General features: G+C 45.3%; 51 protein-coding genes and 1 pseudogene (1 of these 52 running past the window's edge). 24 read left to right on the forward strand and 28 right to left on the reverse strand.

The window, feature by feature from the left end; genetic code table 11:
• The 8 genes from RH89_RS03670 to RH89_RS03705 form a co-directional block, all read left to right on the forward strand.
• Window positions 1-382 (forward strand): VOC family protein (locus tag RH89_RS03670; RefSeq protein WP_004399164.1); only part of this gene is annotated, 382 nt, incomplete at its 5' end.
• Window positions 383-464: 82 nt separating this feature from the next.
• Window positions 465-959 (forward strand): GNAT family N-acetyltransferase, encoded by a 495-nt coding sequence (locus RH89_RS03675; protein WP_004399165.1) that lies wholly within the window; start codon window positions 465-467, stop codon window positions 957-959.
• 271 nt (window positions 960-1,230) lie between these two features.
• Window positions 1,231-2,847: a hypothetical protein gene (locus RH89_RS03680; protein WP_004399167.1), complete on the forward strand. Its 1,617-nt coding sequence runs from the start codon at window positions 1,231-1,233 to the stop codon at window positions 2,845-2,847.
• Window positions 2,848-3,091: 244 nt separating this feature from the next.
• Window positions 3,092-3,514, forward strand: a complete 423-nt coding sequence (locus RH89_RS03685; protein WP_004399168.1) for a GNAT family N-acetyltransferase — start codon at window positions 3,092-3,094, stop codon at window positions 3,512-3,514.
• A gap of 44 nt (window positions 3,515-3,558) precedes the next feature.
• The gene (locus RH89_RS03690) at window positions 3,559-3,996 is read left to right on the forward strand and encodes a GFA family protein (protein WP_004399170.1); all 438 of its coding nucleotides are present in this window, start codon (window positions 3,559-3,561) and stop codon (window positions 3,994-3,996) included.
• Window positions 3,997-4,334: 338 nt separating this feature from the next.
• Window positions 4,335-4,850 (forward strand): P-loop NTPase family protein, encoded by a 516-nt coding sequence (locus RH89_RS03695; RefSeq protein ID WP_004399172.1) that lies wholly within the window; start codon window positions 4,335-4,337, stop codon window positions 4,848-4,850.
• A 128-nt stretch (window positions 4,851-4,978) separates the two neighbouring features.
• Complete coding sequence (locus RH89_RS03700) at window positions 4,979-5,359, forward strand: GFA family protein (RefSeq protein WP_022590522.1); 381 nt, start codon at window positions 4,979-4,981, stop codon at window positions 5,357-5,359.
• Window positions 5,360-5,742: 383 nt separating this feature from the next.
• On the forward strand, window positions 5,743-7,071 hold the full coding sequence (locus tag RH89_RS03705; RefSeq protein WP_004399174.1) for a thrombospondin type 3 repeat-containing protein: 1,329 nt from the start codon (window positions 5,743-5,745) through the stop codon (window positions 7,069-7,071).
• 46 nt (window positions 7,072-7,117) lie between these two features.
• On the opposite strand, the gene RH89_RS03710 is transcribed toward RH89_RS03705, so the two are convergent.
• From RH89_RS03710 to RH89_RS03775, 14 genes are all read right to left on the reverse strand, one after another.
• Window positions 7,118-8,410, reverse strand: a complete 1,293-nt coding sequence (locus RH89_RS03710; RefSeq protein ID WP_004399175.1) for a hypothetical protein — start codon at window positions 8,408-8,410, stop codon at window positions 7,118-7,120.
• Between the two features lie 3 nt (window positions 8,411-8,413).
• Complete coding sequence (locus RH89_RS03715; RefSeq protein ID WP_004399176.1) at window positions 8,414-9,151, reverse strand: ABC transporter ATP-binding protein; 738 nt, start codon at window positions 9,149-9,151, stop codon at window positions 8,414-8,416.
• A complete protein-coding gene (locus RH89_RS03720) occupies window positions 9,144-10,187 on the reverse strand; it encodes a FecCD family ABC transporter permease (RefSeq protein WP_004399177.1) in 1,044 nt (347 codons plus the stop codon). The genes RH89_RS03715 and RH89_RS03720 overlap by 8 nt, the downstream gene beginning before the upstream one ends.
• A complete protein-coding gene (locus RH89_RS03725; RefSeq protein WP_004399178.1) occupies window positions 10,187-11,248 on the reverse strand; it encodes an ABC transporter substrate-binding protein in 1,062 nt (353 codons plus the stop codon). Before RH89_RS03725 ends, RH89_RS03720 begins: the two co-directional genes overlap by 1 nt.
• A 202-nt stretch (window positions 11,249-11,450) precedes the next feature.
• Window positions 11,451-12,242, reverse strand: coding sequence for a hypothetical protein (locus RH89_RS03730; RefSeq protein WP_004399179.1), 792 nt, complete (start codon window positions 12,240-12,242; stop codon window positions 11,451-11,453).
• A gap of 1,064 nt (window positions 12,243-13,306) precedes the next feature.
• Window positions 13,307-13,813 (reverse strand): hypothetical protein, encoded by a 507-nt coding sequence (locus RH89_RS03735; RefSeq protein ID WP_004399180.1) that lies wholly within the window; start codon window positions 13,811-13,813, stop codon window positions 13,307-13,309.
• Between the two features lie 22 nt (window positions 13,814-13,835).
• Window positions 13,836-14,342 (reverse strand): copper chaperone PCu(A)C, encoded by a 507-nt coding sequence (locus RH89_RS03740; RefSeq protein ID WP_004399181.1) that lies wholly within the window; start codon window positions 14,340-14,342, stop codon window positions 13,836-13,838.
• The gene (locus RH89_RS03745) at window positions 14,339-14,971 is read right to left on the reverse strand and encodes an SCO family protein (RefSeq protein ID WP_004399182.1); all 633 of its coding nucleotides are present in this window, start codon (window positions 14,969-14,971) and stop codon (window positions 14,339-14,341) included. The genes RH89_RS03740 and RH89_RS03745 overlap by 4 nt, the downstream gene beginning before the upstream one ends.
• Entirely contained in the window at window positions 14,971-15,885 is a 915-nt protein-coding gene (gene cyoE / locus RH89_RS03750) for a heme o synthase (protein ID WP_004399183.1), read from the reverse strand. The genes RH89_RS03745 and cyoE overlap by 1 nt, the downstream gene beginning before the upstream one ends.
• A 12-nt stretch (window positions 15,886-15,897) precedes the next feature.
• On the reverse strand, window positions 15,898-16,236 hold the full coding sequence (gene cyoD, locus RH89_RS03755; protein ID WP_004399184.1) for a cytochrome o ubiquinol oxidase subunit IV: 339 nt from the start codon (window positions 16,234-16,236) through the stop codon (window positions 15,898-15,900).
• Window positions 16,236-16,883, reverse strand: coding sequence for a cytochrome o ubiquinol oxidase subunit III (cyoC, locus tag RH89_RS03760; RefSeq protein WP_004399185.1), 648 nt, complete (start codon window positions 16,881-16,883; stop codon window positions 16,236-16,238). Before cyoC ends, cyoD begins: the two co-directional genes overlap by 1 nt.
• 16 nt (window positions 16,884-16,899) lie before the next feature.
• A complete protein-coding gene (gene cyoB / locus RH89_RS03765; protein WP_045961617.1) occupies window positions 16,900-18,942 on the reverse strand; it encodes a cytochrome o ubiquinol oxidase subunit I in 2,043 nt (680 codons plus the stop codon).
• 28 nt (window positions 18,943-18,970) lie between these two features.
• Window positions 18,971-19,858: a ubiquinol oxidase subunit II gene (gene cyoA / locus RH89_RS03770; RefSeq protein WP_004399187.1), complete on the reverse strand. Its 888-nt coding sequence runs from the start codon at window positions 19,856-19,858 to the stop codon at window positions 18,971-18,973.
• Window positions 19,859-20,960: 1,102 nt separating this feature from the next.
• Window positions 20,961-21,881 carry a LysR family transcriptional regulator gene (locus RH89_RS03775; protein ID WP_004399188.1) on the reverse strand — a complete coding sequence of 307 codons (921 nt, stop codon included), beginning with the start codon at window positions 21,879-21,881 and terminating at the stop codon, window positions 20,961-20,963.
• Between the two features lie 332 nt (window positions 21,882-22,213).
• Here RH89_RS03775 and RH89_RS03780 point away from each other — a divergent pair, with 332 nt between their 5' ends.
• Window positions 22,214-23,446, forward strand: a complete 1,233-nt coding sequence (locus tag RH89_RS03780) for an acyltransferase domain-containing protein (protein ID WP_004399189.1) — start codon at window positions 22,214-22,216, stop codon at window positions 23,444-23,446.
• Between the two features lie 19 nt (window positions 23,447-23,465).
• Here RH89_RS03780 and RH89_RS03785 read toward each other — a convergent pair whose 3' ends face one another.
• The gene (locus RH89_RS03785) at window positions 23,466-24,245 is read right to left on the reverse strand and encodes a thioesterase II family protein (protein ID WP_004399190.1); all 780 of its coding nucleotides are present in this window, start codon (window positions 24,243-24,245) and stop codon (window positions 23,466-23,468) included.
• A 181-nt stretch (window positions 24,246-24,426) separates the two neighbouring features.
• Between RH89_RS03785 and RH89_RS03790 the strand changes: the two genes are divergently transcribed.
• From RH89_RS03790 to RH89_RS03800, 3 genes are read left to right on the forward strand one after another with little or no spacing between them, the layout of a single operon-like run.
• Window positions 24,427-24,972, forward strand: a complete 546-nt coding sequence (locus tag RH89_RS03790; RefSeq protein WP_004399191.1) for a GNAT family N-acetyltransferase — start codon at window positions 24,427-24,429, stop codon at window positions 24,970-24,972.
• Window position 24,973: 1 nt separating this feature from the next.
• On the forward strand, window positions 24,974-25,441 hold the full coding sequence (locus RH89_RS03795) for a GNAT family N-acetyltransferase (RefSeq protein ID WP_004399192.1): 468 nt from the start codon (window positions 24,974-24,976) through the stop codon (window positions 25,439-25,441).
• Between the two features lie 53 nt (window positions 25,442-25,494).
• Window positions 25,495-26,340 (forward strand): alpha/beta hydrolase, encoded by an 846-nt coding sequence (locus tag RH89_RS03800; protein ID WP_004399193.1) that lies wholly within the window; start codon window positions 25,495-25,497, stop codon window positions 26,338-26,340.
• Window positions 26,341-26,346: 6 nt separating this feature from the next.
• On the opposite strand, the gene RH89_RS03805 is transcribed toward RH89_RS03800, so the two are convergent.
• The 5 genes from RH89_RS03805 to RH89_RS03825 all read right to left on the reverse strand — a co-directional run bounded on the left by RH89_RS03805 (window position 26,347) and on the right by RH89_RS03825 (window position 31,899).
• Entirely contained in the window at window positions 26,347-27,009 is a 663-nt protein-coding gene (locus tag RH89_RS03805) for a sigma-70 family RNA polymerase sigma factor (RefSeq protein WP_004399194.1), read from the reverse strand.
• Complete coding sequence (locus RH89_RS03810; protein ID WP_004399195.1) at window positions 26,999-27,400, reverse strand: c-type cytochrome; 402 nt, start codon at window positions 27,398-27,400, stop codon at window positions 26,999-27,001. The genes RH89_RS03805 and RH89_RS03810 overlap by 11 nt, the downstream gene beginning before the upstream one ends.
• An 82-nt stretch (window positions 27,401-27,482) precedes the next feature.
• On the reverse strand, window positions 27,483-28,085 hold the full coding sequence (locus tag RH89_RS03815; RefSeq protein WP_004399196.1) for a ferritin-like domain-containing protein: 603 nt from the start codon (window positions 28,083-28,085) through the stop codon (window positions 27,483-27,485).
• A gap of 369 nt (window positions 28,086-28,454) precedes the next feature.
• Window positions 28,455-30,341: an alkaline phosphatase D family protein gene (locus RH89_RS03820; protein WP_004399197.1), complete on the reverse strand. Its 1,887-nt coding sequence runs from the start codon at window positions 30,339-30,341 to the stop codon at window positions 28,455-28,457.
• A gap of 115 nt (window positions 30,342-30,456) precedes the next feature.
• Window positions 30,457-31,899 carry a lipopolysaccharide biosynthesis protein gene (locus RH89_RS03825; RefSeq protein ID WP_004399198.1) on the reverse strand — a complete coding sequence of 481 codons (1,443 nt, stop codon included), beginning with the start codon at window positions 31,897-31,899 and terminating at the stop codon, window positions 30,457-30,459.
• Window positions 31,900-32,241: 342 nt separating this feature from the next.
• On the opposite strand from RH89_RS03825, the gene RH89_RS03830 reads away from it, so the two are divergent.
• Together RH89_RS03830 and RH89_RS03835 are read left to right on the forward strand one after the other, a co-directional pair.
• Entirely contained in the window at window positions 32,242-33,387 is a 1,146-nt protein-coding gene (locus RH89_RS03830) for a glycosyltransferase (protein ID WP_004399199.1), read from the forward strand.
• Window positions 33,388-33,505: 118 nt separating this feature from the next.
• A complete protein-coding gene (locus RH89_RS03835) occupies window positions 33,506-33,895 on the forward strand; it encodes a YbbD-related protein (RefSeq protein WP_004399200.1) in 390 nt (129 codons plus the stop codon).
• A 305-nt stretch (window positions 33,896-34,200) separates the two neighbouring features.
• Here RH89_RS03835 and RH89_RS03840 read toward each other — a convergent pair whose 3' ends face one another.
• The 8 genes from RH89_RS03840 to RH89_RS03875 form a co-directional block, all read right to left on the reverse strand.
• Window positions 34,201-35,223 (reverse strand): hypothetical protein, encoded by a 1,023-nt coding sequence (locus RH89_RS03840; RefSeq protein WP_004399201.1) that lies wholly within the window; start codon window positions 35,221-35,223, stop codon window positions 34,201-34,203.
• Between the two features lie 35 nt (window positions 35,224-35,258).
• A complete protein-coding gene (locus tag RH89_RS03845) occupies window positions 35,259-36,620 on the reverse strand; it encodes an OmpP1/FadL family transporter (protein ID WP_004399202.1) in 1,362 nt (453 codons plus the stop codon).
• An 18-nt stretch (window positions 36,621-36,638) separates the two neighbouring features.
• Entirely contained in the window at window positions 36,639-38,942 is a 2,304-nt protein-coding gene (locus tag RH89_RS03850) for a patatin-like phospholipase family protein (RefSeq protein WP_004399203.1), read from the reverse strand.
• A gap of 39 nt (window positions 38,943-38,981) precedes the next feature.
• Window positions 38,982-40,583, reverse strand: coding sequence for a Dyp-type peroxidase (locus RH89_RS03855; protein ID WP_004399204.1), 1,602 nt, complete (start codon window positions 40,581-40,583; stop codon window positions 38,982-38,984).
• Window positions 40,583-41,272 carry a hypothetical protein gene (locus RH89_RS03860; protein WP_004399205.1) on the reverse strand — a complete coding sequence of 230 codons (690 nt, stop codon included), beginning with the start codon at window positions 41,270-41,272 and terminating at the stop codon, window positions 40,583-40,585. The genes RH89_RS03855 and RH89_RS03860 overlap by 1 nt, the downstream gene beginning before the upstream one ends.
• Window positions 41,273-41,287: 15 nt before the next feature.
• The gene (locus RH89_RS03865; protein ID WP_004399206.1) at window positions 41,288-41,944 is read right to left on the reverse strand and encodes a hypothetical protein; all 657 of its coding nucleotides are present in this window, start codon (window positions 41,942-41,944) and stop codon (window positions 41,288-41,290) included.
• A gap of 107 nt (window positions 41,945-42,051) precedes the next feature.
• The gene (locus RH89_RS03870) at window positions 42,052-43,311 is read right to left on the reverse strand and encodes a cytochrome P450 (RefSeq protein WP_004399207.1); all 1,260 of its coding nucleotides are present in this window, start codon (window positions 43,309-43,311) and stop codon (window positions 42,052-42,054) included.
• 282 nt (window positions 43,312-43,593) lie between these two features.
• A complete protein-coding gene (locus RH89_RS03875; RefSeq protein WP_004399208.1) occupies window positions 43,594-44,481 on the reverse strand; it encodes a LysR substrate-binding domain-containing protein in 888 nt (295 codons plus the stop codon).
• Window positions 44,482-44,619: 138 nt separating this feature from the next.
• Between RH89_RS03875 and RH89_RS03880 the strand changes: the two are divergent.
• From RH89_RS03880 to RH89_RS03925, 10 genes and pseudogenes are all read left to right on the forward strand, one after another.
• Window positions 44,620-45,964, forward strand: a pseudogene (locus tag RH89_RS03880) (aspartate aminotransferase family protein).
• Window positions 45,952-46,770 carry a beta-keto acid cleavage family enzyme gene (locus RH89_RS03885; RefSeq protein WP_004399210.1) on the forward strand — a complete coding sequence of 273 codons (819 nt, stop codon included), beginning with the start codon at window positions 45,952-45,954 and terminating at the stop codon, window positions 46,768-46,770. The pseudogene RH89_RS03880 and the gene RH89_RS03885 overlap by 13 nt, the downstream one beginning before the upstream one ends.
• A gap of 171 nt (window positions 46,771-46,941) precedes the next feature.
• A complete protein-coding gene (locus tag RH89_RS03890; protein ID WP_045961621.1) occupies window positions 46,942-47,886 on the forward strand; it encodes a TAXI family TRAP transporter solute-binding subunit in 945 nt (314 codons plus the stop codon).
• Window positions 47,887-48,035: 149 nt separating this feature from the next.
• Complete coding sequence (locus RH89_RS03895; RefSeq protein ID WP_004399212.1) at window positions 48,036-49,052, forward strand: substrate-binding domain-containing protein; 1,017 nt, start codon at window positions 48,036-48,038, stop codon at window positions 49,050-49,052.
• Window positions 49,049-51,727: an ATP-binding protein gene (locus RH89_RS03900; RefSeq protein WP_004399213.1), complete on the forward strand. Its 2,679-nt coding sequence runs from the start codon at window positions 49,049-49,051 to the stop codon at window positions 51,725-51,727. The genes RH89_RS03895 and RH89_RS03900 overlap by 4 nt, the downstream gene beginning before the upstream one ends.
• Window positions 51,714-52,910 (forward strand): hybrid sensor histidine kinase/response regulator, encoded by a 1,197-nt coding sequence (locus RH89_RS03905; RefSeq protein WP_004399214.1) that lies wholly within the window; start codon window positions 51,714-51,716, stop codon window positions 52,908-52,910. The genes RH89_RS03900 and RH89_RS03905 overlap by 14 nt, the downstream gene beginning before the upstream one ends.
• A gap of 220 nt (window positions 52,911-53,130) precedes the next feature.
• Complete coding sequence (locus RH89_RS03910; protein ID WP_004399215.1) at window positions 53,131-54,129, forward strand: BMP family lipoprotein; 999 nt, start codon at window positions 53,131-53,133, stop codon at window positions 54,127-54,129.
• A gap of 392 nt (window positions 54,130-54,521) precedes the next feature.
• Window positions 54,522-56,066: an ABC transporter ATP-binding protein gene (locus RH89_RS03915; protein WP_004399216.1), complete on the forward strand. Its 1,545-nt coding sequence runs from the start codon at window positions 54,522-54,524 to the stop codon at window positions 56,064-56,066.
• Window positions 56,063-57,160, forward strand: a complete 1,098-nt coding sequence (locus tag RH89_RS03920) for an ABC transporter permease (protein WP_004399217.1) — start codon at window positions 56,063-56,065, stop codon at window positions 57,158-57,160. Before RH89_RS03915 ends, RH89_RS03920 begins: the two co-directional genes overlap by 4 nt.
• Window positions 57,161-57,171: 11 nt before the next feature.
• A protein-coding gene (locus RH89_RS03925) for an ABC transporter permease (RefSeq protein WP_004399218.1) crosses the window boundary here: on the forward strand, window positions 57,172-57,671 show its 5' portion. The gene runs 475 nt beyond the window's last position; 500 of the gene's 975 nt are visible here — the first part of the coding sequence; its start codon is at window positions 57,172-57,174; its stop codon lies off the right edge, out of view.

Below are 57,671 nucleotides of genomic sequence, written 5' to 3' on the forward strand. Positions count from 1 at the left end.
AAATACAACCGATAAAGCGGAGGTAAACATGAAAATTTTGATGATGAGAATTCCATGCAAAAACCTGAAAGAGGCAGAAGCTTTTTATTCAGAAAAACTGGGATGGCAGAAAATTTTTGGTTCAGAGTCTGAGGGTTATATTGGCTATCAGCTTGAGAACGTACAAGTGCTTCTGGAGCCTGAAGAAATCGGCGAATTCGAATGTGGAAGATACCTTGGCTTCAGTTTGGAAGTTGAAGATATAATTCGCTATTACGAAGAAACCAAGAAAAAGGGTGTGACTTTCATTGGCTCGCCTGAAAAGCAAGACTGGGGTGGCATCATGACGCACATAGAGGATTGCAGTAAGAACTCGTTTTCAATTGTGCAGCCTGACGAGTAAGTTGCTTTTAGTTGATCACTAACAATGTGAACGCTCCTATACCCCTGGACTGGCTAAACTATTCGATATGGAGAAAGTATCAATGATCAAATCTGCGCGCCTAGAGCTTAGGAAATTTATTCCTAACGATAAGGAACCGATGCTTTCTCTTCTGCAGGATAAAGACTTTATGGCTTTTTCTCCTACTGGGGTCATGACAAAGCAGCAAGCTGAGTTACGTTTCCAAGGCTTGCTCGACGCCTTTTCAAAAAAAGGCATCGGTAAGTTTGCGGTTATTGAGAGTGTGAGCGCTGAGCTCATCGGTTATTGCGGAATCGAGTCGTTTCAGTACAAAGGAGAAGAAGTTGTAGAGCTGGGCTATCGCATAAAGAAATCAGCGAGAGGGAAAGGGTACGCACAAGAAGCAAGCCAAGCAGCACTACGTTTTGCAAAACAATCTGGTTACACGAAAGTACTCGCTTTAGCAGAATTGGACAATGCTCCGTCACATCATATTTTGTATAAACTCGGCTTCGAAGCTAGTGAGAAAGGGCACTATCAAAACATGCCCGTTCAGTATTTTGAAAAAAACCTCTAGAAAATTTACTCCAGAGTCATTAAGCCATTTCATTGACCGAAAAGGTTCCATACCCCGATTCTTGATGTCGGATTAGAGATATGAGTCTCTTCAATAAGTTACGTGAATGTCGACTGTCTCTAATTTGAGATTTTTGATAATACTGTAACAAAAACAATAGTAATGATTATCGTTTCAATGAAAATGTAAGTGCTTTATTGCATAGGTGCGAGGTGTTTTTTCTTTTAAAAATCAATGCCTCGCAAATATTCAAAAAATTAAAAGAATGCTTATGACCTCTTCAATCGATAATACACTTCAGTTGGTTAGTCAGCCAAATGTAACAAAACCAAATGCATCAAAAATCTCAACCCAGCTCATGTTAGCCGCACTATCAATTTCACTGACTGCTTGTGGTGGTGGATCGAGTGACGGAAACGGTACCACTAACAATTTGGGCGACAACTCACCAAGTACAAAAGTACCTACAACCACTTCAACAGAAGTACTTGAGTACGCATCAAAAGAAACTCAGCTCTTCTATTTAGAGTTTTTTTCCAACTCTGCTGAACTAGGTAGCCTTACAAGAGTTAATAACACCTATCGCGAAGATAAGATTGAAAGAATTAACTCAGATGGAAGCTTAGAAAACATCAGCACGGATGCGACTCAATCTGTTACTCAGTTCATCAATAATGAGTGGCGCACCTTTCAAAGCCAGCGCATCCTGGTTATTGAAAACGATAGGTTACTAGGCAGCATGCACGAAGACTTCATTAGCGATTCCCAGCATTTATTCGAGGGTAAAGTAGTGAGCTTAGCGGGATTGCCTATGTATAAATATTTGCCATCGTCGAACGATATGATTCCCCAATCCGCTACTTTTGGTCCTGGTGCGAAAGCGATAGAGACAAAAGAGTATATACTTCAAGATACTTACTTTGCTTGGCTCAACAGCACGCGCATTAGGTTATTGAATGAGGAAGCCTTGGTCCATTACGATTATGGAGATGGTAATGCGGTAAAATTAACCACTTTATCTCCATCACACCTTGTTAATGAGGCGAGTAAAACAAACGATCTATTTAACTCTGTTGAAGGCTTTACCAACGGTGCCTATAAGACTCAGATGATTGCCGATGGGAGTCTCAAATCTTTTTATCGTGTTGGCGATAAAGACAGCTCTTCTGCAACAGCTCAAGAAGCCCATTCAGGCTCTTGGCAGTGGGAAGACCTTAACGGTCAGAATGCCATTGTATTTTCGCTTGATATTCATAAGAACTTTTCTGTTCCTAAATCTATGTACGCCTTAGTAAATGGTCAGGTGGTGCATGGAAGTAAATTACCGTCGGGATCTTTGCTTACAGAGAAAGTCCCTAGTGTTTATGATAGGAATTACATCATTGAAAATGGCTATTTTTTTAATGAGGAAGCCAAGCAGGACATTCTTAAGGTCCTTACCTTTAATCAAGCTATTTGTAACAAGGGTGACAAAAGTTTAAGCGATTCAAGTTTGTCGTCGATTGATCTTCAGAATGCAGCGGGGGGATGTAACATCGAACCTGATGTTCATTTTGAAGAATCAGACATTCGTAATAAAACCTTTGCTTTGGAGTACAACCCACATTTAGATATTGACGAACTTGAGTTTAAGTCAGATGTTTATGGTAACAATAAAGTAGTGGGTTTTGGCTCAGAGCATGAATTGCTTTCAGAAATGACTTGGGAGTTGGAACCATTAACAAATCGATTGATCATTAAAGATGCCGCTGATCAAGGTAAGTTCAAATGGGAGTGGGTTTTAACTAGCCGTGACAATGGTTCACTTAATGTGAAGGCACTGAGAAAATCCTCAATTCCTCGCAACAATAGTCATATTGAAAGCTTTGTACTCTATGAAGTCTATTAGCAGTAGGTTAGAAGAACGATAACAATCGTAAGGAGCGTGTCAGACGATGCGCTCTTATTGATTATTACTGATTAAAACGTGTGGTATATGCCACATTTTATGGAGTGGAGGAAATTTCAAAACTTAGGGGAGTATTTTGGGTTTCTCATTACCCTACTATTCAATTTTGTTGAAATTAAGAGAATTTTTAGACAGAGTTTATCTCATGTTTCATCAGTATCTATGTATCAAGGAGGATACGTTGATGCAAGGGTATACAATAACTACAAATCCTGAAGATCTGGATATAGAAGTCGTTTATGACGTTATATCAAACAGTTATTGGGCGGCTGGAATACCCAAACAATCTCTTGAGAAAGCGATATCAAATTCCCTTTGTTTTGGTGTGTATGACTCTGCTGGATCGCAGGTAGGGTTTGCACGTGTAATAACTGATAGGGCGACATTTGCCTATCTGGGTGATGTATTTGTTACGCAAGAACATCAAGGTTTAGGGATAGGTAAATGGCTAATAGAGACAGTAGTCTCTCACTCTGAACTCCAAGGGTTGAGACGAATGTTTCTCGCCACAAGAGATGCTCATGGTCTTTACAAACAATTCGGTTTCGAAGCGGTAGAAAACCCAGATGTTCTGATGCAAATTTGGCAGCCAGATGTCTACAGATAGAAGACCAGAGACACGAACAAATATTCTTAAACGGGAGCTATCTTATGGAAAAAGACGATTTAAGGGTAGGGAGTTGCCTTTGCGGTTCTGTTCAAATTGAGATTCCAAAAAGCCAAGTAGATCTTGGGGTATGTCATTGCACGAACTGTCAGAGGTGGAGTGGCGGTCCACTGTTTGAAATCGAGGGCGGAACAAATGTGCGTTTTAAAGGTGAAGAATACATTGCTGAATATCAGTCGTCTAAATGGGCTGTAAGAGGCTTCTGTAAAAAATGCGGTAGCCATTTGTTTATTCGAGACGAAAACACTGGTGAGTATGGTATTCCTCCTGGCTTGTTCGAGGATGAAACTGGTCTGACGCTGAATCGGCAGGTTTTTGTTGATCATAAGCCAACGTATTATTCCTTCTCGGATGATACTAGAAACATTACGAGTGAATTTATATACAAACACTTCCCACACGTAAGAGAAGACAAGTCTTAGAAGCCTGAATTTCATTAGGTATTTCCAGGTTCTGCTTAAAGTTATCGGTATTGAGTCACCCACTTCCATTTAGGCAAACCAATCCTAGCGCAAAAGAATTCATAATAGATAGCTCTCGAAAGACACACCGAATATGAGTGTGAATTTATATAGTGGTTGACAGAGTGCTCGCGCTGGTTAAGGATAAAACAATGAATATGACGACAACGCTACTTAAATCTCGAATTATCATCATTCCATAGGAATGGTGGGATTCTGACGCGTTGTATTTTGAACCCACCCAAGAGGTGGGTTTTCTGTATCTGTCTCTTGGTGGCGAACAACATTAAGGAGGCAGTATGAAAAAAATCGCGGTATTCGGGAAACCAGGCAGCGGGAAATCCACTTTAAGTAAGCGCCTTTCAGCAGTAACGGGCATTCCCTTGCATCCGCTGGATTCGATCGTTTATCAGCCAAACGGTGAACTGACAGATCGAAAGATTTTTGATGAAAAGCATCAGGAAATACTGACTTCTGAATCCTGGATCATCGATGGATTAGGACCTCTTGGATCTTTTAACCAAAGGCTGGAAGCAGCGGATACGTTGATCTACATAAATCTTCCCTATTCTGCCAGCTACTGGTGGGTGACAAAGCGGTTGTTGAAAGGGGTACTTGTAAAACCAGAGGGTTGGCCAGACGGAAGCTCAGTACTGAAGGGAAGCATACAAAGCTACAAAATGCTCAAGTTGTCACCAAAGTTTTGGAATGAAGACTTTCAAAGTCGTTTGGAAAGTATCTCTGAAGGGAAGTCTCTACATGTTATTCGCTCTGTCGCAGATCTAAAAGGCTTCATCGAGCAGCAATTTGGCTAATCCTGAATGTTGTGCTGGGAAAGAAAACCGAACGCTTCAACAATCCACCACTCTGCTGACAGTTATTGTCAGCTTGTGGATCTACTCTCTGAGTGGGCATAGACCACGGATGGAGTGGAGGAAATCTCATGATTCAGGGAAGTTGTTGTTGCGGTGCCGTTAAGTTTGTTCTTAATGCTAAACCCAAATTTTTAGGTATTTGCCATTGCAGTCGCTGTAGAAAGCTTGGCACGTCAGAGTTTTTTATGGTCGATAAAGCGAGCTTTGAGTGGGTAGAGGGAAAAGAGTTTGTTGAGGTATACCGGGCAAAACCTCCATTTATCTATGATCGTTGTTTTTGCAGTAAATGCGGCTCTAATTTAGGTGAAATGCTTTCTGATGTTGAATCGTTTCCTATTGCTGCGAATACTCTGGATACAGACCTAGGAATGGAAGTGACTTATCAGGAACATGCGTCATCCAGACCAGTTTGGCAATCTCTTCACCCCGGAGCAAAAGTTTCTCAATAGCTCGTTCGTGATTAGCTCATTCTCGATCTGATTTATTTCGATTTAGCGCAGCTCTTTGGTTGCGCTATTCGAGGCAGCTACATTGAAACGTCGAAGAGTCGTTTTCACTTTTCCTCATAGATTTTGATTCCACAAAGGTAGCGTCTGGCTCTTGTGAGATGACATCAAGCATCAAAGTAATAAAACTGTAGATAGTGAAATGTACTGGATAGGTTTAATAATATAGCGATCAATTTAAGATAATGATCAATATACAGGCTGATGAGCTAGTCGAGTGATGAAATTAAAGTGTGACTTTGGATTGGCTACGGGATATTTAATACTGCAGGAAAAATCTGTTTCCATTACATATGAGCGTGATTGTATAACCAATGGAAATGATTATGATAAATGCAATTCTAATGTCGGCGTTGGCAACGTCTTTTCTCCCACTTGATCAAGCATCAACAGAAGCTCCGGCATTACTGGAAGCAGAAACATCGGTTCTGGCTCAGGCTGTTAATCAGGCAGCTTACAACCCTCTCTGCCAGACTATTCAGCTGGATTCATCTTATAACGCAACGTTAAACACAAACGGCGGCGTGTGCGTTCATTTTTCTGTAACCGAGCCAACCAAAATCACCAGCATTATGGCACAACTTGATGCCGCTACCGATGCGTCGCTCAAGCTTTACCATCATATCAATGGTCAATTTAAACAGATTGGTACGGAATCGGTAGCTGCTGGTACAGGCAGTGAAGTTCTGCATAGCCTGAATCAGCCGGGTGAGTACTACTGGCAAATCACGGTAAACAAAGCAACAAACGACGCGATTCTATTTGGTTCTATCACAACAAAACATTTCGATGAGCATGAAGTAAACGACACATTTGAAACATCGACACCTTTCCTGAATGGCTGGCACAGTGTGACTGCCAACATGGATACGGGAATTGATGCCGATTATTTCCTTTACAAGGCGAACAGCACAGATGGCATCAAACTCTTCTTAGATGACCAGCTTGCTCCGAACAGCTGGACGCTGGAAGTGCTGCGTGTGAATGCCAACAACTGGGTGGAATACCAAGGCGGTGTTGAGCACTTGATTCTTGGTCTAGCCAAAGATGAACAAATGCTAGTTCGTGTTACTGCAAACCCTGCGGCAACTGCAACAACAGAATCTTACGCACTGTCTGTGGGAGCTCCGAAGGTGGTGTCTCCAGACTACAAATACGCACCGGGCAACTTTTCTGGTAGCGTGAGCCTACAGGGTCGAGTCAACAAAAATACGTACTTCAATGCTGCATCGCCATACGATACATTGAAATCGTTTGTGATCATGCCTCGTAGCGACATCAGCCCATCGTTGAACTGTCGTATTCGTTTATACGATGCAACAAACACGCAGATTGGTATGTATGGCTGTGACCGCCCAAGGCAGGTTAACTTCAGTGAAATGAATGAGTACCAAAAACCTATTCGAGCACACTTGGAAATGTACCACGCAGATTTTGCTGACCGCTCAACTGTGTATTACAACATCGGCTTGAATGCATCGTTCAACTACATTGAAGACCTGGATAACGATGGTATGCCTAAGTCGTTTGAAACGAAATACGGTTTGAACGATCTTACGGCATTGGATGCGGCTCTGGATACCGATGGTGATGGCGTCACTAACCTTAAGGAATATCAGGCAGAGACTGACCCAACAGATCCATTAAGCAAGTAATCAGCGCTTAAGAAAAACAACCCCGCAGCGATGCGGGGTTGTTTTTTTATACATTGACTATGGCGTGTTTCCGGTGGCGAACCAGACCGATACAAATGTCCCTTAGCAATCCATTCTTGTTAGCGCCGTGATCCGGGTAGCGATGGTAGTCGTCTCCGTTATGAACGACAATCTTCCCACCGCGACCGTCATCAGTCGGGTATTGCCAAAGCCAGTCAGAAGGCTTGGGATCGCTTTCCGTTCCCACATGAGTTAACGCAATACCGTCTTCTGGCATGTCGGAATAGCCGCGACTGTATTGACCGAATACGCCTTCCCAGCCGTCAAAGCCTTCGGGCATTTTGCTGAAGAAGCCATATGGGTCATTGGCAACGCGAACTTTCAGATTTTGAAAGGGTCTGGGTGGCACAGTTCTGAATGGTTTCAACACTGGTAGCCATTCAATGACAGTTTCGCTATTGATAACAAGCTGACCACCTTGCTTGAGGTAGTTCATAAACTCTGCCTGTCGTGTGCGGAGATAGATCTGGTCGCAGATTCTGGGAACAACAATCACATCACTGTTCCAAACCCTTTCATCAATCTCGTAAACAGACTGGAAACGTATGCGTCCGGGTGTATTCACAAATGTGTCTTGTAAATACGGCGGCTCGTTTTCCGTTTCAATGTCGCTGCTAGATAAATAGGTCACTGTAAATTCAGGCACCTGTTCTCTGTCGATCCCGAGTTCCCGGTTCAACCAGGGATAGAACCCATCAATTAAACGCTTTGCAGCAGGCATGAATCTCTGACCATTATGGCTATGCGGATCAAGCGTGGTTAACAACACACGACCACCATTTGGGAGATCGGGAAAATCGACCAGAACCGAGCCTTGGTCCTCTTCCATGTTAAGAAGAGAGATGCCCGAGTGATTCGTATTGAATACGCCATGCCAGTGCCATTTCATGTCGTCGAACGAGACGAAATCAAACAGGTTATGCTCCGGATTGGGCAGGTAAAGTTCTATGTGCCCGTCGGGTTTTGTCCACCATAGCCAGTCACTGATCCGTTTGTTTTCCCATGTCACATCGACTGCGGTCAACCATTGGTCGACGTTCTTAACAGGAAAGGCAATTAAGAAACCTCCGGATTCAACATAGGCGTTGATTTGCCGGGCATGCTTTTCCAACTGCGAGCCGTTTGTGTGGCAAGAAATGATCACCGCCCCGTACTGAGTTAAGTCCGTACTCGGCAGGTCATTCAGGTAGATCATGTCATCCATCCAATGGGCGTAATCTCGGAATGACAAGATTTGGGAGCCACAGCCCCACGTAATATAAGCAATCTTTTTATTCATAGGTTACATCTCAAATCGAGGGGCAAGGGTCACGGAGTCGTCGGACTGAAATACCGCTTTATCCACTCTGATGCCATACAGTTTGGTGAGGTTCTCTGAATTCAGAGTGGTCTCCGTAGTGCCGTGCAGATACTGGCTCTGACCATTCATCAAAAGCACATGAGTGGCGGTTTCAAGAGCGTGTTGAGGCATGTGAGTGGTGTAAACCACCGTCATCCCCAGTTCCTGATTAAGCTGTCGGATCTTACTGAGTACTATTGCCTGATTGTGGTAATCCAGCGCAGAACATGGCTCATCTAAAATCAGAATGTCACACTCTGATGTCAGTGCCTGAGCGATCATCACCAGTTGCTTCTGCCCGCCACTAAGCTGATTAAAGTTGCGTTCGTGAAGGTGATGAATCTGCATCATTTCTAGGTAATGATGAGCCAGTTCAAAATCCTTAGTGCTCGGTGAACCAGTCAGTCCCAGATATCGCGCCCGTCCCATCAGAACAATATCGAGCACGGAGTAGCTAAATGGCATATCAAAAAGCTGAGGTACATAGCCAATGACTCCATCGGTACTGACGCTTCCACTGTCTGGCTTTCTATTCCCAATCAAAGCATTGAGCAAGGTAGTCTTCCCCACACCATTTGCCCCCATAATGGCGAGAACTTCTCCCTGAGTGATGTTCAGCTCATAACCGCTCAGGATCTCAGTATCTCCCGCTTTGAGTACGAGATTTTGTACTTTAATCATTGTTCCACCCGCTGTTTGAGTGCGCCTTTCGCAGAATGAACGCGAACAGGGGAACACCGATAAGGGAGGTCATGATTCCAATTGGAATTTCAGCGTCAGACGCCGTTCGTGCCGTATTATCGATGACCAGCATAAAGATGGCACCGATAAGCCCGGAAACGGGGATAAGCCGAATGTGATTCGCCCCCGCCAGAAAGCGCGCAATATGAGGAATGATCAATCCGACCCAACCGATAGCGCCAGCGGTGGCAACCACACCGGATGAGATCACCGCCATCGCAACCAAAATGATCCACCGTATTTTGTTGAACGGCGAGCCCAGAGCTTTGGCTCTCTCTTCACCCATTGAGATGATGTTCATCTGATAACGAAGCAGATAAATCATGATGGACGCTGGGATCACGGTAATGGCAAGTAAGGCAAGCGAGTCATAACCGACGGAAGCTATGCTGCCCATCAGCCAGTAGGTAATGGAGGGCAGTTTTGAAAACGGGTCTGCCAGCAATTTAATGATGGAGATAGCCGCACCAAAGAAAGTCGATATGATCACGCCAACCAGAACCAGCGAAAGCACTGAAGTTCTGCCATTGACTCTGGCCAGAAGCATGACAGCAAAAACGCTTAACATACCGAACACGAATGCCAGAAGCAGTGTGATGAGTGTGTTTTCAAATAACAGGATAGCGAGTGTTCCGCCAAATGCCGCGCCTGACGTCACCCCAATAATGCTGGAGTCAACGAGCGGGTTTCTGAACAGACCTTGTGCGGCAACGCCAGAAACAGCCAGACCAACGCCAATCAGGATGGCAGCCAGAATTCTCGGCATGCGAATCAGTTCGACGATGCGTTGTTCAATAGGGGACCAGTCAACATCGGTTGAAGCAACCAGATTATCCAGCAGAATGAACATCACCTTTGAAAGGCTTATTTCGTAGCGCCCGAGAGTGGCGGAATAGAGGGTCAGAAAGAACAAAGCGATCAGCAGTGCGTAGATCGCTTTGTCTTTGGTCACCCGATAATTGGTGTGAACCGTCATTATTTCAAGCCAAACTTCTCAGTGTATCCAGTGCTGACACCGTTTTGACCCATCTGCATGATCTGCGTGTATTGCTTGTCAGTAATATCCACGCCGTAGATGGTTTTGTAGGCGTCTTTAACTTTTGATGAGAACTGAGCTTTTTCGAATTGATCTGCGTGCGCGATCTGAGCAAGCCACTGCATGGTCAGATAGGCTTCAGACGCGTCTGGAGAGCGGTTAAACAGAGGCACTTTGTACACTTGCTTTTTCTTCACCGCATCGATGTCTGCTAACAATTCATTGCTGTAAAAATCGTTAGGTGTAAGTTCTTCTGCCCAGGCAGGGATAACGATCACCGAAGGGTTCCAGATGTACATCTGTTCCAGGTTGATGGTTTTCCACCATTCGGCTTTGTCGTCCTGACCAACATTATTGATACCAGCAATACTGTGGTCAGTTGAGTTGTTGGCAACAATGCGGATGTCCTGACCAAGCTTGTCTACTTCGAGCATCTTAGGATAAGCACTTTTCGCGACAGAGCTTAGCGTGCCCTTTAGCTGGCTATTGGCATCGCGTGCAATGTTCACGATCATTTCAGCTCGTTCAGATTGCCCCGAAATTTCGCCAGACATGATGACCGTATTCTCTCTGTCTTCATTGCTGCAGCATCCCCATGTAGCGACAGTCAGACCAACACGCTCTAGTGGTTCGCTGAGTTTAGGATCGTATTCCCACTGGAAAATGATGTCAGGGTTGTTCTTGAGTATCGCCTCTACGTTAGGAACAAACTTATCCTTCGCGGCGTTAGCCTGAACGGTTTTAAAATGAGGGAAAAATTCTGCATAGAGACCGTTGTTGATGCTCTTTTGAGATTTTTCCGTAATGTTGACAATGGTTTCCGGCTTTAAAGTTACGGCACTGTAAATAATAGGCGCAGAGCTGGCGATAGCGACCACGCGCTCAGGGTGGTTTTTAAGGGTAATCTCTTTACCACGGCTGTCTTTAAACGTAACTTCCGCATTAGCAGCGCCTGAAGCAAGCAAAATAGCTGAAATAGCTAGTACTTTATAATTTGTCATTATTTTATTCCGTTGTGATAACTGCGCGTTACGCTATCAGAAATGATAATTATTATCAATAATATCAGTAATGAGTTGAACTCATCTTTTTTATTGAGACAACGGAGGATCTTTCAGAATGAGAAATGGTAAAGCTGGCTTCTGAACTTGCTGTCAGAAGCCAAATAGATTGAGGCGCTAAGACCTACAGACTTTAGAATCGTCAGAAAAATAAGCTAAATGAAGTAACGCCAGAAATGACGACAAGAGTGGCAGTGATCCCGTACTGCGCACTAGGCGTGATGATATGCCGGGTTAAATTAGGGGCAACCATAAAGTTGGAGCCGCCCCAGTCTCTGTCTTTCATGTGGAAACACAAGCTCAGAAACATCAGATGGCTTGACGTTACGATTCGTGCATGGAAAAAATCGTCAGCAAATATCGCAATGGCGATAGACGCAGTTTGTGTGATGAGCAGAGTCAGCTTAGGCAGAACCCACTTGTATTCCACTAACAGCATTTGCAGTACCCACGCACAGTAGAGCACGATAAGTTGCCATGGAACACTGGTGCCAAACAAGATGATGGAACCACTGTCGTCTAAGTAAGTTTGTTTGCTGCCCGCCAGCCAAACATAAATAGAAATAGCGAGGTAAGCCGATAGGAAGAAAGAGGCATGCGCTTGCTTTTTCCATTGCACGTACAAAAAGCCAATGGTATGCGCAATGATGAAAGCCATCATGCCTTTATCAAAGCTCTCAAGGCTGATGAGCTCAGTCAGCAGCATGAAACAAAGCAAGTTAAAGCTTGTTTCTAAGAAGAAGATTCGTTTTAGTTCGCGTGCGTTATCGACAGGCTTAACCAAAGGCCACAGAAGAGCTGGCAAGATTATAGTGAGAAAGAACCCTACCCAAACCGAGCTTTCTACCAGTGAGTAAAAACCTTGTGCATAGAGCAGACAAAACAGCAGGAAAAGCAGCGAAGAGAGTGGTGGGTAATAAGGGCTGTTAGTCATACATTTCTTCTGTTGAAGCGATTAAAGTGTCGCCAAGGTGTTTGATTTATTTAACCTGGTTGCTGAGCTGCCAAGCAGAATCCAACACAATACCTATTCACTTTCCTTTGAGGTTCAATGGCAAAGCGGAGAAGTGTAGCGGAAACCCGAGACTAAATACATAGCCATATTCGAGTTCATTCAAATCATCTCTATTAACTGACCGATAACATGCGCAGGCAACATGGAAACATACATGCTGGTAGACCGTGCTTTATCATCATCAAATTTAACGTCGCGAATTGTCCGCCATTTTGAATAAAATGTCAGCGATTTTATGAATTCAAGAAGGGTTATTAAATGGCGTTGTTTTTCATTCTATAATGAGTTAACTCATTAATTAATAATCATTTAATTCTTAGTTCTATCGGTGTTCTATGTATTTGGTTTAAACAAATGTCTTGATTTGTTTAGTGGGAGTTGTGTGCAAGTCAAAATAAAAGCCAGACATGCGTCTGGCTTTAAAAGGGCGATAAGCCCAGATTGATTAAGGAACAACAGATACCGGTGAACGTTCAGTAGTTTGAATTCCACTTGCATCAACTGGGGAATGTTCCCATGTAGGGCATTATCGGCTCAATGAATTGAAGCGACAAGACAGATAATGCTTCAAAATATGTAGGACATTGACCCGTTTAACTAAGATGTCCAAATTCTTAACTTATTAATTAACAAATACAATTACTTACCTTTCCTTCAGTGTGAAGTGGAAGGGAGAGCTGGAGAGTGAAAAATTTACATTTGTTTGAAACTGGTGCAGTTTTGCGTGTCTTCAGATTTGAACTTTCGAATCCATTTACCTCGATAGTTTAATAAAAACAAATGGTTACATTGAGATGTGTTAGTGATGGCTGTTTGGTTGGCGAGGTTGAAAATACCAACAGGCAACGACGATAAGTAGATGATATCTCACAACGCTTTGCGAGAAGTGACCTTGTTTTTATGGGAGACAGGAGGTGAATAGAGGGGGAAAAGAAAGAAGAACCCGAACCAATGGTTTTGATTCAGGTTCATGATGTTTCAAATCAGTTGCGAACCACCTGGCGGGTAGTCACCAGACAAAGTGTCGAAAACTGCTCCGTCAGAAACGCCTGTTTGCCAGCAATACGTTTACTGGTGAGTACAAAGGTTCTGTCGGTTAACTTGCCTTGGAAATCCCATTTACTGAACGCTTCGTGTCGGGCATCAGCACATGAAGTTTGTAAAACATAACTTTCGGTAACCGAAGTATCGCAGGTACCACTTGTATTTTTCACACCGTGAAAAGTCACATGACTATCGCGGTCGCGATAATTTGTGACGGCTAATGCGTTGTATAAGTGAACATCATCGGGCTCGCTGTTATAAGACAGCATTCGATGGGGGTTCTTCTTAAGACTGGCTCTTGCCAGTTGACGAAGCTCCTGAGAGCAGGGGATGGTTTGCTTTTCAGCAATACTGTCCATCGATGTTTTTACGGGCGCTTCGTCTTCTGCCAAAACTGTAGGGGAAAATACCACTAAACCGGAAAGTAAAATCAAAGCGGGTTTCATGTAACGCTCCGTAGAATAAGGCTTATTTTGCCTTAATGGTCATGACTGGGAAGTTGAGAGTATAACGCTCGCCAGTATCCTGAATCAACGTGACTTCGACGGTATCGCCTTCAACAAATCGCTGTTTAATACCTAATAGCATCAAGTGATAGCCACCAGGCTTCAGCTCCAATGTTTCGTTTGCACCGACTTCAAGAACATCAATTTTGCGCATCGCCATTCTGCTGTCACGCAGAAACATTCGGTGAAATTCCGTATGTTTGGCTGCGTTGGTTTCAACGCCTGTAAATCTGATGGTTTCAGAGCTTTTGTTTGTTAGCGTAAAGTAACCTGATGTCACCTTAATACCGGGAATGGTGGCTTTCATTCGTGCGTAATCAACGTAGACCTCGCCGGAGAGCTTTTGAACTTTGCTTGAAGGGCGAGGGTCAGGCTGATAGAACGGCTTTTTGGTTTTTTCGTAGTAAGCGACTGAGAAAGCCAGCAAGAACGCAACAAAACAAACTAGCCCTATTTTGGCTAGTTTCATGAAGCGTCACCATTTTTCGAATTGTACTCTTCCCATGCACGCTCAATTCGAGCCGCAAGCTCAATTGGCGTTGTGCTGTGACTCATCGAATCAATCAACTGGCCGCTTGGGTCAATGACGTAGAAACGCGATGCATGGTCTACTGTGTAGGCTAGCTCTGAAGATTCCATGTCAACCAAATCGAAATACACACCATATTGGTTTGTCATGGTTTTAATTTCTTCTTCTGTGCCTGTCAGACCAAGAATTCGCTTATCAAAGTGCTGAGCAAATTCATGAAGAGAATCTAAATCGTCTCGTTTAGGGTCAACACTTACGAAGAAACCTTGTGTTTTGTTGTACACATCTTCCGGTAAATACTTGAACGACGCAGACATCACACCCATTGAAGAAGGGCATACTTCCGCACAGTTTAAGAAGCCGAAATACATCACAACAACGTTGTTTTTGAATTCTTCGGAATTGATCGCGCCAGTTGCGCTATCAAGTTGAAATTGACCACCTAAGTCTTTGAACTGGCGAGGCTTCTCACCGATTGGAATCGTTGAGTTGTCCACGTAAAGTGCAAGAAGACCTGCCAGAGCAAGGACACCCAATGCTAAAACTAACTTCACTGGGTTTCGAGACATTAGATAAACTCCTTAAGTTGGAGAGCATTCAAAGAAGCTTGATGAGTTTCATGGATTTCTGATGGTGAAAAATCGATAGAGATTAGAACGCAGAAAACCATAATACAGACGATAGAGAAGAGCATCAGCTGCTTACCCCACTGTTCTGTCGGCATCTTCTGGAAGCTCACTTTCGCAAGGTACAACCAGTACATGCTAACCAAACCCATTCCAAGTGCGTACCAGCTTCCCGCGTAACCCAGATAGGTTAGGGCTAGAGAAGCAATCGCAAACGCAACTATGTACGCCATAATATGCGTACGAGCTTTATCGATCCCTTCTTTGATAGGCAAAACAGGGATAGAAGCCGCTTTGTAGTCTTCGAAGCGATAAATCGCAATAGCGTATGAGTGCGGAATTTGCCAGATGCAGAAAGTTAGGAAAACAATGGCTGCACCTACATCAAACTGATTGGTGACTGCGCAGTAACCAATAACAGGCGGGCATGCACCAGACAAACCACCAATCAAAGTGCCATGTACGGAGTGACGCTTGTAGTAAAGGCTGTAGAAACCGACATAGACTACAAAACCAAGCACACCAAACCAGAAGGCTACAATAGAGGTGTAGAAAAAGAGAGTAACAAAGCCTGCTACACCCAGAATCGTCGCCCAAATAAGCGCGTTCGAAACGGGAACGACTTTTTGTACCAGTTCACGTTGGCATGTGCGCTTCATTTTTGCATCGATGTCTTTATCGATGAAGTTATTGAATACGCAGCCAGATGCCACTATGAACGTAGTACCTAAACACACGGCAAGGAAAAGCTGCCAGTCAATCTGGCCCTGAGAGGCCAGAAAGAATCCGCCAGCCGCGGCAACTAGGTTGCCGCGGATGATGCCAGGTTTAGTCAGTTGTAAATAATTCGAAATCATTATGTATTCCGATTAGTGACCCATCAGCATGTTGTGGTTCAGGTGCTCCATGATCCAGAGCGAACCAATCAATACGATGGCGACTATTAACACCACAAAAACAGCGGAGGTGGTGTTCCACATTTGCTCGGAAGACGTGTTCATGTGCAAGAAGAAAACAAGCTGAACCAAAACCTGAGCAACAGCACAGATCAGGATTACGCCAATTTTCAACTGCGGAGAACCTACGTCCATCATCACCATAGCGAATGGGATAACGGTCAATACGATAGAGTAAATCAGACCCAGTACGTATTCTTTAACGCTGCCATGAGCTTGGCCGCCGTGACCATGTTCTGCAGATTGTCCCATTACATAACTCCCATTAGGTAAACAACACTAAACACACAGATCCAGATAACATCCAGGAAGTGCCAGAACAAGCTCAGGCAAGACAGACGTGCATGGTTGTCTTCTGTGAAGCCATCACGTTTGAAGTGGAAGTAAAGAATGATCATCCAAATCAGACCTGCAAATACGTGCAGACCGTGAGTAGCAACAAGTGCATAGAATGAAGACCAGTAGGCGCTGCTGTCGAAAGTGGCACCTGCTTCGCTGAAGTGATGGAACTCGTAGATTTCCATAATCAGGAAGCCAAGACCAAGGGCAAAGGTGGTCCATAACCAGAACCACATGCCTTTTTCATCACGCTCTTTCGCTTTCAGCATACCCATACCGAAAGTGAAACTACTGAGTAGTAGAAGCGCAGTACCACCTGCAACGAACCACAGGTTAAACAGTTCAGTTGGTTCAATGATGCCGGCAAAGCTGGTAGAGAACACCGCAAATACCGCAAACAAAGTACCGAATAATAAACAGTCGCTTAGGATGTAGACCCAGAAACCGAAGATAGTATCGCCAGCGTAGTCGTGGTGGTCATGATCATCATGACCACCATCTGAGCCGTGATGCTCAAACGAACTATTGGTATCCAGCACTGATTTATCATGTGCAGTCATTTTATTTCCTCACTCCTTAAACCGCTGGGGAACCAGATTTAACGTCATTGTTATCAGCATCTTTTTGATTCGCTGAGTTGAATTCAGGGTGATCCTGATACACTCTAGCTAGATGAGGTCCTTCAATAGCCTCAACTTCAGATACTTCAACGAAGTAGTCTTTATTGCGCTGGAAGCTGTATGCAATCCAGGACACAACCATACCCAGGAAGCTAGCAATTACCATCCACCAGATGTGCCATACAAACGCAAAGCCAAATACTAGTGAGAATGCACTGATAACAACGCCAGCCCAAGTGTTACGAGGCATGTGAATGCGCTTGTAGCGATCAGGTTTCTGGTAAGCCATACCGTGTTCTTTGCGGTATTGGTGCTCATCGCGATCGTGGATCTTAGGTAGTGTAGCGAAGTTGTAGAACGCTGGTGGTGAAGAAGTAGCCCACTCAAGAGTACGCGCATTCCACGGGTCACCTGTTGTGTCCATGTTGTCCTTACGGTCACGGATACTGATGAAGATCTGCCATACCTGAGCCGCGACACCAAGAGCGATGATACCTACGCCACAAGCCGCAATCCAAAGCAATGGAGCCCACTCTGGGTTATCGATAGTCGCAAGACGGCGAGTCATACCGTTGAAGCCAAGTACGTATACAGGCATGAAGGCAACGAAGAAACCTACAGTCCAAAGCACACAGGAGATCTTGCCCCACTTCTCGTTGAGCTTGAATCCAGTTGCTTTCGGGAACCAGTAAGTAAAGCCAGCGAAGTAACCGAACAATGCACCACCAATGATTACGTTATGGAAGTGAGCGATTACGAACAAGCTGTTGTGCAGTACGAAGTTTGCTGCCGGAACGGCCAGCATTACACCTGTCATACCACCAATGGTAAATGTCACTAGGAAAGCACAGGTCCACCACATACTTGCTGTGAACTCAACACGACCTTTGTACATGGTAAACAGCCAGTTAAATATCTTAACCCCGGTGGGTATGGATATGATCATGGTGGCTATACCGAAGAAGGCGTTAACACTTGCGCCGGCACCCATGGTAAAGAAGTGGTGTAGCCATACGATGAACGACATCAGCATGATTACTGCAGTTGCCCATACTAGGGAAGTGTAACCAAACAGACGTTTACGTGAGAAGGTTGCACACACTTCAGAGAAGATACCAAAAGCAGGCAGAATCAGGATGTAAACTTCTGGGTGACCCCATGCCCAAATCAGGTTCACGTACATCATGACGTTGCCGCCCATGTCGTTCGTGAAGAAATGAGTACCGATGTAACGGTCAAGAGTCAGTAAGGTCAGTGTTACCGTCAGGATTGGGAAAGCAACAACAATCAGGGCGTTCGCACACAAAGATGTCCATGTGAACACAGGCATTTGCATTAGCTTCATGCCAGGCGCACGCATACGCAGAATAGTTACGACAAAGTTAACACCCGTCAGAAGCGTACCAATACCTGATATCTGGAGAGACCAGAGCCAATAATCGACCCCTACCCAAGGGCTGTACTCCATGCCAGAAAGTGGTGGGTATGCCAACCAACCCGTTGCCGCGAATTCACCAACGAACAGAGACAGGTTAATTAGGATAGCGCCCACAACGAATAGCCAGAAGCTCAAAGAGTTCAGGAACGGGAAGGCAACGTCTCGAGCACCAATCTGCAAGGGAACGATAACGTTCATCAGACCAACGATGAATGGCATTGCTACGAAGAAGATCATAATTACGCCGTGGGCGGTAAAGATCTGGTCGTAGTGCTCAGGAGGCAAGTAGCCTGCATCGATAGTGTCTAGGGCTTGCTGAGAACGCATCAAAACGGCGTCCGAGAAGCCACGGAACATCATGACTAAAGCCACGATGATATACATGATACCTATCTTTTTGTGGTCGACAGACGTAAACCACTCATTCCACAGGTATGTCCATTTTTTCTGGTAGGTGATTAAGCCACACAGTGCTAATCCACCCAAAATAGCTGCAACCATTACGGGCAAAATTACTGGGTCATAATAAGGGATGACATCCCAGTTAAGTTTCCCGAAAATTAAATCAGGTTCGGCATGTACGTCGCCTTTATAGGCCATTTTGGACTCCTGAATGTTTCTCAATAATGTCTTTGAATCTCAAAGGGTCTACGGTCGAGTAATACGTCACCGGGTGCGGTGTACGGATTTGTTCTTTCTCGTTGTCTATCAATACTTGGTAGCTGGCATCGTTAAGTGCTTGCTCAGACGTCTTAACCTTGCTCAACCAGTCGTTGAATTCTGAGTCGTCGACTACGTGCGCTTTAAAGTGCATGTTAGAGAAGCCAAACCCACTGTAGTTTGCAGACAGACCGCGGTAGACACCCTCTTCTGAAGCCATCAGGTGAAGACGGTTTTCCATGCCTGCCATTGCGTAGATTTGACTACCCAATTGAGGAATGAAGAACGAGTTCATAGTGGTGTCAGAGGTAACAAGGAATTCGACAGGACGATCAACAGGGAAAGCCAGTTCGTTTACCGTTGCGATTTGCTGTTCAGGGTAAATGAACAACCACTTCCAGTTCATTGAAACGACTTGGATAGTCAGAGGCTCTTTATCAGATTCAATCTCACGGCGTGGATCAAGAGAGTGGGAGGTTTCATAAGTAACCCAACCCAAAGCCAGAATGATTAAACATGGTACAGTCCAAACTATCACTTCGATTTTTGTTGAGTGTTCCCAGTTAGGTTTGTATTCAGCATCTTTGTTAGATGCACGATACTTGTATGGGAAGTACACACATAGGAACAACACCGGAACGATGATGATTGCCATAAGCAAAACGGAAGTGATAATCAGCGATTCCTGAGCTTGACCGATTGGTCCCTTAGGATCGAATAACACCATGTTACTGCCGAAGAATAGTACGCCTAATAAAATCAGCCCCACGACTGAAGTTAATATTAATGCAACTTTTATGTTACATTTTATTTTCATTTGTCCTCCCTGGAGCTCACGCCAGAATAAATTCAAAGACAATACTTAAAATACGAAGCACCCAAATACGCGGATCAGATGCGAAATTAGAAAAAATTTGCACGTGAAATGACGTCAAACAAAAACCCAAGTTTTCGTTAACAATTCATTATCATTTGAAACAAATCTCTTACAAAATGCAGTGATATTAGAACTTAGATACTAAAGGGTGAATTAAAGTACCAAATTGTTAAATTAGCAAGCTTTTACTTGTTCAGAACTGTAAATTTCAATCTATGTATAAATTACAAAAATATTAATTTCATTTTTTCAAAAAATGAGGTAATGCGTGGTTTTCCTAGCAACAATCTGTTTTACAGAGCGAAATAAATAAAGAAAAATACCATTCCCATAATATTAGTGTGCCATTTTTCTGGTCTTAGTATTAATGCTCATATTATTTCTGATATAACCTTTCTCTTGTTGGGGTAAATTTTGAGATCTGTGTTCAAATCGATTTCATTCAACTTGCATACGCTTTAACCAGGAAAAACTAATGAAGTAGCTAATGACATACTGGTTATCGTTTTATATAAAACCATATCAGCATGGTCAGCGTATTGACTAGTCATTCAGAGGGTTTCGGGAGCGTAAGAAGTTCTTCATTGTGCGGAAAAACGATCTCGCTGCTTGTGTGTATCAAACAATTAATCAAATAAGCCGTGAATCTACCAAACAGCACTCTGCCAAAGCGTTGCTATATTAAATCTGCTCCTTACGTGTAATTTAATGAGCCAGATAATTATAGTTCCAATAAAGCCTTTTTATTTATATGGATATATGAATTGGCTTTTTCATATTGTCTGGAGCCTAATGCCGAAAGAACTGTAACTTGATATTTCTGTCAATTTAAGAGATGAAATAAACCACTTAAAATATATGGTTAAAGGATTGCTAATAAACCTTTTGGGTTGTTTATTGACCAGTTTAATATTATCAATATTTCATAAAGATGCTTAATTTGCATTCAAATGTTAAAAGATCGAGCAAAATACCCCTGGATTTTTTATAGATATTAAGCTCGATAATTTAACATATGCTAGACCTTAAAATTTATATTGAGTCAGCAGCTCGTATAGTTCATTCCTGAAAAGATGTCTGCTCCCATTAAAAAATCAATTAAATGTCTGATTCTTGCAGGCATTTGTTTTCTGGACGGGTAAACAAGGTTGAATATTTTGGGTTCACTACGAACACCACACGCCACTTGAACCAGTTCTCCAGCTTCGATTTCCTTTTGAATGGTGCAGGGTATAAGCAAACCTATTCCGACGCCCATTTTAGTGAGTGTCTGCATCACCAATGGAGAATTACAACAGTGATAATGCTTAGGTGCGACGGTGACGGGCTTGCCCTCATAGAAAAGTTTTTGCAGATTGTTGCTCGCCGATTGCTGCTCAAGCAGGATCCAATAGTGGGATTCGAGATCGTCGGCACATAATGGCATTCCGTGTTTTTCAATATAATCGGGGCTCGCAAATATGTGAGCACTTTGCTCGAACATTTGTCGGGCAATAAGTGAACTGTCCTGAGGGGAGCCGACACGTAAGGCAAGATCGATGTTTTCAGCGACAATATCTGACTTGTGGTCATTCATGACTAAGTCGAGCTCAACATCTGGGTATTCTTCTCTGAACGTTTCAAGGATGGGTAGCACCTGATTGATGGCGATGTCGTATGTCATGGTCAGAGAAACGCGACCAGACACTTCTTTTGGTGCAATCAAAGATTCCACATGTGCTAACAGGTAGGGTAACTGCTTGACCTCGTTATAAACCTTTTGTCCTTCGAGGGTGACAGACAGTTTTCGGGTAGAACGGTGAATGAGTCGAGAGCCCAGTTGAATTTCCAGTTCGGACAGTTGTTTGCTCAGCTTTGAACGGTCAGTTTTGAGTCTTCTGGCCGCGGCAGAAAAGCTGCCAGCTTCGACAATAGCAGCAAACATTGCCATGCGCTTTAAATGGGCGAAGTTACTTGCATTCAAAATTGCAACACTCCATGTCTTTTATACCACCTAGTGATAATTGTGAATTTATAAATAATTGAAGATATCTGAGTATCGACAAGATTCTCAGGTAGAAAAGTGTATAGAAGCTAGAAGACCAGCTTAATGCATGAAAATCTTTCAAATTTTTACAAATGAGCATGATATTCGTAGATTCGACGTCAATTTGCTCGATCAATCAATTCACTATAAAAAATCTGGGATTACGGTCTGAATTTTTCGGGTGCGCTTTCAGGTGTTCTGTATTTTGAGGATAACCCTCCGATTTTCAGCGCCTTCAGACCTGAAGTTCCATTCAAGGAGCGAAAACAATGTTCCATTTAGATAAGACCCATGCTTCAGGGGTGAGCAACCAGGAAGCAAGTCATTTTTCAGCACAGTTTGGCAACACAAATACAGAGGTTTCACAGCGTCTAAAACCAGAGTCGGCACAGGGAGGACAAGGCACAAACTATCATCAAACAGATCAAGAAGACTCCCAAGATGGAGCCACAATAAGCAATGGCAAACCAAGTGTCGTCTTCATGTTCAGTGGTTACGAATCTGAACCTCATCGCTGCGCAAAACCATTGTATGAAAACTTCGATTTCTTTCATGAAAGGGTAGAGGAATGCTTATGGCACTTAACTCAGATTGATGGACATCTTGCCGGAGAGACGGAGCGATTTTTTGGAGAGTGCCAAACCGAAGAGGGGAGACCTGTTAGTCAGGTTCAACTGTTTGTTTTTGAGTATGCTTTGGCTTCGACTTTGATTCACTGGGGAATCAAACCCGATGCCCTGATTGGTGAAAGCCTCGGGGAATGCGTAGCTGCCTGCATCAGCGGATTGCTGGATATCGATGATGCGTTGTCGATGGTCTGTTCTCGCCAACGTTTGATGGAAAGTGCGCAATCTGGGGCGATGTTTGCTGTGCCAGAAAGCAAGGAGCAGGTAAACGAGTGGCTGGACGAGTGGAACGAAGAGCATACGGAAATGGAACAGAAGCTTTCTCTTGCTTACGTTAATGCGCCAAACGAATGTGTTGTGTCTGGTGGTTCAGACCCCTTAACTCATTGGCTTGAACAGCACGCAAAGGAAGCGATAAGGGGTCAGTACGTATCGCAAAGGTACGCTTTTCATTCAGACTTGATGTCGGAGGCGTGCAAAACACTGGCATCTTATATAGAAGGTCTCCCAAGCCACCCAATTAAAACCCCTTTCGTGTCCACCGTTACAGGCAGGTGGGCTCAACAGAGTGAGGTGGAGAGCACGGGTTACTGGGCAAATCAAATTCGGCAAACCGTGCAACTGGAAGAAGGGTTAAGGTGCGTATCTGAAGAGCTCGGGAATTGTATGCTGGTCGAAATCGGGCTTGGGGAAAGCTTGTCCAAGCTGGTTGAGCAGCAAGGCAACGATGATTTGTGTGCCTTTCCGCTCCTCCCCGAGTTGCTTGCTGAAGACATCGCATTACCGCAAAACTTCGCCTGCCAGTGTGTGCTCGCTTCAGTTAAAACACTCAATCAATATGGCGTAAATATCCGCTGGGAGCGCGTACCTGCTTAGTCCTTAAACCCGAAAAAGTTTAAGCGTCAGCAAGTAGCTGTTCTGTAATTGGCTGAACGATATCGACAAGCTTTTTACTCACCGAGTCAAATTGCTTGTCGATAAAAAAGTGATCCCCTTCAATCATCACCAACTCAAAGCCCGCTGTTAAATGGTTTTCCCATCTTGGCAGTGTATGCGATGGAATGGTGGTATCTTTGGTGCCACCAAATAATGTTGCTGGAATATCGAGTGGAATGATTTGTGAAACCTTGTGTGTTTCGGCAAGTTTAAAATCGGCTTTCAGACCTGGAAGCAACATAGACATCAATCCATCATGTTCGATGACTTCATCTGGCGTCCCGCCCATCTCTTTCAACCTTCCTTTAAACTCTTCATCAGACAATCCGTGCATAGGTCGCTCAGAGTTAAACTCATGCGGCGCACGTGAAGCGGCCAAAATGAAATGAACGGGCAGTCTCATCCCTTTACTTTTCAGTAGTTTAATCAGTTCGTACCCGATTCTTGAGCCTAGGCTGTGCCCCCAAATAATGAAAGGTTTATCCATCAGTGGAATTAGAGCTGTTGCAAGGTCGTTGACCAAGGCACTCATATTTTCGTATGGCGCTTCTCTTAATCGACTGCCTTTACCCGGCAATTGAACTGCGCAAAGCTCTACATCTAGCCCTTCTATAGATGCATAAGGAAGGAAAGAACTGACATTACCCCCCGCATATGGAAGGCAGAAAATTCGTAAAGCGGCGTCGGGCTTAGGGTTTGGGATGGCAAACCAACGATTTAAAGAGGTGTTACCTTGCATTTTCATTCCTTTCAAAACAAGAGAACGAAGAGGATAGCTATGTTGTATAAGAATTAAAACCTTTGTTTCATTTCACTACAATGTCTGTCATCAACGGCTTGGTCATGCCGACACAAACAAATTAGTAGTTAATTAATATCGGATTGATTATATTCCCGCGCAAAGAGAAAAGGAGTTCAAAGTGTTTGAAATCGTTACAGAACGGCTGATCTTAAGGGACTTTATACCCAAGGACGTATCCTCATATGTTCGCTTAACACAAGATGAGAAGTATCAGCGCTTTTACGATGAAGAGGATTGTTCTGTCGAGAAAGCAGAGTTTCTGGTTAACTTGTTCGTTGAGCAAGCATCAGAAATCCCTCGCTCCAAATATCAATTAGCCATTGTGCTCAAAGATACCAGTCAGGTTATCGGTACTTGTGGCATTCGGATGGAAGCTGATCATCAGGCATCGATGGGATGTGGCGTAGCTCGTGAGTTTCAAGGAGCTGGATACGCTCAGGAAGCCGTCGAAGCGATATCTGCCTTTGGCTTTGAAACATTGAATGTGCATCGACTCTATGCCGAAACCATCAGTGCGAACAAAGCTGCCATAGCAATGTGCCGCCAGTTTGGAATGAGAAAAGAAGCTGAGTTTGTTGAACATCGGTTCTTCAAAAAACGTTGGTGGAACACGGTTATCTACGCAATATTGAAATCAGAATGGAATGAGAAAAAGGGAAGTTAATATGTTGAGCTTACAACCGATGGAACCTAAGCATCTGGAGCAGGTTTCCGATTTACGTGTCGAAGAGTCGCAACTTAAGTTTGTAGGGACCATGGAAGAAATTTTGGTCAATGTAGACGACAAGGTGCATCCGAATGTGATGCTTTCAGGTGACAGAATTGTTGGCTTTTTCCTTGTAGATACCAGTTACCCTGCAAGCTACGAGTTTGCCCAATCTGGTTCTTTGGGGCTTCGAGCGTTTTTCATTGATAGTCGATATCAGGGAAATGGATACGGGAAGCAAGCCGTTGCGAGCCTAAAACCTTTTCTCAATGATCAATACCCGAACCATCATTCCATCTATCTAACCGTGAACTGCAAGAATCCCGGCGCATATCGTTGCTACGATCTTGCTGGTTTTCAAGATACCCAAGAGCTCTACCATGGTGGCGCTGCCGGACCACAGCACATTATGGTGATGCCGCTCTGATTGAGGATACTTCATTATCTATACTTAGATTAGGTCGGGTTCGGAAGTAAGAAATGAATAGATCTAAATTCGTTATCAGTTTCTTTGTCTCTCTTATTGCTTTTGCGGTAAAGCCCGCTTTTGCCGTTGATCACCATAAGTTTTTAGACATTCCTTACGGAGAGCATCGAAAGCAGAAGCTGGATGTGTACTTTCCAAAGTTTGCGCGCAGTGCGCCAGTGATCTTTTTTGTCCATGGTGGTGCCTGGCGAATTGGGGACAAAGGTACGCGATCACAGGTTAAAAATAAGATAGAGAAATGGGTATCTCTGGGAATCGTAGTGGTATCGATCAACTACCGGATGCTGCCTGATATTCGACCAGTAGAACAGGCTCAGGATGTTCGCAAAGCTCTGCGCTTTTCTCAGCAACAAGCTGGTGAGTGGGGAGCGGATGCCAGCCAGTTTATTCTAATGGGACACTCTGCCGGTGCCCATTTGGTGTCGCTAGTTTCTTCTACACCTGCCGTTGCGGAATCAATGAAAATCGAGCCGTGGCTTGGAACAGTCTCCCTAGACACTATGGCTTATGACGTGACTAAGATAATGAAAAGGGATGATGTAAGCTGGTTTTATAGAAATGCTTTTGGCGATAATCCCATTTATTGGGAGCAGGCGTCACCAATTAGTCAGCTCCGAACCGCCATCCCTCCATTTTTAGCCGTATGCTCAACGAGCAGAAAGCTGGATTCGTGTTCCCAGTCTCAAGATTTTATTGAGAAGCTCCGTGAGTTCGGTGGGCAGGGAACGCTGTTACCTGTGAACCTGTCCCACCGAAAACTGAATGTGTCTCTGGGAGCAAAGTCCACTTACACTGACCAGGTCGATACGTTTATCCAGCAATTGATTTCCAGTCGATAGTGTTTATCAGTTGAGAGTTTTGGATCTACACTTCTGCCACTCAGACAACACGTTTCGGGTCACTGTATTACAACGTTCGCCAGCAAACTCGTAGAGCGACATCGACTCTCGTTCCATATGAGCAATCAACTGAGACTGAAGCTGGAGCCTGGCACGTCGATAGCGAGTTTTGATGACATTTACGTCCAGTCCGAGCGAGTCTGCCGTTTCCAGCGATGTCATTCCCTGCACGCTACGCATCACAAATACGGTTCGATACATGATGGGTAACTGGTCTATCTCTTTTTCTAACAACTGGAGTATGTTTTGGTTCATCACTGGCTCCGATACAGAAAAAGTGGGACAGCTTGAAACGGGTTCGTCATCACCAAAAAACTCTAAACGTTGATCGGTACGTAGCCTGTTTAGGGCAACGTTTCGAGTGATCACAGTTAACCAGCTGGAATAGCCAGTTGGTCCCCGAAAAGAGGATAGATTTTGAAGCGCACGCAGGTGGGCTTCCTGAACAATATCCATCGCGTCGTCGTTACTTTGAGTGAACCCTCGGGCAATGCGAAACAGTAACTGATTATATCGACGAACCAATACCTCTGCGGCTTGGCTGTCTTTTTCTAATACTCGCTCGATAAGGTCGATATCAGAATAAGAGGTCAAATCGTTATCCGTCATTATCTAATCCTATGCATTCTTCTGATTCGTGATTGAGGGATTTTAGGTAAATGATCACTGCCTCCCTTTGCCCGCTATCTTTGATACCCGCTACTGTCATTTTAGTCCCCGGAATGGTTTTTCTTGGGTTTTCTAAAAAACGATCCAGAGTTTCTGCGTTCCATACGCTTTCAGAATCAAGCATCGCCTGGCTGTAACGGTAGTTTTTTTGACTGCCAACCTCCTTGCCAAATAAAAAACAGTGCCTCGGACCCGTGCGATGAAAGGTAGGGGAGTGGCATCCAAGACAGGTTTGATACACCTCTTTGCCTAATTCAAGAACTTCACCCTGTTCAAGAGCTTTAGCCTGAGCAAATGGGGCTAAAACCAGTAATAACAAAATACAACGCATAACTTCTCCTGATAACGTGGGGAAACGGGCTGAGGGGTATGCTCAGCCGATTTCGTTGCTCTGATGCGCAAAGTAAACGCTATTAAGAAAAGAATGCGCCTGGAACTGGATCCAGTCCGAGTGCATTTCTGAGGATAGCCCAGTGCATGGCTTCGTCGGCCAGAATGCTGGCGGCTGCTTTGGAGTAATCCCTGTTATCGAATAATGGAATGGCACCAGCATAGGCACTGACTGCTCCGCGCTCTAACTGGGCAGCAAACATTAAAACGTCTGAAGGGCGTTTGAGTTGTTCGACGGGGAACTGATACTGCTCTTCGGGCGTATTGGGTGTGCCACCAAGCTGGGTGACAACCGATGCGAGCAGTTCGATGTGCTCTTTATGGTGTCCCTGAAACTGCACGGCAACTTTAAGTAATTCTGGGCTTAGTAGCTGGCTTTCCGCTCCTAACTGATAGGCCGCAACGGCTTCCTGTTCCGCGGAGATAGCTGTGTTCAGAATGGCGATATCGTTTTGAGCGGTAGAATCGGAGGCATAACCACCATGATGGTTTGCCCGAGCAGTGTAACAACCGCTCATCATGGTTAGTGCTGTGGCAGAAAGTGTTGCTGCGCCAAAGCCTTTAAGAAAACCTCGGCGATTAAACATATCCTTGTGGTAGACATTGATTGCTTCTTTGGTACTCATTCTTTTTCTCCTTTATCACCCAGCCAATTTTCTGGGTGTTAAAGGTAAAGATGAGTTCACGGCAGAAAGGGAACAAAATTTAATCGCAAAAGGTCAATATATACCCAAGTGACCTCAAGATGCCGGATTCAGAGCCTCATATTCTGTTTCAGTTCAAGGAAAAGAACGCAGTGGAATGACCCGTCCTTTCCAAGTTCTTTGACGATGAAATGGAGCAGAATATGGGCTCCCAAGGGCGAGTTTAACTGGCTTTCATACTGCGTTACCGATTCTTGATTTAGAACCACTAGATCTTCAAATCGGTGTCTTGTCTGAAAGCCAGTTAATTCTCGCTGAACCTAGCATCTTGAGGTTACTTGGGTATAAGCTCTAAGAACTTTGCTTTGTTGGTGTGAAGTCCACTTCATCCCCGTCCCCTTTTAAAATGGACACTCGCTGGGGTTTTCCTGTTGAATCCAGTCTAACCTCACCGATAGCGGTGGAGTTTACCAACCTGCGCACGCCTTCTATGCTTGGGTCGCGCTTTTGGATTTTCAGCCGCTTACGTTTGGTGAAGAAATTCAGTGGAGAGCGGGGGGAATAGAGTAACCTGTCCGCGTGGTCACAAAAGCCCAGCAGAGGCTCTGGGAACTGAGCCTTAATACCACTGCACGTGATCTGATGAATATTAGGGCTGCATTTTCTGAACCTGAGCTTAATGTCGTAGGCAAAAGAGTAGTGAACATCCCCAGACAGGATTACAAAATTAGTCGGTGTTTTGGTGTGCGTAAATATGCTCAGGAGTGTATTGGCACTTCCCGGGTGTGCCATCCAGTTCTCGGCGTCGATCACTAGTGGCTGACCCAGCATGGTCATGGCCTTTTGTAGCGCTTCAATAAACTTCACCCCAAACATTGGTGCAGCAGACACAACAACTACCTTATCCTGATGCATCAGCTCATGTTGAAATTCCATCAAGGCTTCCCAGTCCATCAAGCCAGAAGGTTTATTCATCTTCGATTCTGAACGCCAGCGTCGGGTACGAGTGTCTAATACCACGACTTTAGGGGAGGTTGGAATGGTGTAATGCCACCTCTCGAACTGGTACAGGTATCGTATAAACGCGTCCTGAGATTCTGATTCGGGCGAATCAAAATAAGCGTTTGCCAGCGCCATAAATTCGGAATTGAACTGATGAGGGTCGTTTCCCCAGCCCTGACAGAGCCAGTAACTGATGAGCCCGTTGCCAATGATTCGTTCCGAGAACGGGTGACCATACGTGGCCTGCTCCCACCCAATGGTGAGATTCCAGTCGTCGGTGACGTCATGGTCGTCAAAAATCATATAGGTCGGAATGTGTGCCAGCAGCCTCTGAACGTTAGATAAGCCAGCTACAAACAAGCAGATTTGTTCTGCCTCTTTAGCCCAGCGTTGCTTGTTAGTGTCGCTTAATGAATCCGGTGCCTGAGTGTACCCAAGATGCTCCCATAGCGTTGGCGACCACACCAGAAGGTACATGGCAAAAAATTCTGAAAAGCTGATCAGATGGTTTCCGCAGTCGCGAGAACTGAATATCGGAGATTCGGACTGCGGCAAAAAAGACCACAACCAACTGCGTTCTTCGATATAAGTGGGAAGCAGTGACTCCCGACCATAAAAGCATTGAGGGTGGGAGTAGAGTTCAGAAGCCGTACCAAAGGGAGCACTTTCAAAGGTTTCTTGTGGCAGACCGAGCAAATCTATAACCTGCAAAATAGCATTCAGCATCGGTCCGGCAACGTGATCGGCGTAAATTTGATCACCCGACATCAAAAGCATGTCTGGTCGCTCTGTCAACTTTTGCGAAAGCACTTTATTGTCAGCCGCGACCAATGCATCTTTGCCATTATGATGAGGATTGCGGCAGGAACCATGCAAGATGTATTCAGCGGATGTAGAAATCTTAAATTCAATTCGCTGTTCTTGATCATAAGTTAGATGAGGGTACTGAGCAGCGAGGCTTCCATATTGGGTGTTGAAGTCATAGGAAAGTGTTTGGTCGACGGGAAAGTCATTTTCCAGGTGCACCAAAGTAACGTAAGCATTCTTTCCAACCTTAACGGTAGAGACATCAGCCATGTCATGGCTTAGCCAAGGCATGTCGGCTTTATCCAAAAATAACTCAATTGTTCCGGTTACGGGCTCACTGGTAACTAGCCAAAAGACCAGCTCACTCGCAGTGGCTTTACGTAAAATGGGGCCAGATATTAAGAAAGGAAGCGCTTTTTGCTGATTCATAAACTCTCTATAGGAACGCAAGCATCTTAAGGTGAGTATATTACCTTAAACCTCACACCGGCTTCTGTATACAAATGTAAAAAGCATTGAAAGAACTCACGTTTATGAGCGGTGCTTACGCGATTGATTTTGAAGATGGCTTCTTCAAGCTCAATTTGCACAGCAGAGCCTCAGGTACAGGCAGAATCTTTAGATAAATGAAGGCAACAGATATCGCCAGACCAACTCCTGTTCCCATTACTATTTCAGGTACTGCGGGTAAGAGCTTAACTAGCCATTGATACACTCCCCAAGCCACAACAGAAAGCATAGTGCTTAATATCCATTTGGAATGATTGTACGGAAGGTATTCCATTGACTGGCTCACAGAATAGAGCAGCAACAGTCGCATTGTGTATGCGCTACCGAGTACGGCAACCACTCCCCACAATCCATAAATAGGTACAAAGATGAAATACCCAGCAGTGGCGACAACAGCACATATCCCCTGAATCCACATCTGTGCTTGGCTGGAGTCTCCGCTGTAGCAACCCAGGTTCAGATAATCGCCCGCATTTTTAATTACGTTTATCGCGAGCAGGACGACCACGATGGTACTGGATAGCTGATAGCTCTCGGGAAGAGCAAAAGCAATAAAACCCGGTACGGTCAGGATCATTCCCAAACCAAAGAATATTCCCAAATTAGTGCCAAGCATGGCTTTGTCGGCGCAAATCTGTTTGCCATCTGGTTGTTGTAACAAGGAGATTCGATTGGGGAACCACCAGAGCGAGTATGGTTGCAACACTAAACCTAAGATCAACGCAAACTTTACGGCAATCGCGTACACCGCCAGTTCTTCTACACCCACATAGCTGGCGAGCAGCCATCGGTCTAAACCCGTAATCATATACATGGATAAGAAGCCAGCGAGTGTAGGCAAACTGAATTGGAGTAGCATTTTAGAGTGCTTAAGATAACCAAAACGCCTCATTTGTTGCCACTGATACCCAAACAGACAAAGTAAGAGCAAGCTACTCGACACTGCTCCGGATATCAGGACCGCATCTATGCCGTATCCCAATTCCAACAAAACAAACGTTAAAAATGCCTGACCAAGCGCTTTACCTACGTTCAATACGCAAAATCGCTTAGCCAGTTCATTCATTCTCATCAAAGTCAGTGGAATGGTAATGAGACCATCCAACAAAGTTGGTACGGCTAAAAGTAAGATCTGATATTCGGATACCGCTACAGGAAGCAGAGTAACTAAGAGCGGGACGGTTGCGATTAACAGCAAAGCGCCTAAGACGCAAAAAATGGCACTGAGTGAGAAGCAATTTGAAATTAGGGTATGTTTTTCTTCACCTTTTGCGGTGCCCACATAGCGATACATGGCATTAACCAACCCAAAGCTAAACACTATCGTACCTATGTCTGCCAGCAGTATTAAAGCTTCCAAAGAGCCGTATTCAGTCAGCGACAGTTTACGGGTCAGGTAAGGGATCATCATCAGCGATACCCCTTTCATCATAATGATGCCAACAGCGTAATAGGCAGATTGAGTCAATGCTCTCATAAACAGTTTACCTTTTTGTCGGTTCGTTACCGAATGTACAGAGCAGAAAATATGCCATTTCGTAACCTATTGATTTTATGTGTTTAAATCAGGTCGCAAAGCAAACTTAAGCGCCAGTTGAATCATTTGACGCATCGGAATTCAGATTGCTTGTCAGAATGAGAAATACATCTGGTCGCGACGACAGGAGCACAATGGTCATATCGTAGGTGTCAGAAAAATAAGGCTATTTTGAGTTGGTTCGGATTTTGCCTAGTAACAAGTTAACAAGCGAGGTCAACGAGCTAAACCAACAAGCTAAATCAACAAGACCTAGGCACAAATCGACATAAGAGAACGACTATGAAAAAAGTAGCCTTCATCACTCCGAAATACCCAGTGCTCAGTGAAACCTTTATTCAAACCGAGGTGGATTCCATTCAAGCGTGCGGACATGAAGTATGTGTCTTTGCTTTTGAGAAAGTTCCAAGTGACAAAGCGTTTAGCTACGGGGTGTTCAAAGTTGGAGAGGATGCTTCCAAATCCATGTACCGCAGAATAAGGCTAACGGGGATTATGGCGGCGATGGGCTTTGTAAATGAACAGGAAGGCATGCCTAAGAAATCACTTTTCTATTATGGCTTGAAGTTGGCGCTACAGCTTGCAGAAGCGAACGTTGATCATGTTCACGCGCATTTCTGCCAGCATACTGCGGCACATGCCATTGTTGCAGCCAAAATCCTGGGTATCAGCTGTTCGTTTGTGGGGCATGGACACGACGTGTATGAATCGGCATTCGATATCGACAAGAAAATACAGGCAAGCGACTTTGTTGTCGCGGTATGTAAAGACATGATGCAAGACTTCGCTGATTTGGCGAAAGGCAACATCAAGCTTCTGCATTGTGGCGTAAAAACAGAACGCTTTGTCCTGCAGGAAAAAATGCCATCGGAGACACTCAGATTGGTTTTTCTGGGAAGGCTGGTGGTCTCAAAAGGCGTTCAATACTTACTTGAAGCTCTGGTTCCAGTGGTTGAACGCTACAATATTCAGCTCGATATAGTGGGCGACGGAAATATGAAAGCTCAGTTAGAAGCGCAGTCGGAGTCTTTAGGGCTAACCGACCATGTAAACTTTCTGGGTTCTCAACCTCATTCCTGGGTTAAAGATAACCTGTCGCAATACGACTGTCTGGTTGCTCCATTTTGTTTTTCCGATACCGGTTGTGTCGATACCGGGCCGCTGGTTTTGAAAGAGGCGATGGCAGTTGGTACGCCTGTGATCACATCCAACATCATGGGGTGCAAAGAAATCGTTTCTCCAGAGACGGGATACCTGGTGAATGAGAAAAGTGCTGCTGAGCTAACCGAAAAATTGGTGGAGTTTGCTCAACTTTCGATTGAGGAAAGAGTGCGAATGGGGCACAGCGCCAGAGAACGAGTGGTTACTCACTTCAATGCACTAAAACAGGCAAAACAACTGTCGACCTGGATAGAAAATACCGCTTAAAATCGCTCAAAAAACGTTTACTTGCCTATGACTTTATTATGACAAAGGTTGCACTTTCATTTTATAAAACATCCTTGCTGTACGGGAAATTTGGAAAAATTACTAAAGGATAATCATCATGAAAACTCGCAACGTAATGGTGTCTTTGGCACTGCTAATGTCTGCTCCTGTCTGGGCAGGCATTTTCGGGGACAGTGCTTCAGCAAAATTTGAAAATTATCAGGAGATGGCTTCTTCCGGTATTTTTGAGCAAGGTTGGTTACCCCCTTATCTACCAAAATCTGCAGTGAATATTGAAGAAAAACACGACATGGAAACTAATGTCGTGATGGCAACGTTTGAATACGATCCACAGGACACCGGATCTGTTCAGGAACACTGCGATCTTATGACCGAAACGGAAGATAGCGCTCGCTACGCTTGTGACAATGGTGAAAGCGAAGCTTTCATTGAACTAAGAAAAGATGGTAGCGCGACTTACTCAAGTCAGCCTAAAGTCACAGAGTAAAATAGGGAATAAGCTATAAGTTTATGTCTCTAAACAAAAAAATCCCCAGTTTGATGCTGGGGATTTGACTTAGATGTATCTTGGTTTTTTTAGATATTTCTATTTTTAGTTATCTGACGATGTCAGAGACCGACTTGTTGTCGGTTAGTTTCGCAAGCAAAGGTGCTCTAAATTTTAGATTTTCATCTTCCTTCACAATACATCATTCTATTTCAAGATGTAAATGCCAAAAGCAGAAAATCCTGTCTTTTTTTGAACACTTTGCCGAGTTAATTTAGTTTTGTGTATAACCCTTTGAGAAAAAGCTACTTTTTAGGTGCAGAGCTTTTCTCTCCGTTTACTAGAATCTCCAGGTACTGAGTTAGCCTGTCCTGCATTTTTTCTTTGCACATGTTTTCATCGCTGGCGAGTTCCTGCTTGATGAGCAACAGCTCCTGAGACAGTTGAGTCACAAACTGAAGCTTCTCTTTTCGGTACTGGTTTTCCAGTTGCTGCCTGAGCACCGCTGGATTTTGTACCTTCTTAGGGGTAATAAAGGATTTTAGAGTTTCGACGATTCTATCCAGCAGGTTGTAAACCAGGTTCGCAGAAAACCCTCCAAGCAGTGCCGTGGTAATGCGGATTGCGGCATGGTTTGCTTCGGAATCTGCAATCAGATCGTTGGATTGCGCGACGGAATCCAAGTTAATCGGAATCAATTGCGTCAGAGTAATACCCGATATCAAGCCGACAACAAATCTTACCCAATAAGAGCTTTCGTGTTTTGGGTCATAGATGCCCTGAGTAACGTAGCTATTGGCTTTGAACAAGCCAGCAAAGGAAGCGCCGATAGCCGCGGATGCCAGTAACATTGCCTGAACATAAAGCAGATCGGTGCCTTCTAAATCAAACATGCTGCTGACCATGTTTTCATTATTGATCGAACCCGACAGGCTAAGTCCAATCAAAGAAAACAGTGAAATCAGTGCAACTGCCATCATTCTTCGAATCAGCGGGACGCTACCAAGAAACAGAAAAGGAGAGGCTTCTTTGTTTTCCTCGTACATCAATAAAATGGTTTGCGGTTTGGCTGGTGCAACCAGTTCCGCGAGTTGATTGTAGATGTCGGTAATCTGCTGAGCTCTCATGTCTGTCTCCTCAGACAAATCAGAGTTGAGTAACCGCATCAGCTTGCCAGGAACGGTCAGCCCTTTAGAAAACGCATAATGTGCGAGTACTTCACACTCATTTTCCAGCTGGTTAAGAAACTCGCTGTCGACAATGTGTGGTTCCGGATGATTCGCTTTTCTTTGCTGTGTATCCAATTCATCTGTGTGCGGCATGTCCATAGCAGACTCCTCCTGGCAGTTAGGGCGTTCTACAATCAGAACGCATAGTTAAACTGCGCCATAAATATATGAGCGTATAGATCTAGATCTGCCGACAAAGTCCCACGTGGAATGTTGTTTCCACCTTCTAGGTCGATGGTGACAGGCGTAAATTTGATGAACTGGTATCCGAAGTCCAGTTTCACTTGTTCGCTGTATTGGTAGCTCATGCCTAAGCCAACATTCCAGCGATCATTGTTAGGTGCACGAGGGCTTACTGCATCCGCTGGTGTGGGGTTCCAGTCGTAGGCAAAACCCGTTCTCAGTTTGATGTCCTGACTGTACTGGTAGCCCATGCCAACAGCGACAAACCAACTGTCGTGCCAGTTATTATCGACAACGGTATCTGCAAGCCCATTACCATAGGTCACCGTTGTATCGGTAAAGGCGCTCCAGCCAAATCGGTTGGCGTTGCCATAGAGTTCAAACTTGTCGTTCAGCTTATGCAAAACACCGATTTGAAGCATAGACGGTGTAGCAATATCAAATTGTGCACTACCAGTCCTGCTGGTAATAGTGACGCCCAGAGCCGATGCGGCTGATACCAGTGCAGCGTAGTTCGCATCGCTTCCCGATAGCTCGACGTCACCATCAAAGGAATGAGAGATCTTTGAGCGGTAAGACAAACCGAAGCGTGTATCTTCGGTCATCTGATATTCAGTACCCAATGAGAATCCAAACGCCAGATCTTTACCCGTTATGGTACTGGTTACATCGGTGCTGATACTGGGAGAGGTCACAGAAGTCGCAACCATAGTGCCCAGTTCAACTGTGTAATATTGCATGTTGATGGAAGCCCCGACAGACCATTGGTCATTCAGTTGCCAGGCAACGATCGGGCTGACGTTGTACGCAAACAGGGCGGTTTTCGTTGCGGTGTAACGTGACACTGCGGTGTCTGGATAATCCGATACATATGCGTAAGGTGCACCCACACTGATTCCCAACACCAATCCTGGTTGGTATTCATGGGTGAAATACAAGGCACTGCCGTATGCAGTGTCGATAGGTTGCTCTGGTTCGGCAGGGTAACCCGTTACGCTAACGGTTCCACTGCTGTATGGCGCGGTCGCGACGGGATTTTTTAACTTGGACGTCGGCATATCCAATACCCCACCAATAGAAAAGCGCGTGCCGTCGAACCGGGCGATAGAAGAAGGGTTAGAGAACATGGCACTGATATCGTTTGCCGCGGTTCCATTGGTCGAATAGGCGCTGCCTAAGCCTTCTGCACTTTGGTGCAAAAAGTGATAGCCATTGGCGTGAACTTTGACGGGCACAAGCAGTAAAGCAGGCGAAATCAAAGTGGTTAAAGCCAGAGTTTTTAATGTGACGTTGTTTGAAGTTTTATTATTCACTTTTACTTATCCATAAGTTTATGCGCTTCGCCTTCCAGAGAACGAATCTTGTTGTACTTGTGTTGATGACTCAGATGTAAATAACACCTGACTGGCAACTTCATAACCAAGTGCCCGGTAAGCTTCAAACTGAGCTTCATCAAAGAATTGATCGCCGGAAGACTGGTTAGGAAATTCTGGGTTTTTCGATTGGTAATTAGCGATATAGCGATAATGGTCGAAGTAGCCACGGTAGTGAGCCGACTCATCATCCTTAAACTGAATCATGGTGGACTTGATATAGAGGATCTGACCCTTGCGACCGTTTTGGTAGTCGATCTCCCCTACGGCGTAGACGGTTTCTTTAGCTCGAATTTTGTCTAACCCAGATATGGAAATTTTTATTCCAAAGTCGGTTTGCACCATACGAATGGCGTCCATAAGACCGGAAAATGAAAAACTGGGGTCGGTTTCAGCATCTGAAACAATTATCAGTCTGCACTCGCGTCTCACCAGCTCATAGAGCCCGAGGTTTTCAAAATGCCCACCATCGGACAGATTGATATATGGGTGATTGGTATCAACCTTTCCTAACAGTTCGCGAAGGAAGTAACTGGGTCCGACCCGATTGGTCTGCAAAATCTTTTTCCAAAAGGGAAGCGGATTCTGGGATGCCGCCTGACGGACTTTACTTGGGTGTTTAACCCAGAAGTCGTAGCGAATATTGAGCATAGCCAGAAGGAACGTAAGTGCTTTGACCGTGTTTCTTCCCATGTTTGGCGCAACAGCGGCTCCAGATATTGCGGTTGCTGTCCCCAGATTTATGCTTGGTTGAGTAGCTTCTAAGTCTTCGGTTTTACAGTAACCTGTCTGATTGCTGCCGCTATAGCATTTGGTAAAGACAAAGTTATCTCCGTGGCGATCCTTCCTGTAAGCATCATTGGTTTGTTCAGTATTGACCGTGCAGTTAATGATGGAGAAAGGTGTGAAATCGCTGTCGAGCTCCGATAACTTGATATTGTCTGTCTGTTCGACTGGCGCGTGGGGGGAAGGTCCACTTTTTCTGAAGATGTATGCTTTGCTTAAACGGTCTCGGTAAAAGCGGTTGACCGCTGTGAAGTTGGCGCTCCCAGTGAAATGGTTGAGCAACAGTAACACCGCACACAATACCATCACACCTTGATAGCTAGTGTGACCAGAGAGCAAATCACTGCCAACATCTAACACGACCAGCCAGCATGCGAATACAGCCGAGAGACCAATGATTCCTACAACGAGTTGGTTGCTGACCTTACGAAGGTTAGAGACGATTTTGGCAAGGACAAGGCTGCACAGAGCAGCAATAACAACACCACTTAACCCCATCTGCTGAAGCGATATACTCCATGTCACTACACTCTGGTAGGCGCTGAGTGCCAGTGGCTGAGTCTCAATCACGGCTGAGCCAAAAACAGCGGCAACATTGATAGCAATGGCATAAGTAATGGTGTTTCTCCAATGCCATGACTGGTTTTCAGCTGGCAAAGCTTCACTGAATCGTGTGGTGATTGAGGACACGATATAGTTGATAACCAGGGCAAATATCAGTGCTTTGGTTATCGAATAAAGTGTTCCTACTCCCAATTGACCAAGCCAGGAAGAATAGCTGCTGTAAATCCCAAGCGGAGAAGCGACTAACATCGCGGTTAACATGGCAAACATCAACAGATAGGGCAAAACGACCAGAGCGTTCAGAACAATCCCGCGCAAAAATATCGCGGGTACGCGAATCGTATCCAGTCCGCCGTTGGGTGCCATATAATTGGAGTTATTTCGAAGGTGGCGAAATTCACTGGGTTCGACGTCTCCTTGCCGATGAGTAAACAGCTGGCTGACCGCTTCCTCTTTTTTGTCGGCGTTCTGAGAGTCAGACGAAGCGCCCGACATGGTGCTGGCTAATGCTGCACCCATGTAGCCACCACCAGATACGGTAGATAAATAGTCGACACAATTGAGCAAGCCACTTTTCTTTAACCCTTGAATTACTCCTAGGTTAAATGTCGCAGAGCGAATCCCACCACCAGAAAAACACAAACCAACCAAGCCAGGGTGAAGAACGTTAGAGTCTTCCTGCCACCTTGCTTCCTGCTCTGGTGCTTTCAGATTATTCAACACGTGGTTCAGAGGAGCAGAGCGCTGCTCGCAAGGAGTCAGCGTCTGCTCAAAATCGGGCAGCGAACGGGGGGAACGCTCGGTTGCCCGACCATCTCTGTTTATTACCTTACGCTGCAAGACGTGTTTCAATTCTTCCGGTAGTACAACCTGGTGAAGGTAATGGTTATGCTTTGTTCTCTGGTCAGCCATCTGACGTCCTTGTCATCATTTGCACATTTTCAGCAGCGCTTAAGTTGGATCGACAATGCCATCAGCAATCATTCGAAGTGCTGTAAGGCTTGGAATAAAGAAATAGTCACCACCCCGAGTCTCAACAAACCGAGGGATATGAGAGCAGAAGAAAGGTTTCTTCCCGGTATTTTCGTCGCCCTGTATCAACATGGTTCCGTCTGCCGAGACACCGAGTTTGTCAGACATATTGCCGATAATCGGGTCTTTCTCGTTAGAAAGTTTGAAGTCGTTGCCGTAGTTCATCCACTGTTGCTGCACAAACTCAAACTGACGCTCGATGTCTGCATTAAGTGCCATGAAGATGATGCCGTGATTACCAGAATCGGTAGCAGTGGTTTCTTGCTTGCCGTATGGAAGCCCTCTGCGCAGAATACGCCTGCGGTTGACCAATGCTCCCGGTGTATTGAATGCACCTTTCACTCCGAATTCCAGTGAGCCTCTTGGATTTGCCCTACGAACGTGCGCGCCCATCGGGCAGCCAGAACCTTTAAGATCATCCTCGTAGTTGTAAGCCGTTAACTGTCGCTTCAAATCGTTGTATTTCTGAATATTCTCTGGTGTCGGGTTATCTTTCCGGTTTTGCTTTGCTTCCTTATAAGCGCGTCCGAATTCCTCGGCTTGTTTCTCTGTAGGGAACGAAGTAACGGGCGCTCCGTTTTTCCATCGACCCACAAATTTGGCAGACAATGCTTCTTTACCGCCTTCAAAATCTTTACCGACTTCTTCGCAGTATTGATGAAATGAAGCCACGTTCTGGTGGAGTTTTCTGTACACCATAAAAGTACCATTTTTGCCCAGCATGGGGGGCATCGGAGCTTTGGGGTATTCGAAAGCTTCATCTCGGTGACCAAGAATGAACTCTCCTGTTTCTAGTGGCTCCCAGCCTTCCATTGTTGCGGGGTCTTTACCCGTTGGTTTTCCTGCACCCAGGACTCTTTCTGGCGGTGCGCCAGTTCCTTTGAAGAAAGGATCGCTGATGCCATCGACATAGCCAAAGTGTTCTTTTGGCGTAGGATCGCCATTTTCAATCAATGCCGCAGCGTCCTGATAAGGGAGTAACTGACCGTCGTCAGCCCGATGCCCTGTTAGCAGGGCGACGCCAGCGTCACAAATCTCAATTAGCCGCAGCAATTCTTTGTAACGGATTTCCACGTCTTCTGGCGTCTGACCGTTGATGGACATCCAGATATGTACTTTTTGCGGATCTTCCCATACAGGATCCCAGTGCTCTGGACTGCTGGTTAAGTCATCACCCAAAATGTCTTTTCGCGCAGGCATGCCCATGGCGAAAGCCTGAGGAAATGTCTGAAGTGACTTCTGTGGCACACCCAATGCTTTTAAACCTGCGAACGTGAAACCGATATTGGTCGTCGCCAACGGCTTTTTAACTGGCTCATGATTGGGCGCGGTGTGACCCCATGGCACAGATGACGTAATGCGATCAGTCAGTTGCCTCAGAAATCGCCTGGCGTCAGATTCTTTACGTACGGTGAGGAAAAGGTAACGCGCATATGGATAGCCGTATCGACCATAGCCTTTGACGATGTTTCCCTGAATATCATGCAGATCGAGCTTTGTAGGTGTTGAGTCTTGAGACATTATTCGATCTCCAGTGATGGTGTCGTTTCGTTGCTTGTACTTGGCTGGGTATAGATGTGCACGGTGTCTGCGACTTCTTCCAGACTGCTTGCGCCTGCACTCCAGCTAGGGGATGAGAGATTGTCGATGTCGATAGCACGAACAAACTGATGAAATGCTTGTTGCAGCTCTTCCGCGCTCTTGCCTTGATTGGCGTAGACAAAGCGCGAAAACTCCTGTTTGAGATAGAGGCTTTTTAACTGAGCTTTAAGAGACAGATCGTTTGAGCCATTAAAGAAGAGCTGGTTGTCTATCTGACATTTCTTAATGTATTCGACAAATTTTTCAGCGCTATCGACCTGATCAAACGCAACACAATGTTGCCAGATGGCTTTTACATCCGCTTCTGCACAGCGCCACATATCATGTAGATAGGAATCCAAATCGCCATAGAAGTTAGTACTGAATACCAGATACTGGGATTGCAAATGTTCTTCACGAGCAGGGTAACCCTGATAAAACACGTCTGCCAGTACATAGAATCGGGCGAGGTATGTATTGGGTACTTTTGCCATCGGGCTAAACCGATTCAAAGGGAGTGAGTTCAGATGATCTCTTAATAGCGCTCCGTAAGACGTATCGTTTTTGCAGCCGTTAATGATCGGGCTTAACACCGTCAGACCGTAGGCATTGCCGCTTTTATTTGCCATTAAACTTTCCTCCCGTCAGCTGGCTTGTGCCAGACGTTTTTCTACCGCGTCTGCCGACAGGCTGACAATCGGGGCTGGTGCCATCATGCCAATGTGATCTTGCAGATCGAGCGTGAGTGCTTCATATCGCTTCTTAAAGTCATCAGCAGTTTCATTGGCAGGTGTGCTTTTAATGAAATCAGACAGAGAATCACGAACCTGCTGACCGGACTTCACATCATTAGAGGCTGCCATTGGGTAAGCGCTGTAGTAGTGATTGGTCCAGACCTGGTTGTAGGTGATGTAGTCATGAAAAGGTTGCAGAGGTACAGAGCCCGGGTATTTCACATTCTTGTACCAGAACAGATTCAGCCCTGAAGGTATCGAGCTGTGGAATGAGTCCACATATTGTGCCCAGCTCCCATTAAAGTTACTGAAGAAAAACATGTAGCTGTACTTGATGGTCTCTTTGGGCTGATCTTCCGACAGGCGCGGGAATTCACTCGGTTTTACGATTGCCCAACGCGCGTAATGAATCAGGGAAAGGGTGCGGAGACCGTCCAGAGAAGCGCCAACCAGACTCATCGCGTTTGAGTTGACTGCCCAGAATATAAATTTATTGAGCCAGCGCCAGTACCATTTAATTGGCGTGACCACGTTCATCGCATACGCCTTTCCTGCAATATTTGACATGCTTTGTTCCTGTAATGTGTTTTTGTCCAGATAGAAGGTAGCTTAATCGTTCAGTTTGACACTGCTGCGCTGCCCGTTTCGATATGCAGAACGGGAGTTGAGTATCATTATGCGACCTTTGATGGTTCTGCTTCCTTGCTTTCTTGTTTCGTCTTAACAGCGGGACGGGTCATAATCTCATGGGTAACCGTGAGGCTAATGGGGTAGGGCTGGCGATAAGTCACCTGACCTTCCTTGCCTGCCGCTCGCTGAACGTGTTCACACTTCAATATGGCTTTAAGAATGTTAGGTATCTGAATCAGGTTGATGTACTGACCGAAGCAGGTGTGCATTCCATAGCCAAAATGCATGTAAATATGCCTTGGTCTGTCGAGCTTAAAGGATTTGGGTGAACTCACATCCCGACCATCCATCATGGCAGACTGAGTAGCGACGAATACCTGACTTCCTTTTTTGATTTTTTTAGCGCGCCAAGTCCCTTTGGCAATGGTGTAATCACAGTTAGCGGTTCTAAGCAGCCCCGCTCCGAACGGAGTAAACCTGAGTGTTTCAAGCACAAACTGCTGCAAGGTATGCATATCGTCCAGATGTGCTGCGCGTTGTGCCTGTTTGTACAGTTCGGGTCTGTCTAACAGATAGTCCAATACCTGTATGACGCATTTTGATGTGGTTGGCACAAGCCCGATGATAATACCAATCAGGTTATTTCGGATATCGATGTCCGTCATCCCGGGCGTACCGGATTCCTGAAGCTTCAGGCACCTGCCAAGAACATCGTCTTTTTCATGTTGTTGTTTTCGCTGTTTGATCAGTTCATTGATGTGAGCTCTAAGCCCTGCGGCATCGCGAATGGCGGCGTCCTCAACTTCTTTAGGACAATCCGGATAGAAGAGGTATTGAAAAAGGTTACAGGTCCAGTCAAACAGGGTCTTAGGCTCTAAGCCAGATACGCCAAGGTATTCTGCTGTGAACTGACTCGGTACAACACTGGTGAGCTCCGAAACCAATTCAATGCGCCCAGAACTTTTTTCCATAATGACGCGAGCCATTTTCTCGGTCATCGGGTTAACGATTTTCTCCAAATCGTCTCTTCTTGCCACCAGCCGCATGTTGGATACGTCTCGGGTGTAATCAGGAATATCATCCATACCGAGGAAGAAGTTTTTTCCATCGGTAATAATTCGCATTTTTTCGGCATAAGTAACGCCCAGCTCGTTTGGCCGTGAAAGGGCTTCCTGAACGTCTTTGAAGCGGGTGATCACCGCATTGTTTTTATAAATGACATTCGGTTGAATGAATCTGAGGATGGAAAATACCAAGGGGACATTATTCGATGCCCACTCTTTAAGCCGCGTTGTTATGCTCATAATCTCTGCCAATAGACGTAGTTGCCGTGTAAACGGTGAAAGTCTTCGCTTCATCCGACTTACACTGGTTTTTATAATGTGTTTTAAATAACCCACTCATTTACGGTGAGTCTTAAATTAACTATATCGGCGTGTAATGCGGTAAAGAGAAATTATTTACATACTTGGATCATTGGAAACAATGACTGTAATTGATATGAAACTAAATGGTACGCGATGTTGATCTTTACATAAAAAATGAACATTCAGGCATAAAAATTCGCTGGATGATTTTTATTTCACTCAGATGTGAGCTATGAGTGAATGAATCCACCGAACAAATGCTGCAACATTTGGCTCGCTGAGTTTGTAGCTGGGGCATATCAGATAGTAGCCATACGGGCTCTCAAAATTCAGACCAAGCGGATTTACCAACCTTCCAGCCTCCAATTCTTTTTTCACTATAAATTCAGGCAGTAATGCGACTCCACAGCCTCTTTGTAGCAGGGGAATCGACATGTAAAAGTGCTCGTACGCGACGGGGTAGTAATTCGGGGTGAATTCAATTTGATATTGCCTGAACATCAGTTCCCAAAGTTGTGGACGGGTCGATTGAGGTAAAAGCGGCTGACGAAAAACGTCCTCTACTGATCTTAGATTTTTCAGCGAAGGGTGAGCGACCAAGATGAGCTTTTCTCTAAATAGCCATTCCGAATGCTCATAATGCTTGGCAATGGGTAAGCATCGGATTGACATGTCTGCATCGTTTCCTCCTTTAGGCAAGCGACCATCTCCAGTATTTACAGACAGCCGAACAGATGGGTTATCAGTCAGGAAATCATGAATCTCTGGCAAAAGCCAAAGGTTGGCGACAGAGGGAGAGATGTTCAAATGCAGGGTACTGGTATCTGACTGCGACTGCTGAATTTCGGCACTGGCAGCCTGAATGGCTTCGAGACCGGGGACTACTTTAGTCAGGTACAAATTACCAGCCTCGGTAAGCTGCAAACCGTTTCCATTGCGGATGAAAAGTGCCTGTCCAAGTTGAGATTCTAAAGATTGAATTTGCTTGCTGATTGCCCCCTGAGTGATGTGAAGCTGCTTTGCGGCTTCAGAAAAGCTCAGGCAACGCGCCGCAACAATAAAGGCTTGTAGCGATCGGCTGGAGGGTAAGTGTTTAGTCAGTTCCATTGACGATTTCTCTTCTTTTTACCCAAATCCATATCGGAGGGTATTCCATATGCTCATACCTCTGAGAATAATTCGCTTGTTGATAAAATACAAAACGATATCTTGGTTACATATTAACCGCCCAAGAGGACGAGTGTTATGACTCAGCTTATCCATCGCCACTGTCACCATCAGCCGCCTGTCGCGCAGCGAGGCGAAGGCGTTTACCTTTTCGACCAGACGGGTAAACGTTACTTCGACGCCTGCGGAGGTGCAGCGGTCTCTAATTTAGGTCATAACAACCCAGTTATTAAACAGGCAATTTCTCAGCAGCTTGACTCGTTGCCTTTTGTTCACAGTGGTTTTTTCACCACTGAAGTGGCGGAAAAACTCGCCGAGAAGCTGGTCCAACTGAGCCCTGAACCTCTTAATCATGTGTATCTGGTTAGTGGAGGATCGGAGGCGGTAGAGTCCGCTCTTAAGCTGGCTCGCCAATATTTCCTTGAGCAAGGAAAACAGAGCAAATCCCAGTTTATTGCCCGCAGGCAAAGCTATCACGGCAACACATTGGGGGCATTGTCGGTTGGTGGAAACGAATGGAGACGTGCTCCTTTCAGACCCTTACTTAAGGCTACCCATCACATCTCGCCTTGTTACCCTTATCGAGATAAAAAAACGGACGAAACCGAATTTGAGTATGGTCAGCGAGTTGCCAACGAGCTGGAACAGACTCTGCTGGACGTTGGTGCTGATAACGTGATGGCTTTTGTGGCTGAAACCGTCGTGGGAGCCACCGCAGGTTCGCTTTCTCCGGTCGAAGGTTATTTCAAACGAATTCGGGAAATCTGCGACAAATACGATGTGCTGCTGATTTTAGATGAAGTGATGTGTGGCGTTGGAAGAACAGGCAGTTTTTACGCATTCGAACAAGAGGGCATTGTGCCGGATATGGTGACCATTGCTAAAGGGCTTGGGGGAGGTTACCAGCCGATTGGTGCGACTGTAGTGAGTTCGAAAATATATCAAACGATTGCACTGGGAACGGGGTACTTTCAGCACGGTCACACCTTTAACGGGCACCCCATGTCTTGTGCCTCTGCATTGGCAACCGTTACAGAGATCGTTGATGGTCATTACCTCAAGCGGGTAAATTCATTGAGTGAAAAGCTGTTCAAAGAGTTGAGGACCCGATTTGACCATCATCCTAACGTTGGAGATATCCGCGGGCGGGGGCTGTTTATGGGTCTTGAACTGGTGGAAGAAAAAGCCACAAAGACTCCTTTTTCGCCGTCTAGCCAGCTAGAGAAAAAAGTCAAAGCAACAGCGATGGAACAAGGGTTGATGTGTTACCCAATGAAAGGAACCATAGACGGAAAAAATGGGACACCACATATTGCTCGCGCCTCACTTTATCATGACGGATGAGCAGGTATTTGAGCTGGTAGATAGGTTGGAGGCAACGTTAGAAGCTCTCTTTGCTGAGGAAGTGGTATGCCAGCCATAATTGTTGCTCCGAATGGTGCCAGAAAACAGAAGAAAGACCACTTAGCATTACCCGTTTCTATTGATGAAATTGTTCAGGATGTTAAAGCCTGTCAGGCTGCCGGAGCTGCAATGGCGCACGTTCACGCCAGAGCTTCTGACGGGCAACATACCTTGGGTATTCGGGAAAATGCTGCTTTGCTGGAAGAGCTGTTAGCAGAAGCCGGCAAAGATATTCTGATTCAACTAACAACAGAAGCTGTAGGGCAATACACTCCCTATGAACAGATGATGCTGATAGAAAAAGTTCGTCCTCCTGCGGTTTCTTGTGCAGTCAAAGAGCTCATTCCTGATAGCAAAACCGAGCCAACCGCCAGAGACTTTTTCCACCTTGTGAACAGCCAGAACATTCTGGTGCAGTGGATTGTCTATGACCCAAATGATCTTGCCCGTTATTTCCGGCTTCTTGAAAGCGGCGTCATCCCTGCAACCAATCAACATTTGCTACTGGTGTTGGGGCGATATTCGAAAGGCTTACAATCCCACCCTAAAGATTTACTCCCGCTCCTGACTCCTGAACTGATGAGTTCAGGTATTCGTTGGGGGGCTTGTGCGTTTGGCCTAATGGAACAGCAATGCCTTTTGTCTGCTATGTTATTGGGTGGGGACGCTAGGGTCGGATTTGAAAATAACCATTTTTTACCAAATGGAGAAATGTCTCCGGGGAACGAATACCAGGTGACTCAACTTGTTCGTCAGGCAAAGGCGCTTAACCTTAGCGTGATACCTTCTGAACAGTTTGAGTCAAAATTGAGAAGTAGCGAATAACTTCATGTTTTAAGATGAAAATTTCGCATCCTCATATAGAGTGTGGTATTTGTTAAAGTTGTAAAACTGACGTAAACGGAACTATGTTTCCAGAGACAAGACGCATGTGTGTTGCATGCAAATCAACAGAAGGAAAGGGATATGACGTTCTTTAAAACGGCTTGTGTTGTGATGGGGCTGAGTGGCGCATTAGGTATGGCGGCATCTGCTAACGCTGCAGACGACTTCGTAACTATCGGTACGGGTGGTGTTACTGGTGTTTATTACCCAACTGGAGGTGCTATTTGCCGTCTGGTAAACAAAGGGCGTAAAGATCATGGCATCCGCTGTTCTGTAGAGAGTACGGGTGGTTCGGTGTACAACATCAACACAATTCGTGCTGGTGAACTGGACTTAGGTATCGCTCAGTCAGACTGGCAATACCATGCATACAACGGTTCAAGCAAATTTGAAGACAAAGGACCATTTAAAGATCTTCGTGCTGTGTTCTCTGTTCACCCAGAACCGTTTACCGTGGTTGCTCGTGCAGACAGTGGTATCAAAAAGTTTGAAGACCTGAAAGGCAAGCGTGTCAACATTGGTAACCCAGGCTCTGGTCAGCGTGGAACCATGGAAGTGCTGATGGGCGAACTTGGCTGGACAATGAAAGACTTTAAACTGGCTTCAGAGCTGAAAGCGTCTGAGCAGTCTAAAGCACTGTGTGACAACAAAATTGATGCGATGATCTACACCGTTGGTCACCCAAGTGGTGCAATCAAAGAAGCGACAACTTCTTGTGACAGTGTGATTGTAGAAGTAAGTGGCGCAGCTGTAGACAAGCTAATTCAAGACAACAGCTTCTACCGTGTAGCAACTATCCCAGGCGGTATGTACCGTGGTAACGACCAGGATGTGACTACGTTTGGTGTGGGTGCGACGTTCGTAAGCTCGACTGCTGTGAAAGACAAAGTGGTGTACGAAATCGTAAAATCAGTGTTTGAAAACTTTGACACATTTAAGCGTCTTCACCCGGCTTTCAACAACCTGAAGAAAGAAGAAATGGCGAAAGACGGTCTTTCCGCACCACTTCATGCGGGTGCAGAAAAATACTACAAAGAAGCGGGTATTATTAAATAACCTCGATTCGTAATATCAATTTCAAAGCCCACCTGAACAAGGTGGGCTTTTTCTTTAATAGCTCATTGATTCAATCTATTGACCTGTTCCACAAAAGTTAAAAGGACTGTCTATACTCAATAAAAAGTGTGATTGAGATGGAACTTCCTATGCTTACTTCAACCTTGAGGCGAGTCATTGTGCGCCTTTTTGTAGCCCCGGTTTTGCTGGTTTTGTGTCTGGTACCCAGTGCAATAGCCGAGAAAACCGAAAAGAGAACGTACTACTTCGTAGGTGCGTTTTTAGCTCATCCTTACGTGCGTGATATCAAACTTGGTTTCAAGTACGCCAGCCAGAAACTCAACGTCAATATTGCCACTCTAGGACCACAAGGTCCGGATTGGGATGCTCAATATAAAGCGATGGAAACCGCCATTGCAGCAAACCCAGATGGCATCATCGTGCCCTTGTGGGTCGACAAAGTGGTACCGCTCATCGTAGAGGCTCGTAAGAAAGGGATAAAGGTCATTGCGATAGAAGCAGCGCCCGATGATCACAATGCGAATACCTACATCGGTTTAGACAATTATCAGGCAGGTCTGCTCACCGCCAAAGAGCTGCTTCGCATCGGTGGGAACAAAGGCAAGCTTGGGCTGGTATTAAACCAAGCCAGTAACACAGCATTGAAACGTCAGGGTGTTATAGATGGGCTGAAAGGAAGCGAGTGGGAAATCGTCGCCGAGGTAGATGACAAAACCAACACGGATCAGGCAAGTCAGGTCACCATGCAATTGCTGCGGGACAACCCCGAAATTACGGGGCTGATTGGTCTGAACTCCAGTTCTGGTGTAGGAATCGGAAACGCCATCGGGCAGTTAGGTTTGATGGACAAAGAGTTGGCGATTGTCGTCCATGATCGTGAAGATACCGTGCTTGAATTTATCGAAAGCGGGGTCATCGATTCCACCATTGTCGCGAAAACAGCAATGATGAGTTATCTCTCCGTTTCTTTGCTGGAGGATTATCACAGCCGGGTGGAGAACGATATTCCGGTCGCCAGTGATATTGCAACCATAGGGATTACTCTATTACCCGAAGTGGTTAACATCGGTGCAGTTGTCGTAAACCAAGAAAACGTGACTCATTTTTTACGCAAGAATCTGGTAAGTAGCTGGAAGGCTAAATGACGTTTAAGACCAAACTCTTTGTATTCACTCCATTGCTCGTGGCGCTGACGATAGTCTTGTCTATTGTCGCATCCAATGTTCTGATGCGTAGCGAGATTAACCGGCAGAATGAGGCGCGTCTTCACAATGCCACTAGCTCGCTTCAACGTCGCATACTGGACGATTTTCCTCATATACACCGCCAATATGAAGCATTTCGCAACAGCGGTTCCACTCAGTTTTTAATGGGGGTGGAAAGAGGAAGCGTATTCACGGCTGAAGACTTTTTAGGAGTTTTGACCTTTTATCCAGATGTTCGGGAGTATTTACTGGAGTTTGCCCGTCTCTATGACATCACCAGCTATGCCATTTATTTGCCAGCAGACCCAAATTCCAAAGCCCCTGTATTTGATGAAGGCGTAAATTATCTTTATGCCCAATACAATGCCGAGCTAGATGGCATCATTCTTAATGAAAGTACCCTGATAAGCTGGGATGCAAGAAACTTTTTGCGCAAGAAAGAGATCACGCCAGTCCTCAACTTTCCGAAAAAGTTTGTCGGTTCAGCGGGAACAGAACTCGCCACCTTATCTGACGGCAGTATCGGTATCAGTTACAGCTTTGAACTCGACAACGGTGGAATCCTGGTTCTTCAGAGAAGCTGGGATTTCGATTTGGCGATTCAGGAAGTCGACCTCGGTGTAGAGATAACGCTATACGATGAAGACCGCCAGCGAATTGATGGCTCTAAGCTGTTCCGGGTGCTCACTGACGAAGTGCCAGTCGGAACGCCAAAGAAGTTAATGGAACTTCAGGATGTGGATGGTCAGATACACACTGGGCTGGCGTCCACCATTCGGGATAAAGGTGTCATTCTTGGCTATCTGGTGACATCGATTTCTCAACAGGTGATTGAAGACGCAACTAAGCGGGTCGCGGTTCTGCTCATTTTATCTGGTCTGGTTCTTGTCTTACTCGCCGTAGCCATTGCCATTCTGATGGCGCGCTCCTTCATTGAACCCATTTCGCAGCTCATTAAAGATTTCAGCGCCATTGCGAACGGCAACATCAATCATAAGATTAATATCAGCCGTCGTGATGAGTTTGGTGAGCTGGCGCGAAACTTCTACTTCATGCAAAGCGCAATCAAAGACAACATTACCGAACTGAACTTGAAGATTCAGGAACGGGATGTGGCAGAACGGAAAGTTCGCAAACTGAATGAAGAGCTGGAAGATCGCGTTATGCAGCGAACAGAGGAGCTTCGACATGCCGTGGGTGAAATGGAAAAAGCCAAAGAAGGTGCAGAGAAAGCCAATCAGGCGAAGTCGGAGTTTCTGGCGAACATGTCTCACGAAATTCGCACGCCCATGAATGCGATTCTCGGTTTTTCTGAAATTCTCCATTCAGAAGAGGCCAATCCGAAAAAACTCAACTTTATCAATAAAATAAGAACGTCCGGTAAGGCGCTACTTCACCTGATCAATGACGTGTTGGATCTATCGAAAGTAGAAGCGGGCAAACTGGAATTCCACATGGCGGCGACTTCGGTTCCCAAAATGTTCGAAGAACTGCACGACATGTTTGAACATAAGGCAACCAGCAGCAACCTGGCACTGATTTATGAAATAGAAAAAGGGATGCCAGAAAGCCTGTTGCTGGATGAAAACCGTTTGCGTCAGGTATTCATTAACCTTATCGGTAATGCCGTAAAATTCACCGAGCAGGGGTACGTTAAGGTGACATCCCGCGCCATACCTGTCGATAACGATTTCCGACTCGAATTCGATGTAGAAGATACGGGTATCGGTATTAGAGAAGATCAGATAGGTAAGATCTTCGGCTCCTTCGAGCAGGCAGAAGCCACTGAAAGCCGCTTTGGAGGCACAGGACTTGGACTTGCCATCAGCAGACAGATTATTGAACTGATGGGCGGTCAAATCAGCGTGAAGAGTGAGTTTGGAGTGGGAACCACCTTTAGCGTTACGCTTCCTATTGTTAAGAGCGCTCAGGAGGTTGAACAGGATTCAGGTGAACACAGCCCGAACCAGAAAGTGGCGTTTGAACCTGCGAAAATCCTGATTGCCGATGATGTCGATTACAACCAGGAAATTCTGGCGCAATTCCTGTCGGACTCTCCGTTTTCTCTCGATTACGCAGACGATGGATTACAGGTATTAGAGCGGGTAGAAAGGTTTGTTCCCGACCTCATTCTGATGGACATCAAAATGCCCAACATGGATGGGCGTGAAGCATCTGAAAAGCTCAAGAATGATCCCCGCTTCAAAGATATTCCTATCATTGCTGTAACTGCATCGGCTTTGTCGGATTCACTGGACACTTATATCCAGCACTGTGAGGGCTACATAACAAAACCCGTAGATAAAGATAGCCTGACGGAGGAGCTTAAGAAATTCCTTGCCTATACTAGAGTTAATGGAGTTGCTAATAGTGCAGTTGCATTACAGTCACAACCTGCTGAAGTAGAAGGGGAAATTCGAGTACCAGGTGGGGAAATCCTAACTAAAATCCGTGCATTAGCGGTAGACGGCTACATCGATGATATTCAAGAGCTGATGCAACCCCTTTCAACCGATTTTCCAGAATTTACCGAGCGTGTCGTCAAGTTTGCACATGAATTCGACGATCAGAAAATAATCGACATGGTGGATGATTACGTCAATGAGCAACCATGAAATCTCTATTCTTATCGTGGATGACAGCCCTTCTAACCTCGGGGTCGCGTCCGGATTTCTTCGTGAGCTAGGATACAAAATCGCGACGGCAAACAACGGTAAAACCGCATTGAGTCGCGTAGAAAGAATTAAGCCCTCTCTTATTCTTCTGGATGTAAATATGCCGGAGATGAATGGCTTTGAGGTTTGCCAAATTCTGAACGGAAACCCAGAGTATGTGGATATTCCTATCATTTTCCTCACTGCACTGACGGATCAGGATGCGAAAGAAAAGGCATTTTCCTCCGGCGCTGTGGATTACATTAGCAAGCCCTTCCAGAAGAAAGAGTTGATTGCTCGGGTGCAAAACCACTTGAGCATCAGTCAGTCCAAGCGCGAGCTGGAACGTCTGGTTCAGGAAAAGTCAGATGCTCTGGACCAGCTTCGCAACACTCAAAATATGCTGGTGGAATCTGAGAAGATGGCGTCGCTCGCGAAACTTGTGTCTGGCGTCGCTCATGAAATGAATACGCCAATAGGTAATTGCATCAGTACGTTTTCTGCGATTCGTGACACGGTCGCGACATTAGAAAATAGCATTGAGAGTGGGGCGCTTTCCAAAAACAATATGATTTCTACCCTAGAGTCGATTCGTGACTTCACCACCATAGGTCTCAACAACACGTCTAAACAGACCCGTTTAATTGATTCTTTTCGAGAGCTGGATGCAGCAGGCGCAGAAACCAAGGTTCAGCCTGTGAATGTCGGTCGCTTCCTCTCGGAGGGGATAGAATCGGTTTCCACCACACAGAGTATCGAAACTAAGTTCAATATCGAGTGCGATCCGACACTCACCGTAAAGCTCAATACCTGGATTGTTCATGACGTTTTGCAAAAGCTTGTTTTGAATACGTACCATCACGGGTTTTCTGGCAGTAATTCAGGGCAGGTATGGTTAAAAGTAAGGCATCAAAATGGCGAATTAGAGGTGGAATACTCGGATGACGGGAAAGGTGTTTCTGCAGAAGTTGAACACACACTTTTTGAGCCTTTTATCACAACTGAACGTGGTCAGGGATTTGTCGGGCTCGGATTACACGTCGCCTATATTTTAGTTACTCAATATCTCAAAGGTCGAATTGAGCTGATAAATTCGCCGGACGGAGCTCGGTTTAACTTCTGTTTTCCTTGTGAAATTTCTTAACTTCGCACACGAAATTTAAACAAAAAGTTCACTTTGTATACAAGAATTGTGCTCAATTTAAAGATGCAAACGATTAACTATTGTTCGAATTGAATATGTTCTTCATCACAGTCGTGAATCATGTCAAGAATCTGTAAAAAAACGAGCGATAATTACACTGCTCGTGAGGGATAGGTGCTAACTTTTACTACTTTGATACCAAATGACATGGAGAAATTGGATGATGACCTTTAAGTCAGTCGCGGTAGGTGTAGCGCTTGGGTTGGCAGCTTTTGCAGCACAAGCAGATGATTTTAAACCATCAGTTATCTTTGATATGGGTGGTAAATTCGATAAATCTTTCAACCAAGCGGCTTACAACGGTGCGGAAGCATTTAAGAAGGACACGGGGATTGAGTACGGTGAGTTTGAAATCACTAACGAAGCTCAACGTGAGCAAGCGATGCTTCGCATGGCTCAGCGTGGCTTTGACCCAATCGTTGCTGTTGGTTTCCAGCAAGCGCCAATCGTTGAAAAAGTAGCGAAGCAGTTCCCAAGAACTAACTTCGTTATCATTGATTCAGTTGTAGATCTTCCTAACGTTCGTAGTGTTGTATTTAAAGAACATGAAGGTTCCTTCCTAGTTGGTGCACTAGCGGCACTGAAGAGTGATTCAAATGCTGTTGGCTTCGTTGGCGGCATGGACATTCCTCTGATTCGTAAATTTGCTTGTGGTTACGAGCAAGGCGCGAAGTACATCGATAAGAGCACTAAAGTTGTTCAGAACATGACAGGTTCCACGCCTGCGGCATGGAACAACCCAACCAAAGGTGCAGAGCTGGCTAAGTCTCAGTTCGACCAGGGTGTTGACGTTGTTTACGCAGCAGCCGGTGGTACTGGTGTCGGTGTATACCAGGCAGCAGTTGATGAAAAGAAATACGCAATCGGTGTTGATTCAAACCAGAACTACCTGCACCCAGGCGTAATGCTGACTTCTATGGTTAAGCGTGTAGACGTAGCGGTGAAAGATGCATTCATGGATGCGAAAGCAGGTACTTTCACTTCTGGTGTTCAGTCTCTAGGTCTCAAAGAAGAAGGTGTTGCTTGGGCACTTGATGAGCACAACGCAACCCTTATCACGCCAGATATGGCAAACAAGATCGAGAAAATTCGTGATGACATTATCGCGGGTAAAGTAGTAGTTCACGACTACTTCTCAAACAGCGCTTGTACATACTAATTACGTAAGTAGTAATGCCGGACATGGCTAAACTGTGTCCGGTTTTTTATTTTCAGACCCAATAGATTGGGCATAAAAGCTGAGATCTATCGAATTGATTAGGACGACAGATCTTAGAAGCAAGCAATAACCTGCATTACCCAAAATCAGGTTCATTGACTATATTTCAGCAGTAGTCTGACAGATACCGATGACTAAGCTAATTCGCGTTAAATGGCTGCATTCAAAATAAGAGATTTTCGTCAAGCCGTTTCAATGAATTGCGTATTAGCCCGGTAAATCCACGAATTTGTCATTGCTGGGGTTTATACAACCGTAGATAACAGAATCTGGCTTATCGAGTCACGAGCCAACGTTAGTTTCCGATTCATTCAGTCACTCAGGGAGAGAGAATGAGCAGTCCTGCCATTGAGTTAAAACTCGTTAATAAGCGCTTTGGCGCGGTTTGGGCAAACAAAGATATTAATTTTGCTGTCCAGCCGGGCACCATTCACGGCATCGTGGGGGAAAATGGTGCAGGCAAGTCGACTCTAATGTCGATCTTGTATGGCTTTTACGAAGCAGATTCCGGTTCCATTCATGTGGATGGAAAGCAAGTTGCCATCAAAAATTCTCAAGATGCTATCGATTTGGGTATCGGTATGGTCCACCAGCACTTTATGTTAGTGGAAACCTTTACCGTGCTTGAAAACATTATGCTTGGGGCGGAAAGTCACAGCCTGATTTCTCACAGTACAAAAGATGCTGAAAGAGCATTGCATGAAATTGAAACCAAGTATGGTCTGGATGTAGACAACCATGCTTTGGTGTCTGATTTACCTGTAGGTTTACAGCAGCGTGTAGAGATTCTGAAAGCCCTGTATCGAGGGGCAAGAATCTTGATCTTGGATGAACCCACAGGGGTACTGACTCCGCAAGAAACGGAGCAGTTATTCGACATCCTGAAAACCCTGAAAGAGCAGGGCGTGACCATTATTCTTATCACCCATAAGCTGAAAGAAATCATGTCGGTAACCGACAGTGTTTCTGTAATGCGAGCAGGTGAAATGGTCGCGCATCGTCAAACATCGGAAACCAACCCTCAAGAGTTGGCAGAGCTGATGGTTGGTCGAAAAGTGCTTCTTAACGTCGACAAATCAGAAGCAGCGCCGCAGGAAACACGTATTGAAGTGAACAATGTCAGTTACTTCGATGATCGAGGCGTCAAACGACTCAAAAATCTGAACTTTGAAGTGAAAGCCGGTGAAATACTGGGCGTTGCTGGGGTATCTGGTAATGGTCAGTCCGAGTTGTTGCACGTTCTGGCTGGTACGTTAGTACCGCAGGAAGGTGAAACTAAGGTGACTACTTCTCAAGGTTCTAAAACCTTCAGTGCGTCGACATCCCGTGATGCCGCTCTGATGCGTGAACTGAGCATTGGTCATATCCCTGAAGACCGAATTAAACAAGGCTTAGTGAAAACGATGCCTGCTTCAGAAAACGCGATTTTGGGCTTCCATCATAACGACGAGTATGGAGCGAAGCTTCTTGATTTGTCTGCCATCGATGGCGCTACACGCGACATGATGGAACAGTATGATGTCAGACCCGTTGATCCGAATCTTAAAAGCGCTAACTTCTCGGGTGGTAACCAGCAGAAGCTGATCATTGCTCGTGAAATGCTGAAACATCCAGACGTCATTCTGGTTGGTCAGCCTACCCGTGGGGTAGACATCGGGGCGATTGAGTTTATCCATAAAAACATCATTGCAGCTCGAGACAACGGCGCTGCGGTACTTCTCGTTTCGACTGAACTGGACGAAATTATGTCTCTGTCTGATCGCATTATCGTGATGGTAGACGGCGAGATTTCCGGTGAAGTAAAAGCAAGTGAAACGGATGAGAAAGGACTTGGTCTGCTGATGGCCAATGCCAGTGCAGAAGGAGAAGTACAATGAACAAAACCGTACCCGCATGGGTAAATGTGGCTTTAGTCCCGTTTCTCCAACTTGTTTTGGCGTTAGTGGTATCAAGCCTTGTGGTTTTATTGGTTGGTGAAAGCCCGGTAGCGGCTTTCTCGGTAATGATTCAGGGGGCAACCAACCTTGAATACGGTGGTTTGAGCAATACCTTGTATTACTCAACGAACTTTATCTTCACTGGCTTGGCGGTTGCAGTAGCATTTCATGCCGGGCTATTCAACATCGGTGGTGAAGGTCAGGCGTATATCGCTGGTTTGGGTATCGGTATTTTGATGCTGCTACTTGACGGCATCTTGTCGGTTTGGTTAATGGCGCCACTGGCTATTATTGTTGCTGCTGCATTCGGTGCACTATGGGGCGCTGTTCCAGGTTATCTGCAGGCTAAACGCGGTTCTCACATTGTTGTAACTACGATCATGTTCAACTTTATTGCGTTCTCTGTCATGGGTTACGCCTTGGTGGAACACATCGCCAAATACGGTGGTAACTCAACGGACTCCCGCTACTTCAACCCAGAAGCCGTATTCCCTAAACTGCACGAATGGGGAGCCGCTCACGGGTTTGAACTGCCATTCTCTCTTCTTAACCCGTCTTTACTTATTGCTCTGGTAATGGCTTGGCTGGTTTGGTTGCTGCTTTTCCGTTCTCGTCTGGGTTATGCCATTCGAGTAGTGGGGCAGAATGCCTCGGCAGCGGAATACGCTGGCATTAATGCCAAGAAGATCATCATTATTGCCATGACCATTTCTGGCGCGCTGGCAGGCATGATGGCAGTGAATGAAGTGTTTGGTGCGCACAACCGTCTGATTCTGAACTTCACTGGTGGATTTGGCTTTATTGGTATTGCCGTTGCCCTAATGGGGCGTAACCATCCGGTAGGAATCATTATCGCTGCAATTCTGTTTGGCGCCCTGTATCAGGGGGGAACAGAGCTCCAGTTTGAAATGCCGAGCCTCAACCCAGAGCTGATCATGGTTATTCAGGGTTTGGTGATCTTCTTCACTGGTGCGATGGACAGGTTAATTCGCGAACCTGTTGAAAAACTCTTCACTCGTCAAGCGAAAGCATAGGAGGTGCGACGATGGAAATATTTAACTGGCTATTGTCCACTTTCGATTCAACCATTCGTTTGGCTATTCCGCTTATTTTTGCTGCGATGGCAGGGATATTCTCGGAACGTTCTGGTATTGCCGACATCGGTCTTGAAGGCAAAATGCTGTTTTCTGCCTTTGTTGCAGCGGCAACCGCCTATGCCGTTGGTTCTCCTTGGTTAGGCTTGCTAGCAGGTATTGCTGCATCCGTTTTGCTGTCTTTGGTGCATGGCTACGCTTCAATCGTTCAGAAAGGGGACCAGATCATTTCAGGGCTGGCGATTAACTTCTTTGCCTCCGGTATGACGATTACGCTTGGGCATGCGTGGTTCTCACGCGGTGGTCAGACGCCGACTTTGTTAAATGAGCAGCGTTTCTTACCCATCGACCTGCCTGGTGCAGAGTGGTTAGGTGAAAACATCCCTGTTCTTGGACCTATTTACTCAGAGCTGATTTCTGGTCACAACATTCTGGTTTACCTTGCGTTTGT

This window comes from Vibrio nigripulchritudo ATCC 27043 (assembly GCF_000222685.1).
Classification (GTDB): Bacteria; Pseudomonadota; Gammaproteobacteria; order Enterobacterales; family Vibrionaceae; genus Vibrio; species Vibrio nigripulchritudo.

Bases quoted from the DNA above. Each gene is read 5' to 3' on its own strand.
- RH89_RS03675 (WP_004399165.1), top strand. From the start codon at position 465: ATGATCAAATCTGCGCGCCTAGAGCTTAGGAAATTTATTCCTAACGAT.
- RH89_RS03680 (WP_004399167.1), top strand. From the start codon at position 1,231: ATGACCTCTTCAATCGATAATACACTTCAGTTGGTTAGTCAGCCAAAT.
- RH89_RS03685 (WP_004399168.1), top strand. From the start codon at position 3,092: ATGCAAGGGTATACAATAACTACAAATCCTGAAGATCTGGATATAGAA.
- RH89_RS03690 (WP_004399170.1), top strand. From the start codon at position 3,559: ATGGAAAAAGACGATTTAAGGGTAGGGAGTTGCCTTTGCGGTTCTGTT.
- RH89_RS03695 (WP_004399172.1), top strand. From the start codon at position 4,335: ATGAAAAAAATCGCGGTATTCGGGAAACCAGGCAGCGGGAAATCCACT.
- RH89_RS03700 (WP_022590522.1), top strand. From the start codon at position 4,979: ATGATTCAGGGAAGTTGTTGTTGCGGTGCCGTTAAGTTTGTTCTTAAT.
- RH89_RS03705 (WP_004399174.1), top strand. From the start codon at position 5,743: ATGATAAATGCAATTCTAATGTCGGCGTTGGCAACGTCTTTTCTCCCA.
- RH89_RS03710 (WP_004399175.1), bottom strand. From the start codon at position 8,410: ATGAATAAAAAGATTGCTTATATTACGTGGGGCTGTGGCTCCCAAATC.
- RH89_RS03715 (WP_004399176.1), bottom strand. From the start codon at position 9,151: ATGATTAAAGTACAAAATCTCGTACTCAAAGCGGGAGATACTGAGATC.
- RH89_RS03720 (WP_004399177.1), bottom strand. From the start codon at position 10,187: ATGACGGTTCACACCAATTATCGGGTGACCAAAGACAAAGCGATCTAC.
- RH89_RS03725 (WP_004399178.1), bottom strand. From the start codon at position 11,248: ATGACAAATTATAAAGTACTAGCTATTTCAGCTATTTTGCTTGCTTCA.
- RH89_RS03730 (WP_004399179.1), bottom strand. From the start codon at position 12,242: ATGACTAACAGCCCTTATTACCCACCACTCTCTTCGCTGCTTTTCCTG.
- RH89_RS03735 (WP_004399180.1), bottom strand. From the start codon at position 13,813: ATGAAACCCGCTTTGATTTTACTTTCCGGTTTAGTGGTATTTTCCCCT.
- RH89_RS03740 (WP_004399181.1), bottom strand. From the start codon at position 14,342: ATGAAACTAGCCAAAATAGGGCTAGTTTGTTTTGTTGCGTTCTTGCTG.
- RH89_RS03745 (WP_004399182.1), bottom strand. From the start codon at position 14,971: ATGTCTCGAAACCCAGTGAAGTTAGTTTTAGCATTGGGTGTCCTTGCT.
- cyoE (WP_004399183.1), bottom strand. From the start codon at position 15,885: ATGATTTCGAATTATTTACAACTGACTAAACCTGGCATCATCCGCGGC.
- cyoD (WP_004399184.1), bottom strand. From the start codon at position 16,236: ATGGGACAATCTGCAGAACATGGTCACGGCGGCCAAGCTCATGGCAGC.
- cyoC (WP_004399185.1), bottom strand. From the start codon at position 16,883: ATGACTGCACATGATAAATCAGTGCTGGATACCAATAGTTCGTTTGAG.
- cyoA (WP_004399187.1), bottom strand. From the start codon at position 19,858: ATGAAAATAAAATGTAACATAAAAGTTGCATTAATATTAACTTCAGTC.
- RH89_RS03780 (WP_004399189.1), top strand. From the start codon at position 22,214: ATGTTCCATTTAGATAAGACCCATGCTTCAGGGGTGAGCAACCAGGAA.
- RH89_RS03785 (WP_004399190.1), bottom strand. From the start codon at position 24,245: ATGCAAGGTAACACCTCTTTAAATCGTTGGTTTGCCATCCCAAACCCT.
- RH89_RS03795 (WP_004399192.1), top strand. From the start codon at position 24,974: ATGTTGAGCTTACAACCGATGGAACCTAAGCATCTGGAGCAGGTTTCC.
- RH89_RS03800 (WP_004399193.1), top strand. From the start codon at position 25,495: ATGAATAGATCTAAATTCGTTATCAGTTTCTTTGTCTCTCTTATTGCT.
- RH89_RS03805 (WP_004399194.1), bottom strand. From the start codon at position 27,009: ATGACGGATAACGATTTGACCTCTTATTCTGATATCGACCTTATCGAG.
- RH89_RS03810 (WP_004399195.1), bottom strand. From the start codon at position 27,400: ATGCGTTGTATTTTGTTATTACTGGTTTTAGCCCCATTTGCTCAGGCT.
- RH89_RS03815 (WP_004399196.1), bottom strand. From the start codon at position 28,085: ATGAGTACCAAAGAAGCAATCAATGTCTACCACAAGGATATGTTTAAT.
- RH89_RS03820 (WP_004399197.1), bottom strand. From the start codon at position 30,341: ATGAATCAGCAAAAAGCGCTTCCTTTCTTAATATCTGGCCCCATTTTA.
- RH89_RS03825 (WP_004399198.1), bottom strand. From the start codon at position 31,899: ATGAGAGCATTGACTCAATCTGCCTATTACGCTGTTGGCATCATTATG.
- RH89_RS03830 (WP_004399199.1), top strand. From the start codon at position 32,242: ATGAAAAAAGTAGCCTTCATCACTCCGAAATACCCAGTGCTCAGTGAA.
- RH89_RS03835 (WP_004399200.1), top strand. From the start codon at position 33,506: ATGAAAACTCGCAACGTAATGGTGTCTTTGGCACTGCTAATGTCTGCT.
- RH89_RS03840 (WP_004399201.1), bottom strand. From the start codon at position 35,223: ATGGACATGCCGCACACAGATGAATTGGATACACAGCAAAGAAAAGCG.
- RH89_RS03850 (WP_004399203.1), bottom strand. From the start codon at position 38,942: ATGGCTGACCAGAGAACAAAGCATAACCATTACCTTCACCAGGTTGTA.
- RH89_RS03855 (WP_004399204.1), bottom strand. From the start codon at position 40,583: ATGTCTCAAGACTCAACACCTACAAAGCTCGATCTGCATGATATTCAG.
- RH89_RS03860 (WP_004399205.1), bottom strand. From the start codon at position 41,272: ATGGCAAATAAAAGCGGCAATGCCTACGGTCTGACGGTGTTAAGCCCG.
- RH89_RS03865 (WP_004399206.1), bottom strand. From the start codon at position 41,944: ATGTCAAATATTGCAGGAAAGGCGTATGCGATGAACGTGGTCACGCCA.
- RH89_RS03870 (WP_004399207.1), bottom strand. From the start codon at position 43,311: ATGAGCATAACAACGCGGCTTAAAGAGTGGGCATCGAATAATGTCCCC.
- RH89_RS03875 (WP_004399208.1), bottom strand. From the start codon at position 44,481: ATGGAACTGACTAAACACTTACCCTCCAGCCGATCGCTACAAGCCTTT.
- RH89_RS03885 (WP_004399210.1), top strand. From the start codon at position 45,952: ATGCCAGCCATAATTGTTGCTCCGAATGGTGCCAGAAAACAGAAGAAA.
- RH89_RS03890 (WP_045961621.1), top strand. From the start codon at position 46,942: ATGGGGCTGAGTGGCGCATTAGGTATGGCGGCATCTGCTAACGCTGCA.
- RH89_RS03895 (WP_004399212.1), top strand. From the start codon at position 48,036: ATGCTTACTTCAACCTTGAGGCGAGTCATTGTGCGCCTTTTTGTAGCC.
- RH89_RS03900 (WP_004399213.1), top strand. From the start codon at position 49,049: ATGACGTTTAAGACCAAACTCTTTGTATTCACTCCATTGCTCGTGGCG.
- RH89_RS03905 (WP_004399214.1), top strand. From the start codon at position 51,714: ATGAGCAACCATGAAATCTCTATTCTTATCGTGGATGACAGCCCTTCT.
- RH89_RS03910 (WP_004399215.1), top strand. From the start codon at position 53,131: ATGATGACCTTTAAGTCAGTCGCGGTAGGTGTAGCGCTTGGGTTGGCA.
- RH89_RS03915 (WP_004399216.1), top strand. From the start codon at position 54,522: ATGAGCAGTCCTGCCATTGAGTTAAAACTCGTTAATAAGCGCTTTGGC.
- RH89_RS03920 (WP_004399217.1), top strand. From the start codon at position 56,063: ATGAACAAAACCGTACCCGCATGGGTAAATGTGGCTTTAGTCCCGTTT.